This is a genomic window from Azospirillum sp. FG154, assembly GCF_057809575.1.
On sequence record NZ_JBMDKF010000001.1, the window covers coordinates 111,791 to 168,150 of the forward strand.

A 56,360-nucleotide genomic window follows, 5' to 3' on the forward strand; every position below is an offset into this window, starting at 1 on the left:
GAGCAGCCGTTGCAAGGGTTGACCGAGGCCGAGGCGGTGGAGTGCGATTTTCACATCCCCGCCGGATCCCTGCCGCGCCGTCTGCGCGACCATCTCGGCCAATTCCCCGCCCGCTCCTCCTGGCTCTACGCCGACGCCATGCGAATGGCGGATTGGCGCGAACGGTTGGACGCGTTGGGCGACGGCCTGCGCGTCGGCGTCAGTTGGCGCAGCCAGGTGATGACGCAGGACCGCAAGAGCGCCTATGTGCCGCTGACCGATTGGGGGCCAGTGTTTCAGGTTCCCGGCGTGACCTTCGTCAACCTGCAATATGACGAGTGCCGCCGCGAAATCGCCGAGGCCTGCCTGCGCTTCGGCCAGCCGATCCATGGTTGGAACGGGCTGGATCTGCGCGATGATTTTGAAGAAACGGCGGCGCTGATCGCCAGCCTGGATCTGGTGATCGCGCCCGCCAATTCGGTGGCGGAACTGTCCGGCGCGCTGGGCGTGCCGGTCTGGCGCTTTGGTCAGCGCGATTGGACCCAGCTTGGAACCGCCGGGCGCCCCTGGTATCCGTCGATGCGCGTGTTCCAACCCGTGGCGGGCGAAAGCCTGACCGACGTCATGACCCGCATCGCCGCTGAATTGCGCCGCTTGCCGCGCCTGGACCAGACGCAAAGAAACGCCACGGGACGTTCCCGCGCGACGCAACGTCAACGTTCGGCCTGATCGGATCGCTCACATCAAGCGCCGGGGCCGCGCTCCGTCGTCGTTCAGCCCAGAATCCGCGTCAAAGCCATGGACGGAGGAATCGGAGCGGAAAGCCGCCTCGAAAATGCGGTCGGCCAGCCCGGCGGGCGGACGCCCTTCGGGCTGACGCAACGCCAAGTCAATGGCCGCCGCCTCGTCCAACATCGCCTGCGCGCGCACCGACCGCAGCAAATGGCGGCGCCCGTCCCGGGCCAGCGGCGGCGGCCAGAGAGCGAGGTCGCCGCCATGGCGATCCAGATGATCGCGAAACTCCTCATCCGTCATCGAACGAATCCTTCGCCGCCTGCACGCTGGCGCGCAGCAACAGCCGAAGCTGTTGACGCGCGCGTTTCAACAAAGACTCTACCGCACCAACGCTGATCTGCATAACAATCGCGATGTCGGCGTTCGTTAAATTTTCGTAATAGAACAAGGTGATGGCGGCGCGCTGCTGCGGCGTCAACTTGCTCTGCGCGTCGCTGAGGCGGGCGGCGATTTGCTGGCGATGAATCGTGCTGACCGCGTCCGGCGAAGCGTCCGGCGGTTCGGCCACCGCGTCCAGCTCTTGCGAAACCGGGCGGCGCTTGTGGTCGATGCAGCGGTTGACGACGACGCGGTACAGCCAGGTGGTGAAGCGCGCGCCTTCGTCGGCCCATTGCGACCGGCGTTGCCAAACCTGCAAAAAGGCGTCTTGAACGATGTCCTCGGCCTCCGCCTCATTCCCGCACAGGCGACGGGCGAGACCGAAGGTCCGTTTCAAATGGCGATGCACCAGACGGCGGTACGCCGTCTGGCTGCCGGAACGGATCTGCGCCATCAGCGCTTCGTCCGTTTCCTCATCCGCCGCAATGTTGACGCCCGCCGTGACCGGCCCGCGATTCACGAGACGCCGTGGCTCATCAAGCCGTGAGTCCGCCATGCGCATGATCCATCGTTCTCCCGACGACAGATGCAGGCGACCCTTTGGCCGACGCACCGGCGACGTTGTCGGCCTCCCCGCGTTCTGCGGCGATGGCTTGCCATGTCCTCAACATCAAGGACAATTGGCTGATGAGAGAGTCACAGGCGGCGACCGGATCGCGGCGGCTCGCCGCCCCTCCCGCCTGGGCGATCAAGCGGCGGTAGAACCCCCGCAACGTGATCGCCACATCCCCATTCTTGTCGAAAACCAAAATGGAATCAAGGCCTGCGAGGATCATGATGGTGCGTTTGACCGCGTTGTGATGCGCCTCGAACCGGCCAGCGGCGGCGGCGTCGCGGGCCGCGTGCAGATGCGTCACGGCGCGCTCATACAACCGCACCACGGCGACCAACGGCGGCACGACCGCGTTGGCGGTGGCGTAAGCGGAAATGGCGCGATTCAGGGAGGGATTGCGCATGAGGGCGGATCCTTCTGTCGATCAATTGGTGTGGGAAAGCGCCCGCGCTCAACTGTCGCTGCTGCTGTCTTTGTAGGTCAGTTGTTGCAGCAGCAGCGCCGCCGTTTCGGCGGCGGCTTCCAGCCGGGCGTAATAGGCCGTCAGGGTGGTGCGGTAGGTTTCCGCCTTGGTCTTGATGTCGTCGGATCGGCTTTCCAACTCGACGTCGTCAGCCTCCAGATCATCGATGATGGTGGCGAGATCGCCGTCATACTCATCGGCGTAATTGTCGATGGAACTGTAAAGCCGGTCCGCCAAACCTTGTGAGAAATCAACGTCCACGCTGCCGCTTCCGCCGTTGTAGACCATCACGACGCCCTCGTAGATGGACCCTGCGGCGCCGACGATGCGGTTGCCGCTGACCGTGAACAGCGAACTGTCACCATTGACCGTCGCCGAATTCAGCGAGCCGTCCGACGCCACGTCGATGTCCAGCGTGAAAGACGCGCTGGTCATGCTGGTGTTGTAACGCAAAAGCGACAGCGAACTGGACGACGAGGTCATGTTCAGCCCGAGAAGCTGTTTGACCTTGTCAATGTCGTCCGTAAGAAAAGTGTTCAACGTGTCTTCGTCCAGCTCCAGATTGTTGGAGCTGTCAAAGGTGATTCCAAGCGAGGACAGCGACAGAACCTCGCCGTCGTCGGTGGTGATGGAGGTGTTCAGCCCCTCATACACCGATTTCGTGATCTGCCGCAGCAGACTGTCGGCGAACAGCGTGGCGTCTTCGCTTTTGGTTCCATCGCTGGACACGGCTTGCTGGGTCGCCACGAAATCGCGCACCGCGTTGTAGGCGTCGACGAAATCGGTGATCGCCGTTTTGATCGACGACAGGTCGGTCGACACCTCCATCGACACGGCGGCGTCGGGATCGGCGGTGTAGAGGCTGAGCGTCACCCCGTCGATGGCGTCGGCGATGGTGTTGCTGCTGCGGGTGATCGTCACCCCGTCCACTTCGATGATGGCGTCCTGAGCCGCGACCAGTTCGTTCTTGATCGCGCCGGAACTGTCGGTCAGCCCCAGCGAACTCAACACGCCGTCGCCGCCGTCGGTCAGACTGATGTCCTGGCCCGTGCTTTTTGCGGTCAAGATAAGCTGATAGCTGGAATCGCTGACCTGCACGATGCTGGCGCTCACGCCGCTGGTCGAAGTCTGGTTGTTGATGGCGTCGCGCAGATCGGTCAGCGAGTCGTCCTCCTCCATCGTGATGGTCACGGCGGAGCCGTCGGCGGCTTGCAGCGTGAAGCTTCCCGCTTGGCCAAGCGCGTCGGTTTTGCCGCTGACCGCGTCGGCGGCGATCTTGTGCTTGGTCGCCAATTGCTGGACGACGACGGAATAGGTCCCGAGTTCGGTGTCGTCATCCACCGTCGCGGTGAAGGCGTCTTCGTCCGAAATATAGGCGCTGCGCTGGCCGAACAGGTTGCTGGACGCGCCGGTGGCGGTGGAGCGGTTGCGCAAACCGTCCAACGAGCTGTTCACCGTTTGCAGCAAATCCTGAAGATCGCCGTAGGCGGTGATCTTGGCCTCGTTGGCGGTGATCTTGGCGTCAACCCGGTCGGCCCGCACCAGGCGCGCCTGCACCTTGGCTTCGATCAGCGCCGAATAATCGATGCCGGTGCCCGAACTGGTGGAGGACAGGGCGGAATAGCCGGTGGACGCCGCCGTGGTCGAGGTGGTCGAAGAGACGGTCGTCATGACGGCGCATCCATCCAGTGGCCGCGCGCGGTTGCGGGCGGTCTGCGGCGCGCGAACGCGCGGGCGGGTGGGAAGGAAAAGGAAAGTGACCGCCGCCCCGCCCTGTATCCCCGTGGTTTGTGAGGCAGCACGGCAAGCCGGGGGCGGCGGTCAACGAACTCTCAGCGGAGCAAGGAGAGAAGATTCTCCGGCATCGAGTTCGCTTGCGACAAGACGGCGATGGCCGCCTGGGTCAGCACCTTGGTCGAGGACAGCTTCGATTGCTCGGCGGCGACGTCCACGTCCATGATGGCGGATTGGGCGGCTTCGGTGTTCTCAATGGTGGTGTCGATCATGTCGCTGCGGAATTCAAAGCGCGAGATCAACGCGCCGACGTCGGCGCGGGCGTCCGACAGCGAGGTGACGGCGGCGTCCAGCGCGGTCAAGGCCGTGGCGGCGGTGGCCGACGTGGTGATGTCGCTGGTGTTGATGCCAAGGCCGGTGGTGGTCACGTTGGCGATGGCGACGTTGATCTTGTCCGACGACGTGGTGCCGACGCGGAAATCGACGCCGGTGGCCCAATTGCCGGTGCCGTCCAGCAGCGATTCGTCGTTGAAGCGCGTGCCGGACGCGATGCCGTCAACCTCATCCTGCAATTGCTGGAATTCAGCGTCCAGATAGGTGCGCTCATTGTCCGTCACGGACCCCGACAGGGCTTGCGTGGCGAGCGAGCGCATGCGCTGCACGATGTCGGAAATGCTCGACATGCCGCCATCGGCGGTTTGCAGGATCGAGGATCCGTGCGAGGCGTTGGTCGCCGCCTGATTCAGGACGGTGATGTCCGATTGCAGCGAAGTGCCGACCGCAAGGCCCGCCGCGTCATCCGACGCCTTGGTGATCCGCGATCCGCTGGCGATCTTGGACACCGACGTCGATTGATTGTCGGAGTTGATGTTCAGATAGCGAAGGGCCGAGTTGGAGGCGGTGTTGGTCGTGATGACGGGCATGGTGTGGTCTCCTGGATCGAACCGGGCCGGTTGTCGCGACCCTCACAAGGACTCACGGGCGGGACGGGGAAAGCTGGCGGGGTTTTTTACGGTCGGCGCCGTTTTGTTTTTCCCCCACTCCTGAAGCGGGAGAGCCTTGCTTTCCCTCTCCCGTTTCGGGAGAGGGTGGCGCGAAGCGCCGGGTGAGGGGTTGGCAAGAATCAACCTCATCCGTCGGCGAACCCCTCACCCTTCCCGCCGCTGCGCGGCAGGCCCCTTCCCTCTCCCGAAGCGGGAGAGGGAGGAAAAAACTCACAAATATTTCGTCAGGCTGTTCTCTTCGAGGCTGTTCATCAGGCTCATGGTCGCCTCCAGCGACGCCGTCAGTTGCGACAGGCGGGTGGTGGATTCGGCCAGATCGACGCTGCGGATGTCCTCGACGTGGGTTTGCAGGACCAATTGCTCATCGACATGGCGGTCGATGGTCCGCTCCAGCGAGGCGCTGGTCGCCCCCAACTTCGCCTGCGCCACCGCCAAACCGTCGGTGGCGTCGGAGGCCAGTTGCGACGCCTCGTCGAGCACGTCGTCGTCCACCGGGTTGGTGGTCAGATTGGCGATCAGATTGAAGGCGCGCAGGGCCTTTTCAAAGGCGGGCTGGTCCGCCGTGACGCCATAGGACAGGATCAGATCGTCCGCCGCCTGATAATGGGCGATGGTCGAATCCCCCTGGTAGTAACTGGTGTCGGCGGTGGACGGCACGGTCGTCAGCGCCGGATAGGCCGCGCTGTCAACATCGACGGCGGGTTGGTCGGTGCGTCCCCCGGAAAACAGATAACGCCCCTCCTGCTGGGTGTTCAGCAGGGCGGCGAACTCCTTCATCAACTCCCCGGCTTCGGCGGTCACGCCCTCCACCCCGGCGGCGTTGTCGCCTTGCAGGCCGGTAATCAACGCGCTGAGGCGGGAGGTCAGATCCGACATGCCGTCAACGGCGTCGTACATGCTTTGGATGCGGCCGTTGACGACCTCGCCCTCGTCCACATACTGCTCAAGCCGTTTGTAGTGGCTTTCCAGATTGACCAGCCGACCACTGTCGGAGGCGATGCCCTTGTAGTCGGTGGAATTCAACCCCGTCGATGACCGCACCTGTTCGGTGGCGACCTTCGCCTCCGCCCGCATCATGTATTGAACGAGCGTGTTTTGATGGTTGAAGGTGGCGACGCGTTCCATCGCGATCTCCTTTACTGAACCATGTTCAGCGCCGCGTCGAACATCTCCTGCAACGCCTTCATCACCGACGCGGCGGCTTCGTAGGCGGATTGCAGGTTGGAGATCGTCGCCGTCTCCTCATCGACGTTGACGCCGCTTTGGGACGAGAAGCTCGTCTCCAGGCTGCTGGCGTAGGTGTTTTGGCTGTCGTAGGCGGTCTGCGCCTTGTCGGCGAGCGTGGCCGCCCCCTGGATGACCGCCCCGGCGTAACCGGCGAAGGTCGTGCTGCGCCCGCTCAAGCCACCGGCGGCGTCAAAGCTGCGCGCGGCGGAAAAGGCGGCGCTCAGGGCGCTGGCGACGGAGCCTTCGCCGCTGGTCAGCACCGTGTCGCCCGCCGTCAAACCGCTGGTCGTCGCCAGCGCGCCGGTCGCCAACAGGGCGCTGTCGGCCCCGATGGCGCTGGAAATTTTGATGTCGGACGCGCCCGTGCCGGTCAGCAGATCATTCATGCCGTAGGCCGTCGAAAAGGCCCCGCCGTCGCCGCCCAGCGCGATCCCCTGGCTCGACCCGTTGGCGGAAATCACCAACTTGCCGTCGGCGGAAATGGAGGCTGTGGCGTTGCTCATCGTGTTGATGGCGTCCACCACGTCCTGAACGGTGGACAGGGTGGACAGGTCAATGTCCAACACCTCCGCCGCCGTGCCCGACTGGTCGGTGACGGCGACGCGCAGCGTGCCGCTGGTGACGGCCAGCGCGTCGCTCGCCGTCACGCTGGTGGTTCCGGTCAGGCTTTGCGGCTGCGGGTTGGCGGTTCCGCTGTTCTGAATGGCGTTCAGCGAGTCCATCAGCGTCGTCGCCAGTTCGTCCAACCGGGCTTGCTGGGCGGGCAAATCGGTGTCGCGCAGGGTGACGAGCGCGCCAAGGCTGCCGCCCTTCAGCGCGTTGGTCATGTCGACGCCGTCGATCATGATTCCCTGAAAGCCGCTGGTTCCCGTCGCGCTGTAGGTCGTGCTGGCGCTGACCGCCGCCGCCGGGGTGTAGGACAGCTCATGCACCGACGAATCGAGCAGCGTCTTTCCCGAAGAGGTCGAGATCCGCATCATCCCGCTGGAATCGACCTGATAGGTGACGTCCAGATTTTCGGCCAACCCCTTCAGCGCTTCGTTGCGCTGGTCTTCCAGATCGCTGGTGTTCTGGCCCAGGGCCTTGCCCTTGACGATGCGGTCGTTCAGATCGTCCAGCGTGTTCAGCGATTCGTTGACGCTGTCCACCGTGCTGGCGATCTCCTCGTCCGCCTGCCCACGCAGGGATTGGACGGAGGAGGAGGCGCTGCGCAGGCTTTCCGCCAGATCGGAGACGTTCTGCACCACCGCCGCCTTGGCGCTTTCGCTTTCCGGCGAGGTCGCCAGCGTGGCGGCGACGTCGGCCAACGAGTCGATCATCGATCCCAGATCGCTGCCGCCGTCGTCGTCGGACGACACGCTGCCCAGCGAGGATTGCAATTGGTCGAGATAGTCGTTCCGGGTGGTCGCCGCCCCCAAATCGGATTGGGCGCCGACCAGCGTCTTCAACAGAAACTGGTCGATGGTGCTGCTGATTGACGAGGTGTCGACGCTGGAAAAGCCGATGGCGGTGTCGCGCGTGCCGACGGACGCGGTTTTTTTCGTGTAACCGGCGGTGTCGGCGTTGGCGACGTTGGAAGACGCCACCGCCATGCCGACCTCGGACGTGCGCAACGCCGCGCTGGCGATGGAACCCGCGACCCGTAGGTACATGGCTTGGCCTCCTCTGCGAAAACGGTCGCCGTCAAACGGTCGCTGCTAAACGGTCAGGGCCAGAGCGCGCGGGGCCGCCCGGTTTCCCGACCGCGCGCCATAGCCGACCCCGGCGCCATAGGTCATCGGGGCGGGGGTGGACACGGCGCGCAGGGCGGCGCTGATGGCGGCCTGCCGGGCGCGGCGCGCCTTGATCCGCGCCTCCAACCCGCGCATCTGCGCGCGCATCATCGGCAGCACTTGGGCGGCGGCGGCGCGGGCGGCGAGGCGCACGGCGGGCGGCACCCGCTTGCTGCGCGTCTGCGTCAGCGCGTCGGTCAGACGGCTTTTCCAGGCGGCCAGCAGCGATTGCATGGCCCCCGCCGCCAGCACGGCGTCGCGCGCCCGGCCCTCGCGCATCGCCGCGTCCACGACCTCGCTCAACCGCGTCATCTCGGCGGTGAAGCTTTCCAGAACCTCCACCGGGTTGACCCGCAGGGTGATGGTCCCATCTGGCGCGTTGGTCATGGCGGAACTCCCGAAAATGGTTGAGTTGAGCGGCTTGGAACGGGGCGGCTTGAACACTGCGTTGCACGCGCGGCGGCGGATTTCCTGGCGCGCTTTTCGTCGCGCGCGCCTTGCTTACCGGCGAATGCCGTTGACCCGGCCATAGGCGGAGACGGCGGCGCGCGCCGCGCCGCCGCGCAGAATGGTTCGACCCAACGCGGCCTTGGCCGCCTGCAAACGGTCGATCAGCGTCAACAAATCATCAGCCAGCGCCAAACGCTGGGCCTGGGACGACGGCCCGGCGAGCAGGCTCTGCGCCCGAAGCGAAACGCTGCGGTGATCGCGCAACAGCGCCTCCTGTTCGGCGAACAAACGGGCCGCCGCCGCCGCGCCCGCGTCGCCCGCCCCGGAAGACGGCGGCGCGGCGGGACGGCGGCGGCGGGAACGGCGAAGGGGCTGGCTCATTCCCGCCCCCTCAGCGCTTCATGGCGATCAGGGTGTCGAGCATGTCCTGCGCCGTCGTCACCACCTTGGACGCCGCCGAATAGGCCTGTTGGGCGGTAATCATCCGGGTGAACTCGTCGGTCAGTTCGACGGTGGAGCTTTCCAGCGACCCAGCTTCGATCGACCCGGCCTTGCCGTCGCCGGCGGTGCGGAGCTGGTAGTTGCCCGACTCATAGGTCTGGGTGAAGGTGCTGCCGGTCTCGCTGTCCAGACCGTCGGCGTTGGCGAAGGTGGCGATGGGAATTTGGTAGATCGCCCGCGTCTCGCCATTGTCGAAGGTGGCGCGGACGACGCCGCTTTCATCGATGGTGGTGCCGGTCAGGCTGCCGGGCGCGTAGCCGTTCTGGGTCGAGGTCCAATCGCCGATGTCGGGGTCGTCGTCGCCCGAGGCGTATTGCGTCAACCCATCGGTTCCGTCGGCGGTTCCCAGATCCATCGTCACCGTGCTGTCCGACGCCCCGGTGGTCCAGCCCGTCACCGAGAAGGAGATCGCCGACGGATCGACCGTCGTCACCGTCCCGCTGCTGTCGGTCTGGGTGGCCGAGGCGAGCGAGCCGTCGGTGTTGAAGCTGACCGTGATCGGAAAGCCGGAGATCGTGCCGGTCGTCACCGTGCTGTCGGAGGATTTCGTCGGGTTGGCGGCGCTGACCGACCAGGTGTTGTCGGCGGTCTTCGTCCAGGTCATCGTCACCGAATTGCTGTTGCCCAGCGCGTCGAACAGCTCGACGTCGGAGGTGAAGCTGTCGCTGGTCTCCGCGTCCGACGGCAAATTCGCCTCCAGGCCAAGCGTCGAGGTCGCCTTCGGCGTGCCCTTGATGCTGGTCAGATTGACGGCTTCCAAGCTGTCGGTGGAGGTCTTGTTGCTGGCGCTGATCGTGCCGTCGTCGGCCAGCTTCCAGCCTTCCAGGTAATAGCCTTCGGAATTGGTCAGATAGCCCGCCGCGTTGGTGGAAAAGGAGCCGTTGCGGGTGAAGGCGGTCTCGCCGTTCGACGCCTTGTCCGACACCACGAAAAACCCGTCGCCGTTCACCGCCATGTTGGTGGTGGTGGCGGAGCTTTGGATTTCGCCCTGGCGGCTGACGCTGCGGCTGTTGGTGGCGATGACGCCGCCCACCTGCTCGTCCACCGTCGAGGTTTTGTTGATGTAGGACGTGAAGTTGGTGACGGTGCCCTTGAAGCCGGTGGTGCTGGAGTTGGCGATGTTGCTGGAGATGGAGGCGAGCGCCTTGCTCTGGGCGGTCAAGCCGGACGTGGCGCTGTACATCGCGCTGGTGATGCTCATGGCGACACCTGTTGCAAACGGGGAAATGGGGGGAAGCGCGCGCGGCCTTGGCGGCGTCGCGTCAGGAAATCGCCAGCACGTCGTCCGCCGACACGCTGACCCCGCCGACGCTGAGCGTCGCGGTCCCGGACGAGCTGTCCACGCCGGTCACGGTGCCCTTGAAACGGGTGGTGGTGGTGACGGTGGAACCGCTGGAATTCACCGCCGAAATCGACAGGGTGTAATTGCCGCTGCTGTGGGTCGTTCCATCCGCGTCGGTCCCGTCCCAGGTGAATTCATGGGTCCCGGAGGCGGTCTCGCCATTTTCGCTGTACACGGTGTTCCCGGAGGAATCCTTGACCGTCAGCGTCACCTTGGACGCGGTGGAGTCCAGGTCGTATTCCCACGACGCTTCGCCATCCTGAAGGGCGGTGGTGGAGCCTTCGGCCTCCACCGTTTTCCCCAAATAACCGATGGCGTTCGTGCCGGTGCCCAGCGCCGTGATCGACGTGTTCAGCGTGTCCAGCTTCTCGCCGTTGGACACCTCCTGCTCCAACGAGGCCAATTGCACCAGTTGCGAGGTGTATTCGCTGGCGTCCACCGGATCGGTCGGGTCCTGGACCTCCAACTGCTTCAACAGCAACGTCAGAAAGGACTGGTAATTGTTGACCAGCGAGGCCGACGAACTGCTCGACGACGAGGTCGTCGTCGAAACCGTGGTTGAACTGGTGGACGAGAGCGCAGACACCGACATCGCCAACTCCACTCAAAGCGCGGCCCGTTCGCGGACTCCGGGTGGGAGACCACGGCGGCAAGGCCGGTGTTGATCGGGGGAGGGCCGCGCATCCGCGCCGCCCGGTTCGTTCTGAAGCTATCCACGGGGCGGAATGGAAAAGCTGGCGGGGTTTTTTCAGACCGCTCGCGTTTTTTCATCCGGGCGGCGGAAGGTTCGATTGTTTCCCGCGTGACACGGCCCTGGATTGCGGGTCAGATGCTTTGCTCGTGTGGCAAATTGTGGAATCCGCCCCGCTCAGCGGCGGCGACAGGAGGATGAGGATGGGGGTTGTGGCGACGGTTCTGGCGGCGCTGGTGGCGCTTATGCACGTCTGGTTCATGATTTTGGAAATGGTCCTGTGGACCAAGCCCATCGGCCTGAAGACCTTCCGCCAATCGGCGGACAAGGCGCGGATCACCGCCGTGCTGGCGGCCAACCAGGGGCTTTACAACGGCTTTCTCGCCGCCGGTCTGATCTGGGGGCTGATCCACCCCGATCCCGCCGTCGCCTTTCAGATCAAAAGCTTTTTCCTGGCCTGCGTCGTCGTCGCGGGGGCCTATGGCGCGTGGTCGGTCAACCGCAAGATCCTGGTCATCCAGGGGCTGCCCGCCGCCCTGGCCCTGGCGGCGCTCTGGCTGTCGTGATTCGTCATTAAAGGAACGCGGCGGGGGAGCGCGGCGTCAGACCGCGACCTCATCCCGCCACGGCCCGACATCCTCGACGATGAAAAACGGGCCGCGCCGGTCCTGCTCCTGGCGCAGGATGAAGCGGTTGCTTCCCCCCGCCTTGACGCTCCACAGCCCGGCGACCGCGACGCCGCCAAGCCCCAGCGGGCGGAAATCCAGCTCCACCGGGATCGGGCTTTCGCCCAGACGCTTCAGGGCGCGGTCGGCGCGCACGCGGTCGCCCGGCGGCAAACTCTCCACCGCGCGGGCGTCGAAACGGTCGCTTTTGACGTAGCGGGTGCCGTGGCCGTGGATGGGGCTGGACGGGCCGCCGGGATCGGCCAACGCGCGAGCCGCCATCAAACGCCAGCGCGTCCGCGCGCAGACCACCGCCGCCTCGCCATGGGCGACGCGCAAACGCTCCAGCAAGGGCGGAAACAGCGGCAGCAGCGCTCGCCGTTTGAAAGCGACGCGTTGCATCACCGCGTGGACGGCGTCATCCGCCGTCGCCGCCGCGTCGGGCAGGATCGCGGTTTCCGCGCGCAGCAACGGCGCGATCTGCGTCGGATCGCCGCCACGCTCCCTCTCCAGAACCCGAACCCGGAATTGGTCGAGCGCCTCGCCCACCCGCGACGCCGCCGCGTCGATCACCGACGCGGCCGCGTCCGGCGGGGTTTCGACCGACAGCGCGTCAAGCCACGCGTCGGAAAACAGGCGGTGGGTCGTCACCATGATGAAACAAACAGCCCTGGATGATTTCAGCCATCCGCCTGCATGCGGCCAACAATCGCTTCCAGCGCGTCCGCCGCCTGATCGTTGGGAACCTGGCAGGTGCCCGCCGCCTGATGGCCGCCGCCGCCATATTCCAGCATCAAGGGGCCAATGTCGGTCTTGGAACTGCGGTTGATGATCGACTTGCCGCAGGCCAGAACGGTGTTTTGCTGCTTCAGGCCCCACAGCACATGGATCGACACGTTGGCGTCGGGATACAGCGCGTAGATCATGAAGCGGTTGCCGGCGTAGATCGTCTCTTCATTGCGCAGATCGAGCACCACGACGTTGCCGCGCAGGGTCGAACAGCGCTTGAGCTGATCCACGAACTTTTCAGCGTGCTGGGTGTAGAGGTCCACCCGCTCGCGCACATCCGGCAGATCGAGGATCTGGGCGATGGAGTGGGAGCGGCAATAGTCGATGAGGTCCATCATCAACTGATAATTCGACACCCGGAACTCACGGAAACGCCCCAGCCCGGTGCGCGCGTCCATGATGAAGTTCAGCAGCGTCCAGCCGGTGGGGTTGAGGATGTCGTCCTTGTCGTAACGGGCCGAATCGGCCTGATCGACGGCGACCATCATCTCGTCGGAAATGGTCGGGAAGCGGTCCTTGCCGCCATAATAATTGTAGACGACGCGGGCCGCCGACGGGGCCGACGGGTCGATCACGTAATTCGGCTTTTCACCGACGCGGATGGTTTCCGACAAATGATGGTCAAAGACCAGATGGGCGCCGTCCACGTAAGGCAGGTTGGTCGTGATGTCGCGGTCGGTGATCTCGATCTTGCCGTCCTGCATGTCCTTGGGGTGGACGAACTTGATCTCGTCCAGAACGCCAAGCTCTTTCAGGAGCACGGCGCAGACCAGCCCGTCGAAGTCGGAACGGGTGACAAGGCGGTATTTCGCGACGTCGGACATGCGGACTTCCCTTGGCGACCATGATGATGAGGCACTCGCGGCAGGGTAGTCGCGGCCCCGCCGTCGCGCAATCCTTTAACCATCCCCCATAGATCGGAAGGCCGATCCAAATCCACGCGGTGGTGGGTCGCTTCTTCATCCGGGACTTTCCAGCGCCTTTGTCCGATGATAGAGCCACCGCAACGCCCGCCATGATGATGGTTGCCATGACCGACACGCCGCCCCCCGACCACGCGCCTCTTCCCGCCGCCGAAGCGGCGCCCATCGCACCGACGCCGGACGACGCCACAGCCAACACAAGCGGAGGCAAAGGACCGGAACAGAAGCCCGGCGAAATCGGCGGCCCCAAGGGACCGGAACCAACCCGCTACGGCGACTGGGAGTTCAAAGGCCGTTGTTCCGATTTCTAATCGGAAAAAGGATTTTTAGCCCTTATTGGGCGCTCAGTGAATTCATACATTCGTATTCAGGAGTAAATGCCTATTTCCCTTGCCCCTCTGGACCAAACGGGGTAGCTTTGCCGCTGGAAACGGACCCGCCGTCCGTTCGGCTCAAGGCGCTTTTCGATGGTTTTCCGTCACCGCTGGATTCCCGCCGCGTCCGTCGCCGCTCTTGTGAGCGTCGGCGCGGCGCTGCTGGGCGCGTCCCCCGTGACGGGCGCGCCCGCCTCCCTGCCCGGCCCGATCCCGGCGGAGGTGGTGGAGGTGATTGACGGCGACACGCTGAGCGTCCGCGCCATCATCTGGCTCGGCCAGTCGGTGGAAACCAACATCCGTTTGGCCGGGGTGGACGCGCCGGAGTTGCGCGCGCATTGCCCGCAGGAAAAGGCGATGGCCGAATCGGCGCGCGACGCGGCGCGGCGTTTGATCGGCGTCGGCATGGTCCAGTTGATGGACGTTCAACCCGACAAATATGGCGGACGGGTCCGCGCCCGCGTGCGGATCACCAGCGGCGACGATCTGAGCGAGGTTCTGCTGAAAGCCGGGCTGGTCCGCCCCTATCACGGCGAACGGCGGCAATCCTGGTGCGAAGACGCCAACCCAAGCTGACCGCTCCCGGCCTGACTTTCACCAAACGCCGCCGAACCGGCCCCGACTGGTTCCGATCTGGCGGCGAGGTGAACGTGTCCGGTCAGTGGCTCATCAGCACGGGCACGGTCATGTGGTGGAGCATGAAGCGGGTCATCCCGCCCAGCACCAATTCCCGCAGGCGCGAACGGCCATAGGCGCCCATCACCAGAAGATCGCAGCCCTCGTCGGCGGCGGTGTTCAGCAGGGTGTCGCCCGGCTCCACCACGTCGGTGGCGACGTGGGTCGCCTCCACCTTGCAGCCATGGTGCGACAGGTGGCGGGCGATGTCGGCGCACGGTTCGTCGCCCAGGCCGCGCGGGCCGGGTTTCGGGTTGGCGGCCATCACCACCACGCGTTTGGCGCGGGTCAACAGCGGCATGGCGTCGCCAATGGCGCGCGCCGCCTCGCGGCTGCCGTTCCAGCCGACCAACACCCGCTCGCCAATGCTGGAGAAACGCCCCGTGTAGGGAACCACCAGCAAAGGCCGACCGCTCTCGAACAGCAGATCCGCCGGTTGGGCGATGGCTTGGTCACGGTCACGGTCGGGATCGGGCTGCCCCACGATGATGAGATCGGCGTAGCGCCCGCGCACGGCGGCGGCGATGGTCGGATCCCCCTCCGCCGACAGCCATTCCGAACGGTCGGTCAGACCATGCTGACGCATGACGTCGGCGAAGCGATCCGCCGCGCGGGCGGTCTGCTCCTGAACGTTCCGGCGCCGGTTGGCGCGCAACTCCTCTGGAATTTCCGCTTCGATATAGCCGGGCAGCATGATGTCGCTCACGGCGTACAGGCCGGTCAGATGGGCCTCGCTCTGGGCCGCCAAACGGGCGGCGAGATCAAGACGCGCCGCCGAGGCGGTGGTGTCATCGACCAGCACAAGCAGATCCTTGAAAGCCATGGCGCGATTCTCCCCCAGTGTTGTTGATTGGAGGCCGCCATACGGGCCAACGCCCCCACTTGGGATGGCAGTATAAGCCCACCGAAGGGTTGTGGCGACCGCCCGAATATGGAGCGCAGACATACGAACTTCGCGGACCAGGAACCTCGTCCAGCTCCCGCAATTGGCATGCGGCGCATCCTGCCTCAACAACCAAAAGGGCGGTCTGAGCGATTTCTCGCCGCTGCGGTGAGACAGAACAGAAGAAGTTCATACGCTTTACCCTGACGCGCCGCAGCAAAACGCAACCCCGCCTTGCAAGAATACGCGGGTGTGACGGTTCGGCCTTTCCGTCGCCCAGGCGGAAAACCCCAAATGGCGGCGGCGCGCTGCGGCTTTGGTTTTGACGGGCAGCCGACACATCGCGTAAGTGTTGGTGGTCGATTTTCTCGCGGGTCTCTTGATATTCTGGCGCCATGAATCTGGATCCTCACATCACCGCGCTGATCGACGCTTTGTCCGGCACGTCGTCCGGCGCTCCGGGGCTGGACACGCTGCGCCAGATTTTGGACGCCATGCCGGTGATGATCGGGCTGTTCGACCGGGAACGGCGGCACATTTACGCCAACCGCGCCTATCTGGAGGCGATGGGAACGACGCTGGACCACATCGTCGGCGTCACCATCGGCGATCTTCTGGGGCCGGAAACGCTGCGCAACACGCTGAGCGCGGCCAAACGCGCGTTGGACGGCGAAGCCGTTTCGTCGGAGGGGTGGATCATCCAGCCGGACGAGCAGCAGCGCTATTTCCTGCGCCTGCACGCCCCGCACCGCAACCCAAACGGCGCCATCGCCGGGTATTTTGTTGTCTTGCAGGACATGACCGAACGGCGGCAGGTTGAGGACGACCTGTTCCGGCTGGCTTATTACGACCCGGTCACGGGGCTGGCCAACCGTTTGATGCTGCTGAAGCATCTGGCCGATTACCGGGCGATGGGGGAACCCTTCACCCTGGTCATCATGGACATCGACCGCTTCGCCGACATCCGGACCAGCCTGGGCCAGGGCTTCGCCAACGAGCTGTTGGACGATCTCGCCCACCGGCTGGGCGCGCAGGGCGCCGCCTTTGACCTGATCGCGCGCGTCAGCGACCATGCCTTCGCCCTGTTGATCGCCGGCCCTTGCGACCGCCCCACCGTCGAAGAGGCTGTGGAGGAGCTGTCCGGCGTCGTCCGCTCCGCCCGCTCCAACTCCGGCGGCACGGTGTTCCTGTCGGCCAGCATCGGCGTCGCCGTCGCCCTGCCCAGCCACGAGCGGCCCGAAGACGTGCTGCGCGACGCCGAAATCGCCACGGGCCGCGCCCGCGAACTGGGCGGCGGTCGGCAATCCTGGTTCGATCCGGCCATGCACGCCCATGTGGTCGAGCAGGTGCGGATGGAGCATGATTTGCGCGGCGCCCTGTCCGGCAATACCGATCTGTGGGTGGCCTATCAGCCCATCGTCGAGATGGTGACGAGCGGGCTGGCCGGGTTCGAGGCGCTGGTCCGCTGGAACCACCCCGAACGCGGCAACATCCCGCCGGGCGTCTTCATTCCCATCGCCGAGAGCACCGGCCTGGTCGTGACGCTGGGCGCCTGGGTGCTGCGCGAGGCCTGCCGCCAGATCGCCATCTGGCAGGACCAGCGCGAGCCGGGATCGGCCCCGCTGTTCATGAGCGTCAACCTGTCCACCCGCCAACTCGCCGACCCGAACTTCGTCGAGGTGGTGCGCGAGGTGCTGCGCGAAACCGGCGTCGAACCGTCCTGGCTCAAGCTGGAGCTGACGGAAAGCGCGGTCATGGACAAGGCCGAACAATCCATCCGCCTGCTTCAGGAGTTGCGGGCGCTGGGCGTCAAGCTGTCCATCGACGATTTCGGCACCGGCTATTCTTCGCTGTCCTATTTGCACAAGCTGCCCATCGACAGTTTGAAGGTGGACCGCTCCTTCGTCTCGGCCATGCACCAGTCGGAGGAAAACCGCGCCATCGTCCGCATCATCATGGATCTGGCGCGCCTGCTGGGCTTCGACGTCATCGCCGAGGGGATCGAAACCAGCGCCGACGCCAATCTGCTGCGCGCGCTGGCCTGCGATTACGGGCAAGGCTACCACTTCGCCCGCCCGCTGCCGCCGGAGGACGCGGGCAAGCTGGTCGGCGGCCTTCTGTCCTGGCAAGCGCCTTAACCACCACCGGCCATCACAACGAAACGTCGGCATCCGCGCGGTTTTGGCGGCGGCGGCGCATGGACACGCCCAACCACCCAGAGCGGCGACAGACCGTCACATACCTCCAAATTTATGCAAAAGGTTATAAAAGCGATTACCTTTAGGTGATTTGATTGAAAATTTTTACAGCCTTAATATGAAATTCCGTTGCGCCACGCCCGTCTGTTTCAGGCAAGACGTGTCGGTCGTGCTATTCAAGAATGAAGATTGAAAGGTCGAACTATGGCTTGGACGACAAATCTGACGGAAGGCGCTAATCTTTTTCAGGCTCCCACCACGGGTCCATATGTTGGCGACTGGTCCATCGATGGTCTGGGAGGAAACGACACGATCATCGGTTGGAACGGCAACGACACGTTCCTAGGCGGGGCTGGCGACGACTACATCCTTGGCGGCATTGGGCTTGACCGCTTGTACGGCAATGACGGCAACGACACCCTGCTTGGGGAAAATGACAACGATTACCTGGATGGTGGCAGCGGCAGCGACCTTCTGGACGGTGGCTCAGGCAACGACACGCTGTTTGGCGGCGGCACGGCGGCTGGTACAGCGGATCGCGCCAACGGCGGTTCCGGCAACGACACCTAATTACCATGATTTCTCGGCAAGCGGCATCACCATCATCAATGATCGAAGCGGCAATGAGATCGGCAACAACGACGCCCTTCGATTGATTGGCGTCACATCCTCGCTCTCGTTGCAGTGGGACCACGAAGATCGCTCGACCCTGTATATTTACCAAGCCGGTGAAATGGACGACGGACACTTCGACAACGGCATCGTCATCACAGGAATGCTGAGCAATTTGGGCGCGCAAGCCGCCGGCACCATCGAAAATTTCTTCATCAACGGCAACCAGCAAAACTCTTGGCTTTCCATTGTGGACGACGGCTGGCACGGCGTTTTCGGCTGATCGTCCTCAAACACAGCGGAAAACGACGCGTTCTATGCGGCGTTTTGCTGAACAGCAGCGCCAACGTCGGCAGTGTTTTGATCCCGATGGCGCGCGGAGTCTCAGTTCTATTTTTATTCTCTCTGACGCCCCGCATGTGAGAGCAAAGGAGACATCATGACCAGCGTATCGAATCTCTCGTCCACGTCATCGTCGATGATTGATCGTTTCAGCGCGGTTGATCGCGCCGCCGCCGTCGCCGCGACGACGGTGGGCAAGACCGGCGGCGGGTATGGATCGGTCGCCGACAGCGTTTCGCTCAGCCCGCTCGGGAAATCGCTGCACGACGAATCCCTGGTCGTCTTCAACGCCCTGTCCGACAAGCAGCGCAGCCAGTTGGTCAGCCTTGTGGACAGCGGCAAGATGACCGGGGAGGAGGTTCACGACGCGCTGAAGGAGCGGCTAAAGGAAGCGCGGTCCAGCGCCTTAAACGCCACGCACCGCATGTTTAGCAAGGACCACGACGATCTTTATCGGAACCCCGACGCCACCGGCGATGATCTAAGCAACGCTCTGGCCGAGACGCTGAAGCGCCGCTCGTCCCTCATCGAAAACATGACCGCCGCCACCAACGATGGCGAACGACAGTCACTGTCCGATGAATTGGCGTCGCGCAGTCTTGGCCCGGACAGAACCGGCCTTCTGGGCAAACAGCGCTATCTTATGCCCAAATTCTTCACGCCCGATCTGGCCGACTCCCGCATCGCCAGCACCCGAAAGGAAGGGGACGCCGCATACAAGCTGCAATCTCTGGGTTTTGACCTAGACGGCGTCGATCAAGCCCTGCGCTCCATCGGCGAACAGGACTCCGCCGCCATCCTGTCGGAACGCGCCGGTTTGCCGTCGTCACGGGTGGTTGCGAGGGATTCCTCGTTTTCAATGGAAGACGCCGTGATACAGCCGCTGGCGTTTCCCCAATCCAACGGCGGATCTATTGACGAAAACGGCTTTCTGGCACGGATGCGCGCCAAGGATCAGTGGGTGCAGAACACGTCCGGTCCGGTAGGGGTTATCCGCCGGGTCGACGTCCCGATTGCCTCGCGGGTCATCACCGATTCTCCGACCGATGCGAAAGCAACGAACAGTTCTCAATCGGTGCTGAGCGGCGAGTACGTCCAAGGCCTCAAGCCGCGCTACTGAGCGCCCCAGACACCGAACGCTTCACCGCCCCCCTATCCCGCCAACCCGGCGTCGATGGCGATGCGGATCAGGGCGCGCGGACTGTCGGCGCCGAGCTTGTCCTTGATCTGGGTGCCGACATTGGCCACCGTCTTTTGGCTGACGCCCAGCGTTTCGGCGATGGCCGCCGCCGTCATGCCGCGCCCCAGCAGGCCGAGAATTTCCCGTTCCCGCTGGGTCAGCCGGTCCAACGGATCGGGCCGGGGGGCGTGGGTCATCAGCGCCAATTCGCGCGCCATGCCATGGTCGAGATGGATTCCCCCGGCCAGCACGCAGGACACCGCCGTCACCAGCGATTCTGGCGCGTGATTCTTGGTGATGTAGCCCCTGGCCCCGATCTTCAGGGCGCGGGCGGCGATGGCCGGATCCTCGTGCATGCTGAAAATCAGGACGCGCGCCGCCGGATCCTCGGCCAACAGGGTCCGCGCCAACTCCATCCCGCCGCCGCCAGCGCCGGGCAGATTGAGATCCAGCACGACGATGTCGGGCCGCTCCGCCCGCCACAGGGCCAGCGCGCTGACCGCGTCCTCCGCCTCCACCACCCGGCCAAGACCGGCGTCGCCCAACAGACGCTGGCACCCGGCGCGCACGATGGGGTGATCGTCCACCAGCAAAATGGTCTGGGTCATGGCCGCGCCCTTTCCAACCGTTCCGCCAACCGTTCCGTGATGTGAAGCAGCGCGGAGTCGAGCGGCAACACCGCCCGCACCCGCGTCCCCACGGCGCCGGAGGCCGAGGGGCCGGACGTTGGGAGGCCGGACGCCGGGAAGCCAGACGCCGGGCCGACCGTCAGCCGCCCGCCCAGCGCCCGCACCCGCTCCGCCATGCCCGACAGGCCAAGGCCGCCGCCGGATTCGCCAAGGCGCTCCTCCGACACGCCCGCGCCGTCGTCGGCGACGCAGACCACCAGCGCGTCGCCAACGCGCTCCACCGCCACCGACAGCGCGGTGGGTTGGGCGTGGCGCAGGGCGTTGACCAGCGCCTCCTGAATCAGCCGATACAGGGTCAAACGCAGCGCCTCGTCCAGCCCGTTGAGATCGGCGGCGTCCGGCGGCAGCGTCAGGCTCCAGCGGATGGCGGGTTGGCGGCGCGTCCAATCGCCGACCAGTTCGGCCAGCGCCTCGGTCAAGGGCAGATGATCGAGCGACACCGGGCGCAGCCGGGTCAGAATGCGGCGGCTCATCCGCTGCACCCCGTCGGCGGTGGCCAGGATGGAGCGCGCCCGCTCCCCGGCGTCGGCCAGCCCCGTGTCCGGCTCCGCGTTTTCCGCCAGCCGAACGATGCCGCCCGCGTCCACCTTGACGCCGAACAGGGCGGCGCCGAGTTCGTCATGGATCTCCCGCGCGATTTCCCGCCGTTCGTCGTCCTGCGCCGTCACCAGTTGACGGCCCAGCCGCCGGTTCTCTTGCTCCGCCCGCTCCAGGCTGACCGCCAGCGCCGCGATTCCGTCGCCCAGCCGCCGCAACTCCGGCACGCCGCCGCCGTCAAAGCGCAGGTCGAACGCGCCCGACCGCAGCCGCTCCACCCCGCGCTCCAACGCCGCCAGCGGGCGCAGCGCGCGGTCCACCGCCAGCGCCGCCGCCGCCAACAGCAGCGCCGCCAGCCCGAGAATGGCGATGGCCAGATCGCTCAGATCCTCCCACACCTCGGCGATTTCGTCCCACGGTTCGGCGATGACGCGCAGGGCGCCGACGCGCCGCTCCTGCGGTTCCACCCCGATCACGGCGACGAACCAATCGGGGGCGTCGCGCTGGGCGCTGCTGTGGTGGGACAGGGCCGCCGCGTCGTTCAAAAAGCGCAGATGGCGCAGCCCCAGCCCGCCCAAGACCGCCGCGTCGCCCGCCACCGCCCCGCCTTCCTGCGCCAGCGCCACCCCCAAGGCGAGGGCGGAGCGCATTTCCGCCCGCACCGCGTCGCGCGCGTTGCCGATCATCACCGCGCCGCCGCCGCCCAGAATCAGCGCGGCGAACAGCCCGAACAGCGCCAGCAAGCGGGTTTTGAGGCTCATGCTCCGCCCTTCATCGCGCGTTCCCACGGTCAACCACCCGCAGCCCTGCGGAATGTTAGCCCACGCCGCGATCATCCGGCCATGAGTCCTTGGTCCAATCCCAACCCGCGCGTCCGCCCCGGCGGCGAAACCGGGATTTTTTCCCGATGTGACGCGGGATAATATCCCGACAAATTCAGGAAATCATCATCCGCCGAACGTACCATTGTGCCGCCCCATCATTTCCCCAAGAATGATGAGGTCAAGATGACGAACCGTCAAACCGTGCGGGATTTGGCAGGTTCATCGCACACTCATCTTGATCCGTGAAACGGTTTCCACGCCGTTTGAGCGCATCCGCGCATCCGATGCTGTCCTTGTCCCCGGCTGATCGCCTCCCGCCGGGGATGAGGTTCGCAAACGGATGCGCGGACGCCCGCCGCCCTTGCCGGACGCCAACACGTCAAACACCCGGACTCAAAGCCACGTCCGCCCGATCGCGGCGCGGGTTTGAGTCTCGGCCAACTTTTCGGGGGAAACGCATGACCGCCTGCTCCACCACCGCCGCCCGTCGGCTGCGCCGCTCGTTTGGCGTCAGCCTGTTCGCCATCGCCGCCGGTCTGATCGCCGCGACGACCGTCGCCGCTCCGGCCCTGGCCGCCGACGTCACTTGGACCGACATCGCCAACGACGCGAAAACCAACAACGACGTGCTGATGTACGGCATGGGGATCGAGGGCAAGCGCTTCAGCGCCCTGAAGCAGATCGACGAGACCAGCGTGTCGCGTCTGGTCCCGGCCTGGTCCTTCTCCTTCGGCGACGAGAAGCAGCGCGGGCAGGAAACCCAGGCGCTGGTGCATGACGGAATCGTCTACGTCACCGCGTCCTATTCACGGATGTTCGCGCTGGACGCCAAAAGCGGCAAGCGGCTGTGGTCCTACGCCCACCGCCTGCCCGACGACATCCGCCCCTGCTGCGACGTGGTCAACCGGGGCGCCGCCATCTACGGCGACAAGGTGTTCATGGGCACGCTGGACGCGTCCATCGTCGCGCTGAACAAAAACACCGGCAAGGTGGTGTGGAAGCAGAAATTCGCCGATCACAAGGTCGGCTACACGATGACCGGCGCGCCCACCATCGTGAAGGACCAGAAGACCGGCAAGGTTCTGCTGATCCACGGCTCGTCCGGCGACGAGTTCGGCGTGGTCGGGCGGCTCTACGCCCGCGATCCCGACACCGGCGAAGAAATTTGGATGCGCCCGATGGTCGAAGGCCATATGGGCCGCCTGAACGGCAAGGACAGCACCATCACCGGCAACCCCAACGCCCCGTCCTGGCCGCGCGACAAGGACGGCAAGCTGGTCGAGGCCTGGAATCATGGCGGCGGCGCGCCCTGGCAGAGCGCCACCTTTGACCTGGAGACCAACACCATCGTCATCGGCACCGGCAACCCGGCCCCGTGGAACGGCTGGGCGCGCTGGCCGGGCGACAGCCTTTACACCTCGGGCCAAGCCTATGTCGATCCGACGACGGGCGAGCTGAAGGGCTTCTACCAGCACACCCCCAACGACGCCTGGGACTTCTCCGGCAACAACGAGCTGGTGCTGTTCGATTACACCGACGCGGCGGGCAAGACGATCAAGGCGACCGGCCACGCCGACCGCAACGGCTTCTTCTACGTCACCGACCGCAACAAGCTGGCCAACGCGGGCGGCGAGGCCAACAAGCCGAACAGCGTGCTGGCCGCCTATCCCTTCGTGGACGGCATCACCTGGGCCAAGGGCATCGATCTGAAGACCGGGCGCCCGATCGAAAATGACGGCCAACGCCCGCCCCTGCCGGTCGGCGACGAAAAGCGCGGCAAGGCGGTGGAGGTCTCGCCCCCCTTCCTGGGCGGCAAGAACTGGAACCCGATGTCCTACAGCGAGGACACCAAGCTGTTCTACATCGCCGCCAACCATTGGAAGGAGGATTACTGGACCGAGCATGTCGGCTACAACCCCGGTTCCGCCTATCTCGGCATGGGATTCCGCATTCACAAGCTGTTCAACGACCATGTCGGCACGCTGCGCGCGCTCGATCCCAAGACCGGCAAGATCGTCTGGGAGCATAAGGAAGAGCTGCCGCTGTGGTCCGGCACGCTGGCGACGGCGGGCAATCTGGTCTTCACCGGCACCGGCGACGGCTTCGTCAAGGCGTTCAACGCCAAGACGGGCGAGGAGCTTTGGAAGTTCCAGACCGGCTCCGGCATCATCTCCTCCCCCGTCACCTGGGAACAGGACGGCGTGCAGTATGTCGGCATCACCACCGGCTATGGCGGGGCGGTGCCGCTGTGGGGCGGCGATCTGGCCGATCTGACCACCCGCGTCACCCAGGGCGGTTCCTTCTGGGTGTTCAAGCTGGCCGACGTGAAGGTCTCCAGCGCCAAGTGACGCGCGAAGGGCGGGTGGAGCGGCGTCCCGTTCCACCCGCCCGATCCGTGTCGCCCGCCTTTTCCAACCCATGGGGAGAACCGCCGATGACCGCGACCCTGCGCGCCCTGCTGCTGCTGACCACGCTCGCCCTGCCCGCAACCGGCGCGCTGGCGCTGGCGACCGAACCCGACTCCACCGAAGCCCTGGTCGGCGGCGGGGAGGAGGCGCGCCCGACCGAGGTCGCCGGATGCAAGCTGGTCGCCAAAACCGTCTGCCCGAACCTCGATCTGCGCCACCGCAATTTGCGCAGCGTCGATCTGGGCGGGGCGGATCTGCGCGGGGCCAATCTGATGCGGGCCGACCTGCGCCACGCCGATTTGCGCGGAACCGACCTGCGCGGCGCCATCCTGGACGGGGCCGATCTGCGCACCGCCTTTCTGCAAGGGGCCAAGCTGGACGGGGCGCGGCTGCGCGGGGCCAATCTGGAGCAGGCGCGCGCCACCGGCGCCACCATGACCGGCGCCGACCTGACGGCGGCCAATCTGGAAGCCATCAAGGCCGACAAGATCAACCTGTCCGGGGCCAATCTGGAAGGCGCCGACCTGCAAGAGGCCAAACTCGCCAGTTCCAACCTGTCGAACGCGGTGATGGAGGGAACCAAAATCCGCTTCGCCATCTTCCAAGACGCCCTGATGACCGGCTGCCGGGGCTGCCCGACCGACTGGTGAAACCCGATTGAAAAAAATGACGAGGGTCGTGTTTTTCCCCTTGCCGACCACGGTGTTTTTCCGTAGAAAGCCGCTCCCGGACGACGGGAACGCGGGCGTAGCTCAGGGGTAGAGCACAACCTTGCCAAGGTTGGGGTCGAGGGTTCGAATCCCTTCGCCCGCTCCAAACATCTTTATGGGTGTTTGAGCGGTCAAAGCGGTCCTTGCGGGGCCGCTTTTTTGTTTGCGGCGGCGTCCTGCGCGCCGAACAGCCGTTCGCTGAAAAAATCCACACACCCCCGATTTTTGGCGACCGCCGCCGGTTACGAGCGGATCGCGTAAAATCAGCGTGGATTTGAAGCGTGAATCCGCTCGATCCATAAGATCGCCCCAGACACGCGGCCCCGGTCGGAAAAAATCAGCGGCCTCGCATCTTTTCTTTTGCCGAGGCCCGCTTTTTTCCGTACAAAGCCGCTCCCGGACAACGGGAACGCGGGCGTAGCTCAGGGGTAGAGCACAACCTTGCCAAGGTTGGGGTCGAGGGTTCGAATCCCTTCGCCCGCTCCAGTTCTCCGGTGAAAAAGCGAAAACCAAGGGCCGAGCGCGCAGCGCCTCGGCCCTTCGCTTTTCCGGCCTTGCCCCTGGCCACCCGCCTGAGCGCGCGCCTCCCGTCACTCCGGCAAGCTGCCGGACAGTTCGGTCAGCAGGCGCAGAACCTCCAGCGACGCCGCGTTCAGCTTGCGCAGTTCCTCCAACGCTTCGGCCTCCTGACCCGCCGCGTGACGGCGCAGGGCGGCTTTGCCATGGTCGTGGACCAGACGGTGCGGGGCCTCCATCGCCGTGTAGGCCGGGTTGGCGCGGATGGCCTTGTCCGCCACCGACTCGTACCATTTGCCCAAACGACAGCCGTGATGGTCGCTCAAGCCGTCGGCGGTCAGCGCGCTGCGGCCCATCAGCGTGTCGACGATCCGCTTCTTGAACACGATGTGATCCATCTTGGCGATCTCGCACAGCGCGCGCGGGGATTTCAGCGCCGCCATCCGCTCGACCCGCTGAGCCACGGCGCCGTTGGACGTGTTGACCGATTGGATGACCGCGCCGATCAGATCGTCGTTGTGCGCGGCCATCGCGGCGACCCGGTCGATGCCCTGGGAGATGCGCGACGAGCTTTCCGATTGCGAGCCGAGGATCTGGGCGATTTCGTGCATGCGGCTGCCGACGTTGCCGACCTGCTCGGCCACCACGGTCATTTCCGTGCCGGTGGCGGCGATCACCTCCTGGCCCTGGGCGACGGCGGCGCCGTTCTGGCGCATCGCCTCGACGATGCTGGCCATTTCGCCGCGCAGGGCGTCGATGCGGCCCCGGATGTCTTCGGTGGCCCGCGCGGTCTGGTTGGCCAACGCCTTCACCTCGTTGGCGACGACGGCGAAGCCCTTGCCCGATTCCCCGGCGCGCGCCGCCTCGATGGTGGCGTTCAGGGCCAACAGGTTGGTTTGTTTGGAAATGGCGTCGATGGAGACCAGAATCTCGCCAATCCGGTCGGACGCGGCGGCCAGATCGTCGATTTTGTGAACGGTGGACTCCACCGCGCTGGCGATGCCGCGCATCGTGCCGACCGCGCCGGTGGCGGCGGTCATGGCGCGGCGCACCGCTTCGCCCGCGAGGCGGGCGTCGTCCGACGCGCGTTCGCTGTTGCGGGCGATGGCGTCCACCGAGGCGACCAGACCGCTGGCGGCCCCGGCGATGTCCTGGCCCTGCTGGCGCACCACGCGGGAATCGCGGCCCAACTCGGCCAACGTCACCATCGCTTCGTTGGAATCGATGGCGAAGCGGACGAGGCTGGACAGATTCTCGCCCATGTCGCGGTTGAGCTGTTCGGTGCGGCTGCGCAGGTCGTGCGCGTCCTCATAGGCCGACAGGGTGCGCTCCAAATCGCGGGCGACCAACCGCGTCAACGCCGCCGCCACGCCCGACGCCGGACGCCCGAACAGACCGCGCCCGGCCTGCTCGGCGGTTTCGATCAAGCGCGCCAGCATGAACATGTAGGCCGACACATAGGCGTGCGGCGGCAGACCGATGCGGGCGTGGGCCATGCCGACGGCGCGGTTGCGGGCGCTGGCCGCCGCGTCGTCGCTCTGCTCGCGGTCGGCGCCGCTCAACAAAGTGGCCCAATGGGCCTTTTGCTGGGCTTTCAAGCGGGTGAGTTGCGAGTCATCGCCGATGAAGCGCCACAGCGTCGGGTTGGCCCGGATGAAACCGTAAAAATCCTCCACCAAACCGTCCAACCGGCTGGTCAACAGCGGCGCGACAGCCCGCAACGCCGCCCGATCACGGTCGCCAAGCGTGGTGGTGGTCGGAACGGCGGTGTCGGCGACAGCGGCCATCGGGAAACTCCTGATCGTGGGGCGGGTCGTTTTTGGAACGTGCGTTCGTTCAATTGTACAGAAATTTTTGCTAAAACAATCACACGCGCACAACCACGCAAACACTCAACCATCCAGGCCGGGACGATGCGTCGCACCCCGGCCTTCCCCAACGCGGCGGCCTGCGCTACGCTCCGGCCCACCGAACGGGAGGAGTGATTCCAATGCTGTACATGTTCCATTGCACCGACAAGGCCGGGGCCGCCGAGATCCGCACGGCCAACCGCGCCGAGCATCTGGCCTATCTGGAGTCCCACGCGGCCCGTCTGTTCGCCGCCGGTCCGCTGCTGTCGGACGATGGTCAGGGCATGGTCGGCAGCCTGCTGATCGTCGAATGCGCCGACGCCGCCGAGGCGCAAAGCTTCGCCGCGAACGACCCTTACGCCAAGGCGGGCCTGTTCGACAGCGTGGCGATCCGGCCCTGGCGCCGCGTTTTCCCCAAGGCCTGAGCGGGAGCGGCGGGACCATGGCCTATTGGCTGCTGAAATCGGAACCCTTCAAATATTCCTGGGACCGCATGGTGGCTGACGGGCGCACCCATTGGGACGGCGTGCGCAACCATCAGGCGTCGAACAACCTGAAGGCCATGCAGGTCGGCGACCGCGCCTTTTTCTACCATTCCAACGAAGGCCTGGCGGTGGTCGGCGTGGTGGAGATCGCCCGGACCTATTACCCCGACCCCAGCGATCCGGCGGGCCGTTTCGGCATGGTGGACGTTCAGCCGGTCAAGCCGGTGGTCACGCCGGTGACGCTGAAGCAGATGAAGGCCGATCCGGACTTGCAAGGCATGGCGTTGATCCGCCAGTCGCGCCTGTCGGTTTGCCCGGTGTCGGACGCGGAATGGACGCATGTCTGCGCCCTGGCGGGGATCGAGGCGTAAGGACAGCCGTCAGAACGGAAAGCGGGTCGAAAGCGGGTCAGGAACGCGGCGGCGTCATTCCGCCGCTTCGCCCGCCGGTTCGCGGGCGGCGGCCTGGAAATCGCGGGTCGCCTGAAGCATCCGCCGGGCGAGTTCCCGCACCTCTTGCGCGGCGGCGGCGTTTGACAGGCCGGTCGGCCCGGTCGCGTTGTCGCCGGGCAGCAGGCGCAGGGTGGAATCAATGACCATCAGGCTGGTGCGATCACCAATCTGCGTCAGCCGGGTGGCGATGTCGACGGCGTCGGCCTTGTCATCCGCGCTGGTGGTGCTGGTCATCCTGAATCCTTGCCCCCCAATGGTCCCGCTACAGCCGCCAAGTGTGAAGGCCCCGGGTTAAAGCCCCGTTAAGCAAAGCCGAATCATGGCGCGTCGAGAGCGAAAAGCGCGGCAAAGCGCCACAGTGACCAATAGGTCAAGTCGTGTTGACCGAATGGCTGGACAAGGGCGATGAGTTGCGAAATTCTGCGGAATAATAAGTCTCGCGCCGCAAACAACGCGACACAATCCTCCTTTGGTCGGGGGTGCCGACGGGCCGTTCCGCTTGTTCGCACTGCAACTTGTGTGGATAATGCGCCTCAATACGGGCGGCGGCCCGCCGCCCTCCAAACATCTTCCGAACCAACGCGGAAGCAAACGGGGGAATCGCGCAGCTATGACCAGCGACAACAGCTTCTTTCCGGTCAAACCCGAGATCGCGGCGGCCGCGCATGTGAACGCGGAAGCCTACGCTCGCCTGTACGAGCAGTCGGTCCAGGATCCCGAAGCCTTTTGGGGCGAGCAGGGCAAGCGCCTGGACTGGATCAAGCCCTACAGCAAGGTGAAGGACGTTGATTTCACCGGCGATGTTCACATTCGCTGGTTCTACGACGGCACGCTGAACGTGTCGGCCAACTGCATCGACCGCCACCTCGCCACCCGTGGCGACCAGACGGCGATCCTGTTTGAAGGCGACGACCCCGGCGTTTCCAAGGCGATCACCTACAAGGAACTGCACGAGCAGGTGTGCCGTCTGGCGAACGTCCTGAAGAAGAACGGCGTCAAGAAGGGCGACCGCGTCACCATCTATCTGCCGATGATCCCGGAAGCGGCCTACGCGATGCTGGCCTGCACGCGCATCGGCGCCATCCATTCCATCGTCTTCGGCGGTTTCTCGCCGGACAGCCTGCGCGACCGCATCGTCGATTGCGACAGCCATTTCGTCATCACCTCGGACGAGGGTCTGCGCGGCGGCCGCAAGGTTCCGCTGAAGGCCAACGCCGACAAGGCGGTGGCGAACGCCGAATGCGTCCGCCATGTGCTGGTCGTCAAGCACACCGGCGGCAACGTCGCTTGGACCGAGGGCCGTGATCTTTGGTATCACGAGGAAGTCGCCTCGGTCTCCGCCGATTGCCCGCCGGAAGAAATGAGCGCGGAAGACCCGCTGTTCATCCTCTACACCTCCGGCTCGACCGGCAAGCCGAAGGGCGTGCTGCACACCACCGGCGGCTATCTCGTCTACGCGTCGATGACGCACCAGTATGTCTTCGATTACAAGGACGGCGAGGTTTACTGGTGCACCGCCGACGTGGGCTGGGTCACGGGCCACAGCTACATCGTCTATGGCCCGCTGGCCAACGGCGCGACCACGCTGATGTTCGAAGGCATCCCGACCTACCCGGACATTTCGCGCTTCTGGCAGGTCATCGACAAGCACAAGGTCAACATCTTCTACACCGCGCCGACCGCCATCCGGTCGCTGATGCGCGAAGGCGAAGGCCCGGTCAAGAAGACCTCGCGCGCGTCCTTGCGCGTTCTGGGATCGGTCGGCGAGCCGATCAACCCGGAAGCGTGGCTGTGGTACTACAATGTGGTTGGCGACGCCCGTTGCCCCATCGTCGACACCTGGTGGCAGACGGAAACCGGCGGCATCCTCATCACCCCGCTGATCGGCGCCATCGGCCAGAAGCCGGGTTCGGCGACCAAGCCCTTCTTCGGCGTCCAACCCGTCGTGGTGGACAATGAGGGCGTGGTTCTGGACGGCGAGACGGAAGGCAACCTCTGCATCGCCGACGCGTGGCCCGGCATGATGCGCACGGTGTTCGGCGATCACGAGCGCTTCGTCCAGACCTACTTCTCGACCTTCGCTGGCAAATATTTCACCGGCGACGGCTGCCGCCGCGACGAGGACGGCTATTACTGGATCACCGGGCGCGTGGACGACGTCATCAACGTGTCCGGCCACCGCATGGGCACCGCCGAGGTCGAAAGCGCGCTGGTCGCCCACCCGAAGGTCGCCGAGGCCGCCGTCGTCGGCTACCCGCACGACCTGAAGGGCCAGGGCATCTACGCCTATGTGACGCTCAACGCTGGCGAAGAGCCGTCGGAAGAGCTGCGCAAGGAGCTGGTGAACTGGGTCCGCAAGGAAATCGGCCCGATCGCCTCGCCGGATCTGATCCAGTGGGCGCCCGGCCTGCCGAAGACCCGTTCGGGCAAGATCATGCGCCGCATCCTGCGCAAGATCGCCGCGAACGAGCATGACGCGCTGGGCGACACCTCGACGCTGGCCGATCCGGGCGTGGTGACGGACCTGATCGACAACCGCATGAACAACGCCTGATCGTTCGTCAACGGTCGCCGTTGAGGCAAAGAAAAACCGGGAGTCGCGAGGCTCCCGGTTTTTTTATGACTGCGGGTTTCCACCCTCTATCCTTACTCGCCCTCGCCCCGGAAGGGGCGGGACAGCAGCCCCTCGATGGTCGCGTCCAGACCGGCGCCCTTGTTGAGGATGGCGTCCACCGCCGCGCAGATCGGCATGTCCACCCCCAACCGTCCGGCCAGCCCGACCACGGCGGCGGCGGTGTAGACCCCCTCCGCCACCGACCGGCGCGCCGCCAGAATGTCGGCCAGCGCCCGCCCCTCGCCCAACGCCGCGCCCAGCGACATGTTGCGCGATTGCAGGCTGGAGCAGGTCAAGGTCAGATCGCCAAGCCCTGACAGCCCCATCAGCGTGTCCGCCCGCCCGCCCAGCGCCAGCGCCAGTCGGGTGATTTCCGCCAACCCGCGCGTGATGAGAGCGGCGCGCGCGTTGTCGCCCAGTTTGCGTCCCTCGACCACGCCGCAGGCGATGGCCAACACATTCTTGACCGCCCCGCCGATCTGCGAGCCGATCACGTCGTCGGATCGGTAGGGCCGGAAACTGCGGCTGCCCAGCGCCTCGACCAACCCCGCACCCAACCCCGGATCGGCGCAGGCCAGCGTCACCGCCGTCGGCAGACCGCGCGCCACTTCAGCCGCGAAGGTCGGGCCGGAGAGGATCGCCAGCGGGGTTCCGGCGGGCAGCGCCGCCGCCGCCGCTTCGCTCATCAGGGCGAAGCTGTCCAACTCGATGCCCTTGGCGCAGATGACCACCGGCGCGCCAGGGCGCAAAACCGGAGCCAACCGGGAACAGACGGCGCGGGCGTGCTGGGCGGGCGAGACCAACAACACCGCGTCGCAGGCCCCGACCTGCGACAGATCATCGGTCACGCGCAAATCGGGCGGCAGCGGGACGCCGGGCAGATAGTCGCGATTCTCGCGCTCCGTCGTCATCGCCGCGACCACCGCCGGTTCGCGCGCCCACAGCCACGTCTCGCGCCCGGCGCGCAACGCCGCCAACGCCAAAGCGGTTCCCCAGGCCCCGCCGCCGATGACGCCGACGCGGGAGAAGGTGGGAGAGACGGGGGTGGTCATGGGGGATCCTTGGTCAATCGTTGGCTCATTGGCCCCCTCCCCATCCCTCCCCCGCTGTTCAGCGGGAGAGGGGGCCGGATCTTTGTCAGCGTTCAGGAACGATCCCCTCTCCCGCAAAGCGGGGGAGGGTTAGGGAGGGGGCAAGAGGGTTGCGCTCAGAAACAAGTGAAACACACCCTCCGTTACGCTTTCACGCCCGACCCGACGCCCGCCCGCCCGATCACCGGCGCGGCGGTCGGGTCCAGCGGCCAGCGCGGGCGCGGGGCGAAGTTCAGCGGATCGCTTTCGCCCAGCCGGAACCGCTCGATCCCAGCCCAGGCGATCATCGCCGCGTTGTCGGTGCACAGCCGCAAGGGCGGGGCGACGAAGGGCAGCCCCTCGCGGTCGGCCAAAATCTGCAAGCGGGCGCGCAGAGTCTTGTTCGCCGCCACGCCGCCCGCCACCACCAGCGCGCCGCCCTGCGGGTGATCCGCCTTGAAACGGGCGATGGCGCGGGCGCAGCGGTCGGCCATCACCTCCGCCACCGTGCTCTGAAAGGCGGCGGCCAGATCGTCGCGGTCGGCGTCGGACAGCGGCGCGCCCACCTCCTCGACATGACGGCGCACGGCGGTTTTCAGACCGGAAAAGGAAAAATCGCAGCCCGGGCGCCCGACCAAGGGGCGCGGCAAGGCGAAACGCCCCGGATTGGTCGCCCGCGCCGCCGCCTGTTCGACCAGCGGCCCGCCGGGATAGCCCAACCCCAGCAGCTTGGCGGTCTTGTCGAACGCCTCGCCCACCGCGTCGTCGATGGTGGTGCCGAGTCGGCGGTAACGCCCGACGCCCTCGACCACCAGCAATTGGCAATGGCCGCCCGACGCCAGCAGCAGCAGGTAAGGAAAGGCGACGTCGTTGGTCAGCCGCGCCGTCAGCGCGTGGCCTTCCAGATGATTGACGGCGATGAAGGGCAAATCCCGCGCCGCCGCGATGGCCTTGGCGGTCATCACCCCGACGATGACGCCGCCGATCAGCCCCGGCCCGCCGGTGGCGGCGATGGCGTCGAGATCGCCGAAGCCCACTTCGGCCTCGGCCATGGCGCGGCGGATCAACCCGTCCAGATGCTCCAGATGGGCGCGCGCGGCGATTTCCGGGACGACCCCGCCATAGGGCGTGTGGTCGTCCAATTGCGACAAAACCACGTCGGCGCGGATCTCGCGCGCGTCGGTGACGACGGCAGCGGCCGTCTCGTCGCAGCTTGTTTCGATTCCCAGAACGATCATGGCCGCCAAACTAGCGGTGTTGGCCGCGCCGGTATAGGGTTTTGCCGATGAGACTCCCGCCCCGATGAATCCCGACACCCCCGCCGACGACGCCAGCATCCTCTATTACGACGCCGATTACCCGTCGTTGGAGATCGGTTCGGCCTGCCGCGACGACGTGGCGGCGCTGGTTCGCATGGGCTTGCTCGGCGACGTCGGCTTTTACGGCGAGCAGGCGGCGGCCCATGGCGGGCCAATCCTGGAACTCGGCTGCGGCACCGGGCGGATCGCCATTCCGCTCGCCCGCATGGGCTTCACCGTCTGGGCGGTGGACGTCGCCGAGGCGATGCTCGACCAGTTGCGCGCCAAGCTGGCCGCCGAAGCGCCGGACGTGCGGGCGCGCGTCAGGATCATCCACCAAAACGCCGCCGATTTGGATGCGCCCGGCCTCGCCGCGTCTCTGGTCCTGCTGCCCTTCAACCTGCTGATGATGCAGCCGGACGACGAACAGGCGCGGCGCACGCTGGCCGCCGCCGCGCGTCATCTCGCCCCGGATGGCCGCTTCGCCCTCGACATCATGAATCCGGCGACCTTGCCGCAGGAGGCCGACAGCACCCCCGCCCCGTCGCAGCCGCGCCGCAACCCGCGCACCGGCAATCCTTACATCCGCCACGCCCAAATTTCGGCGGTGAACCGGCGGCGGGTTCAACACGTCACCGGCTGGTACGACGAACTGCTCCCCGACGGCGGCATCCACACCACCCGCTTCGCCTTCGACTGGCGGATGATCGACCGCGCCGATCTGGCGGCGATGCTGGCCGAGGTTGGCCTGGTCATCGACCGGCTCGCCGGGGATTTCGACGGCTCCCCCTGGACCGAGGACAGCCGCCGCATCGTCGCCGCCGGACGCCGCGCGCCATAACATCGGCACGCCGCCCCCCTCGCCCAGCGAACCCTTGCAAAGCGGCGCGGATGGCCTAGAAGTTTGCGGTATGACGACCCAATCGCTCCGCATCGGCACGCGCGGCAGCCCGCTGGCGCTGGCGCAGGCCCATGAAACCCGTGATCGCCTGATCGCGGCCCATCCCCATCTCGCCGCCCCCGGCGCCATCGAGATCGTGATCCTGAAGACCACGGGCGACCGCATCCAGGACCGCACCCTGGCCGAGGCGGGCGGCAAGGGGCTGTTCACCAAGGAGTTGGAGGAGGCGCTGTTCGATGGCCGCGCCGATCTGGCCGTCCATTCGATGAAGGACGTGCCGACCCAACTGCCGGACGGGCTGGAGATCTCCACCCTGCTGCCGCGCGAGGATCCGCGCGACGCTTTCTTCGCGCGCGCGGGCTGCTCGCTGGCCGATCTGCCCGCCGGTTCGGTGGTCGGCACGGCGGGCTTGCGCCGTCAGGCCCAGGTGCTGGAGCTGCGCCCCGATCTGAAGATTTTCCCGCTGCGCGGCAACGTGCAAACCCGCCTGTCCAAGCTGGACGCCGGGGAGGTGGACGCCACCCTGCTGGCGCTGGCCGGTCTGCGCCGCCTTGGCCTGACCGAGCGGATCACCGCCGTGCTGGAACCCGAAACCATGCTGCCCGCCGTCGCCCAAGGGGCCATCGGCTTCGAGATCCGCAGCGACGACGACGCCACCCGCGCCCTGGTCGCCCCGCTGAACTGCGCCGCCACCACCACGCGGGTGACGGCGGAGCGGGCCTTGCTGGCCGCGCTGGACGGCTCCTGCCGCACGCCGATCGCCGCGCTGGCGGAGTTGGACGGCGAGCGTTTGACCTTGCGGGTCAAGGTGTTGTCGAACGATGGCCGCCGCGTCTTCCGGGCCGAGCGCGTCGGCGCCGCGACCGACGCCGCCGCGATGGGGGCCGACGCCGGGGCGGAGATCAAGGCGCAACTGCCCGCCGACTTCTTCACCACGCCGTAACCCCGCCCGCGATGAGCGATCCTTCCGCCTCGGTTGACCCCGCCCCCACCGGACGTACGCGCCTGCTCGTCACCCGTCCGCAGGAGGACGCCGAACCCTTGGTCCGGCGGCTGACCGCGCTGGGTTACGCCTGCGCGGTCGAACCGATGCTGGACATGGTGTGGCTGGACGGGCCGGAACCGGACCTCACCGGCGTGCAGGCGTTGCTGTTCACCAGCGCCAACGGCGTACGGGGATACGTCCGCCGTACGCAGCGCCGTGACCGTCCGGTCTACGCCGTCGGCGACGCCACCGCGCGCGCCGCCCTTGAGGCTGGTTTCACCCAGGTCGAAAGCGCGGCGGGCGACGTGCGGGCGTTGGCCGAACTGACGCGCGCCCGCTGCCGTCCCGACCAGGGCGATCTGCTGCATGTGGCGGGAAGCCGCGTGGCGGGCGACCTCGCCGGGCTGTTGGGCGAGGCCGGTTTCACCCTGCGCCGCGCCGTGCTGTACGACGCCGTGCCCGCCGCCGCCCTGTCCGCGTCAACTGCGGCGTTTTTGCGTACGTCCGCCATCGACATTGTCTTGTTTTTCTCTCCCCGGACGGCGCGTTCCTTTGTTAAGTTGCTGGGTGAGGCGGGACTGATCGACCAGTGTCGTACGGTCGACGCGTTCTGCCTCAGCCCCGCCGTCGCGGAGGCTGCCCGCGCGTACGGCGACCAGGGAGGGACGCCGTGGCGCAGCGTACGGGTGGCGCCGCGACCGGATCAGGACGCCTTGCTTGGCCTTCTGCCGCCGATGGACGGCGCGGCGGGGTGAGGACGCCGGTTCGGGGGCTGTGGCGTTTCGACGAACAACAGCGAACCGAAGGTGCATTCCATGACCTCTCGTCCAGGCTCCGAGCGTGTCGGCGCCGACCGTCCCGTCAACGAACAGGATGGTGACGCGACCAGCGGCAGCCTCGCCCCCAGCAGCGCCGCCCCCACCAGCAACGCGGACGTTGGCGCGGTTGACCGCATCGTCGAACGGTTTGGCGGCATCCGCCCGATGGCCAACAAGCTGGACATCCCCGTGACCACGGTGCAGGGCTGGCGCAAACGCGGCGCGATTCCGCTGGCCCGCCACGCCGACCTGCGAGTCGCGGCGACCAAGCACGCCATCGCCTTGGACGACGCCGATCTGGACGCCGCGACGCCATCGGAAGAGCGCGCCGCCGCCGACAGCGCGCCCGTGATCGAAAAGGCGACCGTGGCCGAAACGCCCGCAACCACGCCCGAGTCGCCGCAGACCGAGGCGCCCCTGAACGCCGTCGAACCAGAAGGCGCCGCGAAGCCCGACACGACCACCCCCGCCCCCACCGAGGCCGCTCCGTCGACCGCCCCGTCAACCGATGCGGCGGCGTCCAGCGTCGAGCCGCCGCAGAGCGCTCCGCTTCCGTCGCCCTCCTATCTGGACGAACCGCGCGCGGTCAGCGGCTTCGCCAGCGCGCTGTCCATCGTCGCGCTGCTGGTCGGCGCCGCCGCGCTGGCCGAACCTTGGTGGGGTCCGAAACTGCCGGGCTGGCCGAGTGGGGCCAGCGTTCCGGCGGCCAACGTCTCGGGAGTCAACGCTTCCGCCGCCGATCCCGCTCTGCGCGCGCAGGTGCAGCAGTTGGCCGACCGCATTGGTCGCCTGGAACAGCGCCCGGCGTCCGCCAACGCTCCCGCCGGGGACAGCGCCGCTCTGGACGCCGCCATCAGCCAGTTGACGCAACGCCTCGACAGCCTGGAAAAACGCCCCGCCGCGACCGGCGGGGATTCCGCTGGAGCCGCCGCGCTGGCCGACCGTCTGGGCGGGCTGGAACAGCGCCTGACCGCGCTGGGCGGCGGAGCCAAGGCCGCGCAGGATCTCGGCAAAGAAATCGAGGCGCTGAAGCAGCAAATCGCCAGCGTCGGCCAGACGGTCGAAACCCGCCGCGATTCGGGCGTGGCGGCGCAAGCGCTGGTGCTGGCCGCCGGGCAGTTGCGCGCCACGCTGGCCGCCGGGCAGCCCTTCCAGGCGGATTTGCAGAGCGTCCGCGCGCTGGGCATCGGCGACGCCGGAGTGACGCAGCCGCTTGACGCCGTCGCCCCCTTCGCCGCCAAGGGCGTTCCGACCCAGGCGCAGATCACCGACCGTTTCCGCCCGCTGGCCTCCGACATCGTCCGCGCCGCCGAGCGCGGCGACGGGGCCACCTGGATCGACAGCGTGACCGGCAAGCTTTCCACCCTGGTGACGGTGCGCCGCCAGGGCGGCGGCGTGGTCGGCTCCAGCGCCGACGCCATCGTCGCCCGCGCCGAAGCGGCGCTGGGCGAAAACAACCTCGGCAAGGCGGTGGAGGAACTCGCCGCCCTGCAAGGCGCCGGGGCCGGGGCCGCCGCCGCGTGGCTGGACGACGCCAAGGCGCGTCTGGCCGCCGACCAAGCCGCCCGCGCCCTGACCCAACGCGCCATCGCCCTGTTGACCGCCGCGTCGGGCGGGAAGGGAGCGGTCCAATGATCCGCGCCCTGTGGTTCCTCCTGAAGCTGGCCGCCGTCATCGCGGCGGCGGTCTGGCTGGTCGAACGGCCCGGCACGGTCAGCGTCAACTGGCTGGGCTACGTCATCGAAACCTCCTTCACGGTCGCCCTGCTGATCGGGCTGGCGGCGTTGGCGCTCGCCGCGCTGGGCTACCGGCTGCTCCGCTCGGTCCTGCGGGCGCCGACGACCATCCGCCGCTACCGCCGCTCGCGCGTGCGCGAGGCGGGGTATCGCGCGCTGACGCAAGGCATGGTCGCGGTGGCGGCGGGCGACGCCGTGACCGCGCGCAAAATGGCGCGCAAGGCCGACGGGTTGCTGAACGAACCGCCCTTGACCATGCTGCTGTCGGCGCAGGCCGCCCAGTTGCAGGGCGACGACCGCGCCGCCAAGCAGTATTTCACCGCGATGCTGGACCGCCCGGAAACCGCCTTTCTCGGCCTGCGCGGCCTGCTGACCCAAGCGGTCAAGGTCGGCGACCGGGTGGAGGCGCTGGAACTGGCCCGCAAGGCCCGCGCCCTGCAACCCAACACGCCCTGGCTGCTCGGCACGCTTTATGATCTTGAAGCCCGCGCCGGGGATTGGGCGTCGGCGGAAGGCACGTTGCAACAGGCGATCCAGGCGGGCGCGATCCCGACCGAGGATGGCCGCCGCCACCGCGCCGTCCTGCTGCTGGAGCGCAGCTTCGAGGCGGAACGGCGCGGGCGCGGCGACGCCGCTCTGGCGCACGCCCAATCGGCGCACGACCTGATGCCCGGCTTCGTTCCGGCTGCGGCGCGTCTGGCCCGCCTGCTGGTCGCCGCCGGTCGGCTGAAGCCCGCCGCCAAGGTGGTGGAACGGACCTGGAAGCTGGCCCCGCACCCCGATCTGGCCGACGCCTACCGCGAGATTCTCGGCGGTTACGACGCGCTGACCCGCGTCAAGCTGTTCGAGAAGCTCCTGGCGCAGGCTCCCGACCATGTCGAATCGCACATCGCGCTGGCCCGCGTCGCGCTCGACGCCCATCTGTGGGGCGAGGCGCGCGACCATCTGAAGCGCGCGTTGGGCATCGAACCGTCGCGCCGCCTCTTCCGCCTGCTCGCCGAGTTGGAGCGCAACGAGCGCCACGACGAGGCCGCCGCCCGCGATTGGCTGGCCAAGGCCGCCGCCGCCCCCGCCGATCCGGCTTGGACCTGCGATTCCTGCAACGCCGTCAGCCACGCTTGGGGCGGGCTGTGCGGCCATTGCGGGGCCTTCGACAGCCTGGATTGGAAAGCGCCGACGTTGGCCGTCTCGCTGATGGAGCCGGGGCTGCACCCGGCGCACACGGCGCTGGTCAAGTCGTCGGCGGCGTAAAAACCAAAACGCCCAAACGCGAAAAGGCCGGTCCCCAACGCTGGGGACCGGCCTTTTTCATGCTCCGTCCGTCAAGCGGCGGCGAACGCGGTCAATGGCGGAAGTGGCGCATCCCGGTCAGGACCATCGCCAAGCCCTTCTCATCCGCCGCCGCGATCACGTCGGCGTCGCGGATCGAGCCGCCGGGCTGGATCACCGCCGTCACGCCCGCTTCCGCCGCCGCCAGCAGACCGTCGGCGAACGGGAAGAAGGCGTCGGACGCCACCACCGACCCCTTGGTCAGCGGCTCCGCCAGACCGGCGGCCTTGGCGGCTTCCGCCGACTTGATGGCGGCGATGCGGGCCGAATCGACGCGGCTCATCTGCCCGGCTCCGACGCCGACCGTCGCGCCGTTCTTGGCGTAGACGATGGCGTTGGACTTCACATGCTTGGCGACGCGGAAGGCGAACAGCAGATCGGCAAGCTCTTGCTCAGTCGGCGCGCGCTTGGTCACGACCTTCAGCTCCGCCGGGTTGACGCGGCCCGAATCGCGGTTCTGCAACAGGAAGCCGCCCGACAGTTGCTTGACCATCATGCCGACGTCGGCGGGGTTCGGCACGTCCTTGGTCAACAGGACGCGCAGGTTCTTCTTGGTCGCCAGCAGGGCGCGGGCCGCGTCGTCGGCGTCCGGCGCGATCACCACCTCGGCGAACAGCTTGGCGATCTCCTCGGCGGTTTCGGCGTCGAGCGAGCGGTTGACGGCGATGATGCCGCCAAAGGCGCTGACCGGGTCGCACAGCAGGGCCGAACGGTAGGCGTCGAGCAGGTTCGCCCCTTGCGCCACGCCGCAGGGGTTGGCGTGCTTGATGATGGCGACGGCGGGCCGCTCGAACTCGGCGACCAGCTCAAAGGCGGCGTCGGTGTCGTTCAGGTTGTTGTAAGACAGCTCCTTGCCCTGAAGCTGAATCGCGGTCGCCACGCCGGGGCGCTGGTCGCCGGTGACGTAGAAGGCCGCCTGCTGGTGCGGGTTCTCGCCATAGCGCAGGGTCTGCGCCAGCGCGCCCGACAGGGTGACGCGCGGCGGGAAGGTCTCGCCCAACTGCCCGGCCAACCAGGTCGAAATCGCGGCGTCGTAGGCGGCGGTGCGGGCGTAGGCGCGCTGGGCCAGCTTGCGGCGCAGCCCCAGCGTGACGCAGCCGTCGTTGGTCGCCAGCTCGTCGATCACCGCCTCGTAATCCGACGGCTCGGTGACGATGGCGACGAAATCATGGTTCTTGGCGGCGGCGCGGATCATCGCCGGGCCGCCGATGTCGATGTTCTCGACGCAGTTGGCGTAATCGGCCCCTTGAGCGACCGTCGCCTCGAACGGGTAGAGGTTGACGACGACCAGATCGATCGGCGGGATGTCGTGCTGCGCCATCGCGTCGGCGTGGATGTCGCGGCGGGCCAGAATGCCGCCATGGACGCGCGGGTGCAGCGTTTTGACGCGGCCATCCATGATTTCCGGGAAGCCGGTGTGGTCGGAGACCTCCTTCACCGGCACGCCAGCCTCGGCCAGACGCTGCGCCGAACCGCCGGTGGACAGAATCTCCACGCCACGCGCGGCCAACGCCTGCCCCAGCGCCACCAGCCCGGTCTTGTCGGACACGGAAATCAGCGCGCGGGTGATGCGGACCTTGTCGGGAGCGGGGGCGTGGTTGGCTTTCGGCGGACTCATGGCGTGTTCCTGATCGGCTGGCGTTGTTGCAGGCCGCGCGTGGTCAGGAAGACGCGAATGAACACGAATGACGAAAAGCACGGACGAACACGGACATTGAACTCATCTGTGTTTATCTGTGTTCATCTGTGTCAGATCCTGTGTGCGCAACGAGGATTTGACACCGATGAACACAGATAAACACAGATAGAGAAAATCCGTGTTCGTCCGTGCTCAATCCATGTTCATCCGTGTTTCCATGCCCCTTCGGGTGAGGAAAGGGGCCGGCCACTGCGGATGGCGGGATTTACGCCGCCTTGCGTTCGCGGCGCAAGGCCCATTTGACGGTGACGCCGTCGGGGCCGCTATGCCCGTGCATGACGATCTGGGCGCTGCGGCGGGGTTCGTCGCCGGTTCCAAGATAGATGCTCTCGGCCAGTTCCAGCATCACGCCGGTCGCCCGCAACCGCCAGACGTTGCCGCTGGGCAGCCGCAGATTCACCTGCGCCCCGCCCTGGACCACCGTCGGCTGAACCGATGGATGGAGATGAAAGCGGATGGCGAAAGGCTGTTCGGACGGGTGGGCGCCGATCACCGGCTCCAACGTGTCCTCGCCGCGCAGATCCTCGCCGTTGTCGGCCAGATAGACCCGGCGGCGGTGCAGCAGGCTGAAGCCCTTGCTGTAGCCGTTGTGGGTGGCGACGACCAGAACCGCGCCTTCGGACTCCTGCCGCTCGCACCCGACATGGGACGGTCGGCGACCCAAACCGCCCTGGTCCAGAACCTCCGCCGAATTGGTGTCGGCGACGACCACGGTGGAATGCGCCGCCGATCCGGCCAGCGCCGCGCGCCATGGGCCACGCTGGGCCGGGTGGCTGCCGCAATTGACGATCAACCGCTCCTTGTTGACCGACACCTCCATCGACAAGGTGCCCGCGTGGGCCAACCCGTCCAGCCCCGCCGGGGGCGGCGCGCCGGTGTCGATCAGCACCAAGGTGCGCGAGGCCATCAGCCGTTCAAACCCGACATGCGGCGCGCTTTTCAGCGGACGCCCCCGCGCGTCGGCCTGGGCCAGCACGGTGTCGATGAGCGCCGGTTCTTCCTCGCGCCCGCCGTTGAACAGGGCCAGCCCGCCGTCGCCATGGCGGAAAAAGCGCAGGGCCGGGGTCATCCGGTCGATGGCGTGTTGCAGGGATTCCGGAATGTCCACGCGGGCCACCCGCAACACCGCGCGCATGTCGATCAGGTCGCGCAGCACCCGCAGTTGCGCCGACGGGTTGCGCTCGACGTGGCCGCCGTCGGGCAAAATCTGGCGCGGCAAGGCGCGGTCGAGCAGGCGCAGCGCGTCGTACCCGGCCTTGTCGTGACCGGGCAGGCAGAAACCGCCATAGACCAGCCCCTTGATCGCCGCGATCAGCGGCGCGCCGTCCAGCCGGGCGGGCAGCACGCGGGCCAGATGGCGGACCTGCCGGGCCAAACTCTCGAACACCCGCGCCCGGAACTCGTCGTCCGCCGAGGCGCAGTAGAAATCATGCAGACCGATCCAGTTGGCGACTCGGGTTCCCAGCACGTCGGGCGTCCAGGCTTGCGCGTTCCAGCCGCCATTATGGTCCAGCCAGGACCAGACCAGCACGCGGGCGCGCCGCCGCGCCATGTCGCCGCCGACCGCGCGCAAATCGCGCATCCAATCAAAGCCGTGCAAGGACCGCAGCCAGACCGGGCTTGCCCCCGGCGGGCGCCAGTGCGGCTCGCCGCTGGGGTCGATGGCGACCGACTGACCGGCGAAACGCAAAACCCCGGCCAGCAGGGCCGAACCGTCGCCGGAATCGCCGGGCCAGGGATCGGGCGGCGCCACCGCCAGCGCCCCCGGCGCGCGACCGCCCAGCATCAGGGAATAGAGCGGGTTCCCATAGGCAAGCCGCGCCATGCCGCTGCGAAATCGTCCCGCGCCCTTGCCCATAGCGGCCATCCCCTCAGATCCGCACAGGGCGGGAGGGACCGACGGGCAAACATGTTGCGGTGCGGTGCAGCAAAGACAAGGGCATCCCTGTGTCCTATCAACTCACCGCCGCCGCCGCAAGACGCCCGCCGCCGGAGCTTGGTAATTTATTCGTAAACACGGCGCAGCCGGGACACGAAGAAGCCGTCGATTCCGCCATGCTCGGCCAACATGCCGGGCAACGAGCGCACCTCGCCCCGCTCCGTGATGATCTCCGACAGGCCGCCCAACTCGTCCGCCGTGATCGGCCAGCGCTTCACCCGGTTGTCGCGGGCCAGCAGACGGGTGATCTGCGCCTCGCCTTCCTCCGGTTGGATGGAGCAGGTGCAGTAGATCAGCGCGCCGCCCGGCTTGACCAAGCCGACGGCGTGGGCCAGCAGGCGACCTTGCGCCTTGGCCAGCTTGGCGATGTCCTCGGGCGTCTTGACCCGCAGGATGTCGGGGTGGCGGCGCACCGCGCCGGTCGCCGAACAGGGGGCGTCGAGCAGCACCGCGTCGGCCAATTCGCCCGGCTCCCACGCCGCCGCGTCGGTGGCGATGATCTCCGCCTCCAGATTCAGGCGGGCGAGGTTTTCCGTCACCCGCTCCAGCCGCTTGGCCGAACGGTCGAGCGCGACGACGCGCGCGCCCTGCGCCGCCAACTGCGCGGTCTTGCCGCCGGGCGCGGCGCACAGATCGAACACCCGCTTGCCCCGCAGATCGCCGAACAGTTTGGCGGGCAGCGAGGCCGCGAGATCCTGCACCCACCAACCGCCCGCGTCGAAGCCCGGCATCTCGGTGACGGAGCCGCCGGACATCCGCCGCAGCGTGCCGGTCGGCAGCACGGTCGCGTCCAACCGGCCCGCCCACACCGACGGATCGCTTTTCACCGTCAGATCCAGCGGTGCCTCGTGCAGATGGGCTTCGACGATGCCGCGCGCCTTCGCCGTGCCGTAGGCGGTGCGCCAGGACAGCCACATCCAATCGGGCGTGTTCAGCCGCCCGGCGTCCTGCTGGGCCGCCAGCGCCGCGCCCTCGCGCCCGACGCGGCGCAGGACGGCGTTGATAAGCCCCTTGTAAGGCGCGGCGTTGCGCAGCGCCGCCAACTCCACCGCCGTGTCGACGGCGGCGTGCGGGGGGGTGTTGAGGAAGACCAACTGCGCCGTTCCCAGCCGCAGCATGTCGTGGATCGCCGCCTTGGGCAGCCCCGGCTTTGCCAGACAGGTCTGGATCAGTTCGTCGATCTGGCCCAACCGGCGCAGCACCGTGGCGACCAGCATGCGGACAAAGCCACGGTCGCGCGGCTCCAGCCCGGCAAGGTCGGGGTGCGCGTCGAACGCGTCGTCAAAGGGAACGGACTTGCGCAGCACGTCGCGCAGCAAATCAAGCGCGACGCCGCGAGCGGCGAGGGTGGTGTCGGTCATCAGCTTGATCTAGCGCGCTCAAGCGCTGGTGTCGATGGCGCTGTTTGGGATTTGAAACGCGAAAGCGCCCTCTCCCGAACCGGGAGAGGGCCTCACGCGACCGTCAATGCACCGTCTTGACGGTGGGAACATCGACCTTGCGGGGCGGTTCGGACACCGACGCGCCGTTGATGGTCAGAACGCCGCCCTCCGCGCCGACGCTGACCGTCTGGCCGTCGGTGACGCGGCCTTCCAGGATCATGGTGGCCAGCGGGTTTTGCAGCTCGCGCTGGATCACCCGCTTCAAGGGCCGCGCGCCATAGACCGGGTCATAGCCGGCCTCGGCCAGCCATTCGGTCGCCGCGCCGTCCACCGCCAGCGTGATGTCGCGGTCGGCCAGCATGCGGACCAGACGGCCAAGCTGGATGGTGACGATGCCGCCCATGTGCCGACGGTCAAGCCGGTGGAACAGCAGGATCTCGTCCAGCCGGTTGAGGAATTCGGGACGGAAATGCGCCCGCACCGCCTCCATCACCTCGCCGCGCACCGCGTTGCTGTCCTCCCCTTCCGGCTGTTCGGCCAAAGCCTGCGAGCCGAGGTTGGAGGTCATGATGATGACGACGTTGCGGAAATCCACCGTCCGCCCCTGCCCGTCGGTCAAGCGCCCGTCGTCGAGCACCTGAAGCAGCACGTTGAAGACGTCGGGATGGGCCTTTTCCACCTCGTCGAACAGCACGACCTGATAGGGCCGACGGCGCACCGCCTCGGTCAGCGCCCCGCCCTCCTCATAGCCGACATAGCCCGGAGGCGCGCCGATCATGCGGGCGACGGAGTGTTTTTCCATATATTCGGACATGTCGAGCCGGACCATGGCGGTTTCGTCGTCGAACAGGAATTCGGCCAACGCCTTGGTCAGCTCCGTCTTGCCGACGCCGGTCGGGCCGAGGAACAGGAAGGAGCCGATGGGCCGGTTGGGATCCTGCAAGCCCGCCCGCGACCGCCGGACGGCGTTGGACACGGCGACGATGGCCTCCTCCTGGCCGATGACCCGACCGCGCAGGCGGCTTTCCATCGCCAGCAGCTTTTCCCGCTCGCCCGCCAGCATCTTGTCCACCGGCACGCCGGTCCAGCGGCTGACCACCCCGGCGATGTCGCTGTCGCGCACCTCCTCGTTCAGCATGCGGTTGGACGCGTGCTCTTCGGCGGTCTTCAGGGCGGCTTCCAGGCCGGGAATGACGCTGTAGGTCAACTCGCCCGCCCGGCCCCAATTGCCCGCGCGCTGCGCCGTGTCCAGCTCGGTCCGCGCCTTTTCCAGATCCTCCTTGATCTTCTGCGCGCCCTGAAGCTGGTCCTTCTCCGCCTGCCATTTGGCGGTCAGTTCGGCGGATTCCTGCTCCAGATCGGCCAGTTCGCGTTCCAGATTGGCGAAACGGTCCTTGGATCCCTGGTCGGATTCACGCTTCAGCGCCTCGCGCTCGATCTTCAACTGGATGATGCGGCGGTCGAGTTCGTCGATGTTTTCCGGCTTGGTGTCCACCGCCATGCGCAGACGGCTGGCCGCCTCGTCGATCAGGTCGATGGCCTTGTCGGGCAGGAAACGGTCGGTGATGTAGCGGTTGGACAGGGTGGCCGCCGCGACGATGGCGCTGTCGGTGACGCGCACGCCGTGGTGGACCTCGTAACGCTCCTTCAGGCCGCGCAGGATCGAGATGGTGTCCTCCACCGTCGGTTCCGGCACGAAGACCGATTGGAAACGCCGGGCCAGCGCCGCGTCCTTTTCGATGTGCTTGCGGTATTCGTCCAGCGTGGTCGCGCCGACGCAATGCAGCTCGCCGCGCGCCAGCGCCGGTTTCAGCATGTTGGAGGCGTCCATCGCCCCGTCCGCCTTGCCCGCGCCGACCAGCGTGTGCAGTTCGTCGATGAAGACGATGATTTCGCCCGCCGCCGCCTGGATTTCCGACAGCACGGCCTTCAGCCGCTCCTCGAACTCGCCACGGTATTTCGCGCCAGCCACCATCCCGGCGAGATCCAGCGCCAGCAGACGCTTGTTCTTCAGCCCTTCCGGCACGTCGCCCTTGACGATGCGTTGGGCCAGCCCCTCGACGATGGCGGTTTTGCCGACGCCGGGTTCGCCGATCAGGACGGGGTTGTTCTTGGTCCGGCGGGCCAGAACCTGGATGGTGCGGCGGATTTCCTCGTCGCGCCCGATCACCGGGTCCAGCTTGCCCTCCCGCGCCGATTCGGTCAGATCGCGGGCGTATTTCTTCAGCGCGTCATAGCCCTGTTCGGCGCTGGCGCTGTCGGCGGTGCGGCCCTTGCGAACCTCGTTGATGGCGGTGTTCAGCCCCTGCGGCGTGACGCCCGCCGCCTTCAGCAGCTTGGCGGACGGCGTGCCGTCGGCCATGGTCAAAGCCAGCAGGATCCGTTCGGCGGTGACGAAGCTGTCGCCCGCCTTTTCCGAAACCTTCTCCGCCTGCTCGAACACGCGCGACAGCTCCGGGGACAGGAAAAGCTGCCCGGCGCCGCTGCCCTCGATCTTCGGCTGTTTGTCCAGCTCGGCGTCCACGGCGGCCAGCGCCATCGCCGGATCGCCGCCAGCGGCGCGGATCAGGTTGGCGGCCAAGCCTTCCTTGTCGTCGAGCAGGGTTTTCAGCAGATGCTCGGGCGTCAAACGCTGATGCCCCCGGCGGGTCGCCAGAGTCTGCGCCGCCTGGACAAAGCCACGGCTGCGTTCGGTGTATTTCTCAAAGTCCATGAGGCGGCCCCCCTTTCCATCGACCGTCCGCGCGGCAGCCCGGTCGTTTTGATCCACGCGATGTGCGATCCACAAGGATGCTGGACCAGATGTAGGAACGCCGCAACGGGGCGCCAAGACCATCCTGGCGGCAGGGGCATGACCGCTCCGCGCATCACCAATTCCGATTTTTCCGGCGCGTCGCCCAAAATTTTGGAAAAATCACGCCATATCGGTGGCTGAACGCCCGGAATGCTCCCGCAAAGCGCAGGGTTTCGACCATCGCCGTGGTTGACAGATCCGGTTCCGCCCTTTCATTGTGCAGTGCAATGAACACGACCATCGCCGCCATTCGCCGCTACCCCGTCAAGGGGCTGAGCGGTCAGGACCTGCCCGCCGTCGATCTGACCGCCGGACAGGCGATCCCGCTCGACCGCCGTTACGGGCTGCTGCACGGCCCGGCGGCGTTGGACGCCGATTTCGACGGTTGGCGACCGCCAGCCGATTTCTTCACGCTGGACCGCACGGAAAAGCTGGCGGCGCTCGACACTCTGTTCGACGAGGAAACGCAATCGTTGATCGTCCGGCGCGGCGGGCGGCAGGTGTCGCGCGGGCGGTTGGACCAGCCGATGGGCCGGACGCTGTTGGAGCAGTTTTTCGCCGCCTATCTGGCGGGCATCGTCCCCGGCATGCCGCGTCTGGTGGACGCCAAGGCCGGATCCTTCGGCGACACGGAAGAGCCGTCGCTGGTGCTGGTCAACCTCGCCAGCCTGCGCGACGTGGAGGAGCGGATCGCCAAAAAGCCGGTCGATCCCCGCCGTCTGCGCGCCAATCTGCTGCTGGACGGCTTGGCCCCTTGGGCGGAGCGGGCCTGGATCGGCAAGACCTTGGCCATTGGCGGGGCGGTTCTGCGCGTCACCGAGGCGGTGGATTGCCGCCCAGCCAACGACGTCAACCCGGACAACGGCGCGACCGACCTCAACCTGCTGCCGATCATGGAGCGTGGCTTCGGTCACACCCACATCGCCATCCGCGCCCAAGTGGTCGCCGGTGGCCGGATCGCCTTGGGCGACCCGGTTTCACCAAACGCCGACTGAGAACGCCGACTGACTGAAAACACCGACTGAGCGGGGCAAAACCCGCCAAAATCAGCGCGGCGGTCAGGCGTTGACCGTCGCCCGCTCTTCCGTGTTGCCGGTTTCCTCGTCGCCTTGGTCGTCGTCGTCGTCCATTGAGGTCAACGGGCCGATTTGCGGCTGGGCATGGCCCGGCGCCGGAGCGCCGCCGCGCTGGCGATTTTCCGATTCTTGGATCTGGTTGATGATGCGGAGGTAATGCTCCGCATGCTGAAGGTAGTTTTCAGCCTGCACCCGGTCGCCGGACGACATCGCGTCGCGGGCCAGCGTTTGATACTTCTCGTTGACTTGCCACGCGTTGCCGCGAATGCGCACGTCCGGCCCGTTGCTGTCGAAGTTCTGATGACGCAACGGCACGTTCTGGCGACGCCCGGCGTTGCCGCCGCCGCCGCCGCCACCGTTGCCGCCGCCTCCGCCGCCATTGTTGCCACGGCCACGCGAACGCCTGGAGTTCGGTCCCTGTCTCATTCGGCTCTTAAGGCCCCATACAAGAGAAGCGCATTCCCCGGAACGCTCCAGCGGCTCATTCGGCCTGTTCGGCCCGGCCGCCAAGCCCGCCATGGACAGTCCACGGATGGGTCACGGGGATCAAACGACACGTCAACGGTGGATGCGGTCGTCTTTTGCGGGCGACGCTCGGCATATCAACCAATCCGAGACACGAAACTCCGCGCACACCACGATCACGGTCGTACACCGCACAGTATCCGCCACAGCCCGGCAATCCAACCCTTTTTTTGGCTAGTGGCCGGATGGTCGAGCGTTTCGCGCCCGCACGCAGCGCTCGACCCCGCCCAGATCCCGCAACAGAGCGATGTCAACGAAGCCCTGCCCGTCGAGCAGCGCCGCCACATCGGTCGCCTGCCCCTGCCCGACCTCGAAAACGACCAGCCCGCCGGGAGTCAGCAACCCGGGAAGCTGGGCGGCGATGACGCGGTAGGGGGCCAACCCGTCCGGCCCGCCATCCAGCGCGCGCAGCGGGTCATGCTCCCGCACCTCCGGGGCCAGCGTGGCGATGTCGGCGCTGGGAATGTAGGGCGGGTTTGATACAACGATATCGAAACGATCCTTGATTCCATGCGCCCAATCGCCGGTTTGAAAGCGCGCGCGCGCCTCCAGCCCGTTGCGCCGGGCGTTGCCGGTCGCCGCCTCCACCGCCAAGGGGCTGAGATCGACGCCCAGACCACGCGCGTTGGGCAGCTCAGCCAGCAGCGCCAGCAGGATGCAGCCCGTTCCGGTTCCGAGATCAATCAGGTCAAGAGCCGCTTTTTTGTCCGAAATCGCGGCGAGCGCCGCGTCCACCACCGTTTCGGTGTCGGGGCGGGGTTCCAGCGTGTCGGGGTTCAGCGCCAGATCCAAGGTCCAGAACTCCCGATGGCCGAGGATCCGCCCCACCGGCTCCCGCGCCGCCCGCCGCTCGATCAACGCCAGCGCGCGGGCGGCGTCCGTTTCGGAAACGATTTGTTCTGATTTCGTAATGAAATCCATGCGGGTGAGGCCAAGGGCGTCTTCCAGCAGATAGCGGACGTCCAACTCCGGCGTGTCCACGCCCGCCTCGCGCAAACGGGATTCGGCGTCGCGCCGCAGGGTGTTGAGGGTTGTCATTTCCGAAATCTTTCCTCACATTTTCCCGAGCGAAACATCGAGCGCAACTCTGGGACCATCCCCTCTCCCGCGAAGCGGGGGAGGGTTAAGGAGGGGGCAACCGCACATCAACCATGCCGCGCATTCCCAAATCAACAAAGACGCAAGCCCGTGGCATGCGTCACATTCCAACCGACGCGGAGCGCAAGCTTTGGAGCCTCCTGCGGCGTCGGCAGTTGGGCGGCTGGTACTTCCGACGGCAGCACGCCATTCCTCCCTACATCGCCGATTTCGCTTGCGTCGAAGCCCGCCTGATCGTCGAAGCGGATGGCGGCCAGCATGCGGACTCCACGCATGACGCGCGGCGCGACGAACGGCTGAAGGCGCAAGGTTGGCGCATTTTACGCTTCTGGAACAACGACGCGCTGCGTCATTCAGAGGGTGTGGCGCGCATGATTTGGGAAGCCCTCGGCCCCCTCCCCGACCCTCCCCCGCCTTCGGCGGGAGAGGGAGAAGAATAGCGGAAGCGCCCCGCCACCCTCACCCCATTTCGGCCAGCCGGGCGGCTTCGTCCTCCGACACCAGGGCGTCGACGAACTCGTCGAGGGCTTCGCCCGACATCATCTTGTCGATCTTGTAAAGCGTCAAATTGATGCGGTGGTCGGTGACGCGGCCTTGCGGGAAATTGTAGGTGCGGATGCGTTCGGAACGGTCGCCGCTGCCCACCTGATTCTTGCGGTCAGCGGCGCGAACCGCGTCCTTTTCGGCGCGTTCACGGTCATACAGCCGGGCGCGCAGCACCTTCAGCGCCTTGGCCTTGTTCTTGTGCTGGGATTTTTCATCCTGCTGGATCACCACCAACCCGGTCGGCAGATGGGTGATGCGCACGGCGCTGTCGGTGGTGTTGACCGACTGGCCGCCAGGGCCGGAGGAGCGGAAGACGTCGATCCGCAAATCCTTGTCGTCGATGTGGATGTCCACCTCTTCGGCTTCCGGCAGAACGGCGACAGTGGCGGCGGAGGTGTGGATGCGGCCCTGCGCCTCGGTCGCCGGAACCCGCTGCACGCGGTGGACGCCGGATTCAAACTTCAGCCGGGCGAACACGTTGCGCCCGGTGATGTTGGCCGTGGCCTCCTTGTAGCCGCCGACGCCGGTTTCGCTGACGTCCATAACCTCGAACCGCCAGCCGCGCAGACCGGCGTAGCGGCGGTACATCTCGAACAGTTCGGCGGCGAACAGCCCGGCCTCGTCGCCGCCGGTTCCGGCGCGCACCTCCAGGATGGCGTTCTTCTCGTCCGCCTCGTCCTTGGGCAGCAGGGAGACTTGGACCCGCCGCTCGAAATCCGGGATGCGCTTGGACAGATCGCGGAATTCCTCCTCCGCCATCGCCTTCATTTCGGGATCGCCGTCAGGGTCGGCGATCATTTGCGCCAGATCGACGGCCTCGGCCTTGGCCTTTTTCAACTCGCCGATGGCTTCGGCGATGGGGGTCAGGTCGGCGTATTCCTTGGACAGCCGGGCGAACTCGCCCGCCTCCGCCAGACCGGCGGCGAGCGCGTCGCGCAACTCGTCATGGCGCGCCACGACCTTATTGAAGGTGTCGTCCAGATTCACGTCGCTCGTCCTCATCCCGTTCATCGCCGGACCGTTCGTCAGCGGCCCGCTGTTCCGCCGCCGTTCCGTCCAGACGGAACAAGCGGAACAGCAGCCGTTCCGCCGCCGCCCGCTCGGCCAACCCCACCCCGTCCTGATCCGCCGCCAGCTCCCGCAACGCCTCCGACGGGTGGTGCAGCAGCCGATTGACCAGCAGCCGGGTGGCCGACCCGGCGTCCAACCCGCTGTGATCGGCCAGCAGACGCCGCCGCTCCCGCTCGAAATGCGCCCGCAGCGCCGCCACGGCGGGCACGGCGGCGCGTTCGGCGCGGTCGCGGGCGAAGGCGGCCACCGCCTCGTCCACGATGCTCCAGGCGGCTTGCGTCGCCGCCTCCCGCCCCACCCGGCCTTGCAGCGCCACCCGCTCCAGATCGGCCAGATCATAGACGAAGGCGCCGTCCATCCCGGCCACCGCCGGATCGACGTCCGACGGAATCGCCGCGTCCACCACGAAGATCGGACGGCGGCGGCGGCGCTTCAACGCCGCCTCCATCATCGCCGTGGACAGGATATAGCGCCCCAAGCCGGTCGCGGTCACGACGATATCGGCCCCGGCCAACGCGGAATCGAGATCGGCCCAAGGCGCGAAATGGCCCGACAGGCGCCGCGCCGCCGTTTCCGCCCGCCGATCTACCGGCGCGGCGACGGTCAGGCGCGGCAAGCCCGCCTCGCGCAGCCCATCCAACACCAGCGTTCCCATGTCGCCCAGCCCGATCAGCAGGGCCGAACAGCGCTTCAGATCGCCGTGCAGGTCGCGCGCCACCTGGATGGCGGCGGCGGCGAGCGAGGTCGCCCCCTCGGCGATCGGGGTTTCGCTGCGCACCCGCTTGGCGGCGGCGTAGGCGGCCTGCAACACCGCCTCCAGTTCCGGCCCGGTCAGGCCCAGCGTCGCCGCGCCGCGATGGGCGGCCTTGAGCTGGCCCAATATGTGCGGCTCGCCAATGATCTGGCTGTCGAGCGAGCAGGCGACCGCGAACAGGTGGCGGATCGCCTCCGGCCCGGCGCGGGTGTAAAGCTGGTCGGAGAAATCCGCCGTCGCCATGCCGACCCGCTCGGCCATCACCGCCGCGATGGCCAGCGCCGCCTCGTTCGGGCGGGGGTGGACGGCCTGAACCTCCACCCGGTCACAGGTGCTCAACCACAGCGCTTGCGTCACCCCGACGGCGCGCAACCGCTCCAGCACGCCCGGCACCTCCGCGTCATCGGTGGCGAGGCGATCACGGATCACCCCGGAACAGGTCCGATGGCTGGCGCCGATGACAAGATAGGATGCGGTGGTCACGCCGGGGGTCGTTTCGTTCCTGCCGGTTGCGGGGATGTGCAAGGTGAAGATTTATTTGAGACACCGATGAACACAGATAAACACAGATTTTTCTATCATGCTGCGTACAGTTGAGCCGGAGGCGCGACGCTCACACGATCATCCAAATTTTTTATCTGTGTCTTTCATCTGTGTTTATCTGTGTTCATCGGTGTCAAAAATTTACTCGACCATCGCAGCCGCCTTCGCCGCCTCGATCTCCGCCGCTTTCTTTTCGACCAGCCCGACGAGATGCTCGACGATGTCCTGGTCTTTCAGACGGTGGTCGGTGACGCCGGACAGGTAGATTTGGTGGGTGTTGTTGCCGCCGCCGGTCAGGCCGATGTCGGTTTCCCGCGCTTCGCCGGGGCCATTGACCACGCAGCCGATCACCGACAGGGTCAAGGGCGTCGTGATGTGGGCCAAACGGGCTTCCAGCAACTCCACCGTCTTGATGACGTTGAAGTTCTGGCGGGCGCAGCTTGGGCAGGAAATCACCGTCACGCCGCGCCGCCGCAGGCCCAGCGACTTCAGCATTTCATAGCCGACCTGGACCTCTTCCGCCGGATCGGCGGACAGGGAGACGCGCAGCGTGTCGCCGATGCCCGACCACAGCAGCATCCCCAAACCGATGGACGACTTCACGGTCCCAGCCCGCAAGCCCCCCGCCTCGGTGATGCCGATGTGCAGGGGATAATCGCAGGCCTCGGCCAAGCCCTGATAGGCGGCGACGGCCAAAAAGGCGTCCGACGCCTTCACCGAAATCTTGAACTCGCGGAAATCATTGTCTTCCAGGATCTTCGCGTGGTTCAGCGCGCTTTCGACCATCGCCTCCGGGCAGGGTTCGCCGTATTTCTCCAGCAAATCCTGCTCCAGCGATCCGGCGTTGACGCCGATGCGCATCGAACAACCGTGATCCTTGGCGGCCTTCACCACCTCGCGCACCCGCTCCGCCGAGCCGATGTTGCCGGGGTTGATGCGCAGGCAGGCCGCCCCGCTCTCCGCCGCCTCGATGGCGCGCTTGTAATGGAAATGGATGTCGGCGACGACCGGGACCGACACCTGTTTGACGATGTCTTTGAGCGCCAACGCCGATTCGCGGTCGGGGCAGGACACGCGGACGATGTCCACCCCCACCCGTTCCGCCGCCTGGATTTGCTCGACCGTCGCCTTGACGTCGGTGGTCGGCGTGTTGGTCATGGTCTGGACCGAAATCGGCGCGTCGCCGCCGACCAACACATTGCCCACCCGGATCTGACGGGACTTGCGGCGGATGATCTGACGATAGGCGCGAACGGTCATGGCGGGAACCTCAGGACAAACGGCGTCACGCTGGACATACGGTCCGGCGCGACGGTTTCAAGCGGGCGGGCGCGCGAGCCTCAGCGGCTCTTCACCACCCCATGAGCGTCAATCGAAACATCGCGCAGCACCATGCCGACCGATCCCAGCGGCGCGCTTTCCACCCCATCGGCGACGACGACCAGACCACCGGCGTTGCCGGTGCGAACGCGCACGCCCGCCTTGTCGGGAACGCGGTACGTGTCGCCCGGCTTCAGAACGCGGGTGAACACGATGTCGCTGCCGTCGCGGATTTGCAGCCAGCTTTCCTGCGTCGCCTTCAACACCAGTTTGGGATTTTGATTCTGCATCCCATAGACCTTGGCGTTGGGGTTGGCGGGCGCCGCATCCACCGGGCGAGCGGCGGCGGCCTGAGCCGCAGCCGTCTGCGCCGCCAGCGGGGTCGGCTCCTGCGGCGAGCTTTCGGTGTCCTCATCGTCCGTCGGCGAGGCGGCGGCGGCCACCGGAACCGACGTCGGTTTGCTGGTTGGCGTCGGCGGCGCAATGACTGGCGCCGTGGTCGGCGAAGGCGTGACGGGAGGCGCGGCGGGGGACGCGACGACGGGAGGAGGCGCCGCGACGGACGACGACGACGCCGGGTTGGTTGCCGAGGGGGGCGCCGTGGTCGCGCTGGCGCTGGGGCTGACCACAAGCGGGGCCGACATGGCGGATGGCGTCGGGGCGGCGGTGGTCGGCAGCGCGGCGATGATCGGCGCGGCGGGCGCGGCGGCGTCGGTCCCCGATGGAGCCGCGCCGCTCTTCATCGGCAGCGCGTCAAGCAGCGAGACCAGACGGTCGGGCAGGCGCGGCACCAGATCGGCCACCGAACGGTCGGTGGCCGACAGATAATACCAGCCGCCATAGACGAGGCCCGCCAACACCAGCGTGACCAGCAGCAGCGTGCCGCCGGGCACCCGCCCCTCGGTCGCCGGGGTCGGCAGATACAGCTCCTGCTCACGCAGCGCGCCCACCGCCTCCGCCTTGTAGCGGGCGACGATGTCCACCGGGTCCAGCCCGAGATATTCGGCGTAGGAACGCAGGAAACCGGCGGCGTAGGCCGCGCCCGGCAGGTCCTGATACTGCCCGCCCTCGATGGCTTGCAGGTAAGGATAGCGGATGCGCAGCATCGTCGCGACGTCGCGCAGTTCATGGCCCATGGCCTCCCGCGCCTCGCGCAGCGTCTGCGCCACGGTGGGGCCGGTCGGGGTCGAATCGAAGCTGTCGAAAACCTTGCGCTTGGCCATGGAATCGCCGTCTGCTCGCCTCAGGCCCCGCCATGGGACGCCTTTGCGAAATGGGTACGACAAGGCGCCCCTGCGGCGCAACCGGAATGACCACGCGCCGCCCGCCTTCCTGCCCGAAGCCGGGTCAGAAGATGACGCCGTGGTCCTTGCCGAAGGTCTTCAGCTTGTCGCGCAGGCTATGGTCCCCGCCCAGATACAGGCCCGCCATGTAGTCGCGCAGCGCGGCGACGTCGAGCGAGCGCAGCATCGTCTTGACCGGCCCGACCGACGGCGGCGACATCGACAGGGTGCGGAAACCGACGCCGATCAACGCCATGGCGTCGAGCGGCCGCCCGGCCATCTCGCCGCACAGGCTCAGCGACACCCGATGCTTGGCGCATTCGTCCACCAACCGCCGCAGCACGCACAGCATCGGCGGCGACAGCGAATCATAGCGGGTCGAGGTGCGCGGGTTGCCGCGATCCGCCGCGAACAGATATTGCGTCAAGTCGTTGGAGCCGACCGACAGGAAATCCAGCTTCGGCAGCAGGGCGGGCAATTGCCAGAGCAGGGACGGCACCTCGATCATCGTGCCGACGCGCAGACGGCTCGGCGCCTCCACCCCTTGCCCGGCCAGACGCTTGAGTTCCAGATCCAGCAGGCGGCGGGCGCCGTCGAATTCAGCCACCTCGGCGATCATCGGGAACATGACGGACAGCGGACGCCCGGCGGCGGCCAGAAGCAGCGCGCGCAACTGCTGGCGCAGCAAGGACGGGTGGTCCAGCCCGATGCGCACGGCGCGCCAGCCCAGCGCCGGATTTTCCTCCGCGCCGCCGCTCATGTAGGGCAGCATCTTGTCGCCGCCGACGTCCAGCGTGCGGAAGATCACCGGCTTGTCGCCCGCCTCGTCGATGATGCGGGCGTAAAGCTCCGTCTGCGCCTGCACGTCGGGGTAGGAGGAGCGCACCATGAAGGGGATTTCGGTGCGGTACAGGCCGATGCCCTCCGCCCCGCTGGCCTTCAGATGCGGCAGATCGATCAGCAGGCCGCAATTCAGTTGGATGGAGATCGGCACCCCGTCGCGCGTCACCGACGGCTGGTTGCGGATTTCCGCGTACATCTGCTCCTTGCGGTGCTGCAACGCCACCGCTTCGGAGAAGGCCATCTGGATGTCTTCGGCGGGCCGGATGAAGACCTGGCCATGGTCGCCGTCGATGATGAGCTGGTCGAGCGGCTCGATGCGGTTCAGCGCGTCGGCGGCCTGGACGACCGGGATGTTCAGCGCGCGGGCGACGATGCAGACATGGCTGGACGGCGTGCCTTCCTCCAGCAACAGCCCGCGCAGGCGCGAGCGGTCATAGTCCAGCAGCTCCGCCGGTCCCATGGAGCGGGCGACGAGGATCATGTCGTCGGGCTGGGTGGCCCCGTCGGCGCCGGACGTCTTGCCCGCCAGATGCTGCATCAGGCGGTTGGTCAGATCCTCCAGATCCAGCAGCCGTTCGCGGATGTAAGGATCGGTCAGATGGCTCATGCGGGCGCGGGTGTCGTTCTGCACCTGCTGCACCGCCGCCTCCGCCGTCAGGCCGACGCGGATCGCCTCGCGGATGCGCGACAGCCAGCCGCGATCCTCGGCGAACATCCGGTAGGTTTCCAGAATGT

Annotated in this window: 51 protein-coding genes and 2 tRNA genes (2 of these 53 running past the window's edge); 22 read left to right on the forward strand and 31 right to left on the reverse strand. The window is 66.8% G+C overall.

Annotation, left to right across the window (positions count from 1 at the left end; translation table 11 throughout):
* A protein-coding gene (locus ACODS4_RS00550; RefSeq protein WP_488859720.1) for a tetratricopeptide repeat protein crosses the window boundary here: on the forward strand, nt 1-708 show its final stretch. Its footprint begins 1,662 nt before the window's first position; 708 of the gene's 2,370 nt are visible here — the last part of the coding sequence; its start codon lies off the left edge, out of view; it ends in the stop codon at nt 706-708.
* Nucleotides 709-717: 9 nt separating this feature from the next.
* Here the strand turns inward: ACODS4_RS00550 and ACODS4_RS00555 are convergent, their stop codons facing one another.
* The 11 genes from ACODS4_RS00555 to ACODS4_RS00605 form a co-directional block, all read right to left on the reverse strand.
* Nucleotides 718-1,014, reverse strand: a complete 297-nt coding sequence (locus ACODS4_RS00555) for a hypothetical protein (RefSeq protein ID WP_488859722.1) — start codon at nt 1,012-1,014, stop codon at nt 718-720.
* Nucleotides 1,004-1,648, reverse strand: coding sequence for an RNA polymerase sigma factor (locus ACODS4_RS00560; RefSeq protein ID WP_488859724.1), 645 nt, complete (start codon nt 1,646-1,648; stop codon nt 1,004-1,006). Before ACODS4_RS00560 ends, ACODS4_RS00555 begins: the two co-directional genes overlap by 11 nt.
* The gene (locus ACODS4_RS00565) at nt 1,629-2,108 is read right to left on the reverse strand and encodes a flagellar protein FliS (RefSeq protein WP_488859726.1); all 480 of its coding nucleotides are present in this window, start codon (nt 2,106-2,108) and stop codon (nt 1,629-1,631) included. The genes ACODS4_RS00560 and ACODS4_RS00565 overlap by 20 nt, the downstream gene beginning before the upstream one ends.
* Nucleotides 2,109-2,156: 48 nt before the next feature.
* Complete coding sequence (gene fliD, locus ACODS4_RS00570; protein ID WP_488859728.1) at nt 2,157-3,839, reverse strand: flagellar filament capping protein FliD; 1,683 nt, start codon at nt 3,837-3,839, stop codon at nt 2,157-2,159.
* A 161-nt stretch (nt 3,840-4,000) separates the two neighbouring features.
* Entirely contained in the window at nt 4,001-4,825 is an 825-nt protein-coding gene (locus tag ACODS4_RS00575) for a flagellin (RefSeq protein WP_488859730.1), read from the reverse strand.
* A 291-nt stretch (nt 4,826-5,116) separates the two neighbouring features.
* Nucleotides 5,117-6,031 carry a flagellin gene (locus ACODS4_RS00580; RefSeq protein ID WP_488859732.1) on the reverse strand — a complete coding sequence of 305 codons (915 nt, stop codon included), beginning with the start codon at nt 6,029-6,031 and terminating at the stop codon, nt 5,117-5,119.
* Between the two features lie 11 nt (nt 6,032-6,042).
* Nucleotides 6,043-7,785: a flagellar hook-associated protein FlgK gene (gene flgK / locus ACODS4_RS00585; RefSeq protein ID WP_488859734.1), complete on the reverse strand. Its 1,743-nt coding sequence runs from the start codon at nt 7,783-7,785 to the stop codon at nt 6,043-6,045.
* 45 nt (nt 7,786-7,830) lie between these two features.
* Nucleotides 7,831-8,292 (reverse strand): hypothetical protein, encoded by a 462-nt coding sequence (locus ACODS4_RS00590; protein ID WP_488859736.1) that lies wholly within the window; start codon nt 8,290-8,292, stop codon nt 7,831-7,833.
* 114 nt (nt 8,293-8,406) lie between these two features.
* A complete protein-coding gene (locus ACODS4_RS00595; protein WP_488859738.1) occupies nt 8,407-8,736 on the reverse strand; it encodes a hypothetical protein in 330 nt (109 codons plus the stop codon).
* Between the two features lie 10 nt (nt 8,737-8,746).
* A complete protein-coding gene (flgE, locus tag ACODS4_RS00600) occupies nt 8,747-10,057 on the reverse strand; it encodes a flagellar hook protein FlgE (protein WP_488859740.1) in 1,311 nt (436 codons plus the stop codon).
* A gap of 61 nt (nt 10,058-10,118) precedes the next feature.
* The gene (locus ACODS4_RS00605; protein ID WP_488859742.1) at nt 10,119-10,790 is read right to left on the reverse strand and encodes a flagellar hook assembly protein FlgD; all 672 of its coding nucleotides are present in this window, start codon (nt 10,788-10,790) and stop codon (nt 10,119-10,121) included.
* Nucleotides 10,791-11,092: 302 nt separating this feature from the next.
* Here ACODS4_RS00605 and ACODS4_RS00610 point away from each other — a divergent pair, with 302 nt between their 5' ends.
* On the forward strand, nt 11,093-11,455 hold the full coding sequence (locus ACODS4_RS00610; RefSeq protein WP_488859744.1) for a DUF1304 domain-containing protein: 363 nt from the start codon (nt 11,093-11,095) through the stop codon (nt 11,453-11,455).
* Nucleotides 11,456-11,491: 36 nt separating this feature from the next.
* Here ACODS4_RS00610 and ACODS4_RS00615 read toward each other — a convergent pair whose 3' ends face one another.
* Both ACODS4_RS00615 and ACODS4_RS00620 read right to left on the reverse strand, forming a co-directional pair.
* Nucleotides 11,492-12,208: a hypothetical protein gene (locus ACODS4_RS00615; RefSeq protein WP_488859746.1), complete on the reverse strand. Its 717-nt coding sequence runs from the start codon at nt 12,206-12,208 to the stop codon at nt 11,492-11,494.
* Nucleotides 12,209-12,234: 26 nt separating this feature from the next.
* Nucleotides 12,235-13,167 (reverse strand): DHH family phosphoesterase, encoded by a 933-nt coding sequence (locus ACODS4_RS00620; RefSeq protein ID WP_488859748.1) that lies wholly within the window; start codon nt 13,165-13,167, stop codon nt 12,235-12,237.
* A 197-nt stretch (nt 13,168-13,364) separates the two neighbouring features.
* Between ACODS4_RS00620 and ACODS4_RS00625 the strand changes: the two genes are divergently transcribed.
* Entirely contained in the window at nt 13,365-13,577 is a 213-nt protein-coding gene (locus ACODS4_RS00625) for a DUF1674 domain-containing protein (protein ID WP_488860302.1), read from the forward strand.
* Between the two features lie 156 nt (nt 13,578-13,733).
* The gene (locus ACODS4_RS00630) at nt 13,734-14,216 is read left to right on the forward strand and encodes a thermonuclease family protein (protein WP_488859750.1); all 483 of its coding nucleotides are present in this window, start codon (nt 13,734-13,736) and stop codon (nt 14,214-14,216) included.
* Between the two features lie 82 nt (nt 14,217-14,298).
* On the opposite strand, the gene ACODS4_RS00635 is transcribed toward ACODS4_RS00630, so the two are convergent.
* Nucleotides 14,299-15,138, reverse strand: coding sequence for a universal stress protein (locus ACODS4_RS00635; protein WP_488859752.1), 840 nt, complete (start codon nt 15,136-15,138; stop codon nt 14,299-14,301).
* A gap of 455 nt (nt 15,139-15,593) precedes the next feature.
* Here ACODS4_RS00635 and ACODS4_RS00640 point away from each other — a divergent pair, with 455 nt between their 5' ends.
* The 4 genes from ACODS4_RS00640 to ACODS4_RS00655 all read left to right on the forward strand — a co-directional run bounded on the left by ACODS4_RS00640 (nt 15,594) and on the right by ACODS4_RS00655 (nt 19,470).
* Nucleotides 15,594-17,336 carry a putative bifunctional diguanylate cyclase/phosphodiesterase gene (locus ACODS4_RS00640; protein ID WP_488859753.1) on the forward strand — a complete coding sequence of 581 codons (1,743 nt, stop codon included), beginning with the start codon at nt 15,594-15,596 and terminating at the stop codon, nt 17,334-17,336.
* Between the two features lie 264 nt (nt 17,337-17,600).
* Nucleotides 17,601-17,966 (forward strand): calcium-binding protein, encoded by a 366-nt coding sequence (locus tag ACODS4_RS00645; RefSeq protein ID WP_488859755.1) that lies wholly within the window; start codon nt 17,601-17,603, stop codon nt 17,964-17,966.
* Nucleotides 17,902-18,291, forward strand: a complete 390-nt coding sequence (locus ACODS4_RS00650; protein WP_488859757.1) for a hypothetical protein — start codon at nt 17,902-17,904, stop codon at nt 18,289-18,291. Before ACODS4_RS00645 ends, ACODS4_RS00650 begins: the two co-directional genes overlap by 65 nt.
* Before the next feature lie 156 nt (nt 18,292-18,447).
* The gene (locus ACODS4_RS00655; protein ID WP_488859759.1) at nt 18,448-19,470 is read left to right on the forward strand and encodes a hypothetical protein; all 1,023 of its coding nucleotides are present in this window, start codon (nt 18,448-18,450) and stop codon (nt 19,468-19,470) included.
* Between the two features lie 32 nt (nt 19,471-19,502).
* Here the strand turns inward: ACODS4_RS00655 and ACODS4_RS00660 are convergent, their stop codons facing one another.
* Together ACODS4_RS00660 and ACODS4_RS00665 are read right to left on the reverse strand one after the other, a co-directional pair.
* Nucleotides 19,503-20,138 (reverse strand): response regulator transcription factor, encoded by a 636-nt coding sequence (locus ACODS4_RS00660; protein WP_488859761.1) that lies wholly within the window; start codon nt 20,136-20,138, stop codon nt 19,503-19,505.
* Nucleotides 20,135-21,517, reverse strand: a complete 1,383-nt coding sequence (locus ACODS4_RS00665; RefSeq protein ID WP_488859762.1) for an ATP-binding protein — start codon at nt 21,515-21,517, stop codon at nt 20,135-20,137. Before ACODS4_RS00665 ends, ACODS4_RS00660 begins: the two co-directional genes overlap by 4 nt.
* Nucleotides 21,518-22,038: 521 nt before the next feature.
* Between ACODS4_RS00665 and ACODS4_RS00670 the strand changes: the two genes are divergently transcribed.
* From ACODS4_RS00670 to ACODS4_RS00685, 4 genes are all read left to right on the forward strand, one after another.
* A complete protein-coding gene (locus ACODS4_RS00670; protein WP_488859763.1) occupies nt 22,039-23,928 on the forward strand; it encodes a methanol/ethanol family PQQ-dependent dehydrogenase in 1,890 nt (629 codons plus the stop codon).
* A gap of 86 nt (nt 23,929-24,014) precedes the next feature.
* Nucleotides 24,015-24,638, forward strand: coding sequence for a pentapeptide repeat-containing protein (locus ACODS4_RS00675; RefSeq protein ID WP_488859764.1), 624 nt, complete (start codon nt 24,015-24,017; stop codon nt 24,636-24,638).
* A 91-nt stretch (nt 24,639-24,729) separates the two neighbouring features.
* Nucleotides 24,730-24,804: transfer RNA gene (locus tag ACODS4_RS00680), tRNA-Gly, on the forward strand.
* 305 nt (nt 24,805-25,109) lie between these two features.
* A tRNA-Gly gene (locus ACODS4_RS00685) sits at nt 25,110-25,184 on the forward strand.
* Between the two features lie 104 nt (nt 25,185-25,288).
* Here ACODS4_RS00685 and ACODS4_RS00690 read toward each other — a convergent pair.
* Entirely contained in the window at nt 25,289-27,001 is a 1,713-nt protein-coding gene (locus tag ACODS4_RS00690) for a methyl-accepting chemotaxis protein (RefSeq protein WP_488859765.1), read from the reverse strand.
* 203 nt (nt 27,002-27,204) lie between these two features.
* Between ACODS4_RS00690 and ACODS4_RS00695 the strand changes: the two genes are divergently transcribed.
* Together ACODS4_RS00695 and ACODS4_RS00700 are read left to right on the forward strand one after the other, a co-directional pair.
* The gene (locus ACODS4_RS00695; protein ID WP_488859766.1) at nt 27,205-27,489 is read left to right on the forward strand and encodes a YciI family protein; all 285 of its coding nucleotides are present in this window, start codon (nt 27,205-27,207) and stop codon (nt 27,487-27,489) included.
* A 17-nt stretch (nt 27,490-27,506) separates the two neighbouring features.
* Nucleotides 27,507-27,920 carry an EVE domain-containing protein gene (locus tag ACODS4_RS00700; RefSeq protein ID WP_488859767.1) on the forward strand — a complete coding sequence of 138 codons (414 nt, stop codon included), beginning with the start codon at nt 27,507-27,509 and terminating at the stop codon, nt 27,918-27,920.
* Between the two features lie 54 nt (nt 27,921-27,974).
* Here the strand turns inward: ACODS4_RS00700 and ACODS4_RS00705 are convergent, their stop codons facing one another.
* The gene (locus tag ACODS4_RS00705) at nt 27,975-28,235 is read right to left on the reverse strand and encodes a hypothetical protein (RefSeq protein WP_119828871.1); all 261 of its coding nucleotides are present in this window, start codon (nt 28,233-28,235) and stop codon (nt 27,975-27,977) included.
* A 376-nt stretch (nt 28,236-28,611) separates the two neighbouring features.
* On the opposite strand from ACODS4_RS00705, the gene acs reads away from it, so the two are divergent.
* Complete coding sequence (gene acs / locus ACODS4_RS00710; protein WP_488859768.1) at nt 28,612-30,555, forward strand: acetate--CoA ligase; 1,944 nt, start codon at nt 28,612-28,614, stop codon at nt 30,553-30,555.
* A 92-nt stretch (nt 30,556-30,647) separates the two neighbouring features.
* Here acs and ACODS4_RS00715 read toward each other — a convergent pair whose 3' ends face one another.
* Nucleotides 30,648-31,667 (reverse strand): NAD(P)H-dependent glycerol-3-phosphate dehydrogenase, encoded by a 1,020-nt coding sequence (locus tag ACODS4_RS00715; protein ID WP_488859769.1) that lies wholly within the window; start codon nt 31,665-31,667, stop codon nt 30,648-30,650.
* 182 nt (nt 31,668-31,849) lie between these two features.
* Complete coding sequence (tsaD, locus tag ACODS4_RS00720; protein ID WP_488859770.1) at nt 31,850-32,923, reverse strand: tRNA (adenosine(37)-N6)-threonylcarbamoyltransferase complex transferase subunit TsaD; 1,074 nt, start codon at nt 32,921-32,923, stop codon at nt 31,850-31,852.
* Nucleotides 32,924-32,987: 64 nt separating this feature from the next.
* Between tsaD and ACODS4_RS00725 the strand changes: the two genes are divergently transcribed.
* The 5 genes from ACODS4_RS00725 (at nt 32,988) to ACODS4_RS00745 (ending at nt 38,674) form a co-directional block, all read left to right on the forward strand.
* A complete protein-coding gene (locus ACODS4_RS00725) occupies nt 32,988-33,824 on the forward strand; it encodes a class I SAM-dependent methyltransferase (protein ID WP_488859771.1) in 837 nt (278 codons plus the stop codon).
* A 70-nt stretch (nt 33,825-33,894) separates the two neighbouring features.
* Nucleotides 33,895-34,827 (forward strand): hydroxymethylbilane synthase, encoded by a 933-nt coding sequence (gene hemC / locus ACODS4_RS00730; protein ID WP_488859772.1) that lies wholly within the window; start codon nt 33,895-33,897, stop codon nt 34,825-34,827.
* Nucleotides 34,828-34,838: 11 nt separating this feature from the next.
* Nucleotides 34,839-35,624 (forward strand): uroporphyrinogen-III synthase, encoded by a 786-nt coding sequence (locus tag ACODS4_RS00735; protein WP_488859773.1) that lies wholly within the window; start codon nt 34,839-34,841, stop codon nt 35,622-35,624.
* A gap of 60 nt (nt 35,625-35,684) precedes the next feature.
* The gene (locus ACODS4_RS00740) at nt 35,685-37,322 is read left to right on the forward strand and encodes a COG4223 family protein (RefSeq protein WP_488859774.1); all 1,638 of its coding nucleotides are present in this window, start codon (nt 35,685-35,687) and stop codon (nt 37,320-37,322) included.
* A complete protein-coding gene (locus tag ACODS4_RS00745; RefSeq protein ID WP_488859775.1) occupies nt 37,319-38,674 on the forward strand; it encodes a heme biosynthesis protein HemY in 1,356 nt (451 codons plus the stop codon). The genes ACODS4_RS00740 and ACODS4_RS00745 overlap by 4 nt, the downstream gene beginning before the upstream one ends.
* A 91-nt stretch (nt 38,675-38,765) precedes the next feature.
* On the opposite strand, the gene purH is transcribed toward ACODS4_RS00745, so the two are convergent.
* The 4 genes from purH to clpB all read right to left on the reverse strand — a co-directional run bounded on the left by purH (nt 38,766) and on the right by clpB (nt 46,485).
* Entirely contained in the window at nt 38,766-40,370 is a 1,605-nt protein-coding gene (gene purH / locus ACODS4_RS00750) for a bifunctional phosphoribosylaminoimidazolecarboxamide formyltransferase/IMP cyclohydrolase (protein ID WP_488859776.1), read from the reverse strand.
* 286 nt (nt 40,371-40,656) lie between these two features.
* On the reverse strand, nt 40,657-42,318 hold the full coding sequence (locus ACODS4_RS00755) for a heparinase II/III family protein (RefSeq protein WP_488859777.1): 1,662 nt from the start codon (nt 42,316-42,318) through the stop codon (nt 40,657-40,659).
* A 137-nt stretch (nt 42,319-42,455) separates the two neighbouring features.
* The gene (locus ACODS4_RS00760; protein WP_488859778.1) at nt 42,456-43,751 is read right to left on the reverse strand and encodes an RsmB/NOP family class I SAM-dependent RNA methyltransferase; all 1,296 of its coding nucleotides are present in this window, start codon (nt 43,749-43,751) and stop codon (nt 42,456-42,458) included.
* A 103-nt stretch (nt 43,752-43,854) separates the two neighbouring features.
* Nucleotides 43,855-46,485 (reverse strand): ATP-dependent chaperone ClpB, encoded by a 2,631-nt coding sequence (clpB, locus tag ACODS4_RS00765; protein WP_488859779.1) that lies wholly within the window; start codon nt 46,483-46,485, stop codon nt 43,855-43,857.
* A 308-nt stretch (nt 46,486-46,793) separates the two neighbouring features.
* Here clpB and ACODS4_RS00770 point away from each other — a divergent pair, with 308 nt between their 5' ends.
* Nucleotides 46,794-47,561: an MOSC domain-containing protein gene (locus tag ACODS4_RS00770; protein ID WP_488859780.1), complete on the forward strand. Its 768-nt coding sequence runs from the start codon at nt 46,794-46,796 to the stop codon at nt 47,559-47,561.
* A gap of 63 nt (nt 47,562-47,624) precedes the next feature.
* Here ACODS4_RS00770 and ACODS4_RS00775 read toward each other — a convergent pair whose 3' ends face one another.
* Both ACODS4_RS00775 and prmC read right to left on the reverse strand, forming a co-directional pair.
* The gene (locus tag ACODS4_RS00775; RefSeq protein ID WP_488859781.1) at nt 47,625-48,161 is read right to left on the reverse strand and encodes a DUF4167 domain-containing protein; all 537 of its coding nucleotides are present in this window, start codon (nt 48,159-48,161) and stop codon (nt 47,625-47,627) included.
* Nucleotides 48,162-48,341: 180 nt separating this feature from the next.
* A complete protein-coding gene (gene prmC / locus ACODS4_RS00780) occupies nt 48,342-49,205 on the reverse strand; it encodes a peptide chain release factor N(5)-glutamine methyltransferase (protein WP_488859782.1) in 864 nt (287 codons plus the stop codon).
* Nucleotides 49,206-49,318: 113 nt separating this feature from the next.
* On the opposite strand from prmC, the gene ACODS4_RS00785 reads away from it, so the two are divergent.
* A complete protein-coding gene (locus ACODS4_RS00785; protein ID WP_488859783.1) occupies nt 49,319-49,705 on the forward strand; it encodes an endonuclease domain-containing protein in 387 nt (128 codons plus the stop codon).
* Between the two features lie 19 nt (nt 49,706-49,724).
* On the opposite strand, the gene prfA is transcribed toward ACODS4_RS00785, so the two are convergent.
* The 5 genes from prfA to ptsP all read right to left on the reverse strand — a co-directional run.
* The gene (gene prfA, locus ACODS4_RS00790; protein ID WP_488860304.1) at nt 49,725-50,798 is read right to left on the reverse strand and encodes a peptide chain release factor 1; all 1,074 of its coding nucleotides are present in this window, start codon (nt 50,796-50,798) and stop codon (nt 49,725-49,727) included.
* The gene (gene hemA, locus ACODS4_RS00795) at nt 50,773-52,119 is read right to left on the reverse strand and encodes a glutamyl-tRNA reductase (RefSeq protein WP_488859784.1); all 1,347 of its coding nucleotides are present in this window, start codon (nt 52,117-52,119) and stop codon (nt 50,773-50,775) included. Before hemA ends, prfA begins: the two co-directional genes overlap by 26 nt.
* A 201-nt stretch (nt 52,120-52,320) precedes the next feature.
* Nucleotides 52,321-53,439: a flavodoxin-dependent (E)-4-hydroxy-3-methylbut-2-enyl-diphosphate synthase gene (gene ispG, locus ACODS4_RS00800; protein WP_488859785.1), complete on the reverse strand. Its 1,119-nt coding sequence runs from the start codon at nt 53,437-53,439 to the stop codon at nt 52,321-52,323.
* Nucleotides 53,440-53,519: 80 nt separating this feature from the next.
* Nucleotides 53,520-54,722: a helix-turn-helix domain-containing protein gene (locus tag ACODS4_RS00805; protein ID WP_488859786.1), complete on the reverse strand. Its 1,203-nt coding sequence runs from the start codon at nt 54,720-54,722 to the stop codon at nt 53,520-53,522.
* 124 nt (nt 54,723-54,846) lie between these two features.
* On the reverse strand, nt 54,847-56,360 hold the 3' portion of the coding sequence (gene ptsP / locus ACODS4_RS00810) for a phosphoenolpyruvate--protein phosphotransferase (protein ID WP_488859787.1). Its footprint extends 754 nt past the window's final position; only the last 1,514 of its 2,268 coding nucleotides appear in the window; its start codon lies off the right edge, out of view; the stop codon is at nt 54,847-54,849.

Coding starts and splice junctions, on each gene's coding strand:
- ACODS4_RS00555 (WP_488859722.1), bottom strand. CDS start 1,014: ATGACGGATGAGGAGTTTCGCGATCATCTGGATCGCCATGGCGGCGAC.
- ACODS4_RS00560 (WP_488859724.1), bottom strand. CDS start 1,648: ATGGCGGACTCACGGCTTGATGAGCCACGGCGTCTCGTGAATCGCGGG.
- ACODS4_RS00565 (WP_488859726.1), bottom strand. CDS start 2,108: ATGCGCAATCCCTCCCTGAATCGCGCCATTTCCGCTTACGCCACCGCC.
- fliD (WP_488859728.1), bottom strand. CDS start 3,839: ATGACGACCGTCTCTTCGACCACCTCGACCACGGCGGCGTCCACCGGC.
- ACODS4_RS00575 (WP_488859730.1), bottom strand. CDS start 4,825: ATGCCCGTCATCACGACCAACACCGCCTCCAACTCGGCCCTTCGCTAT.
- ACODS4_RS00580 (WP_488859732.1), bottom strand. CDS start 6,031: ATGGAACGCGTCGCCACCTTCAACCATCAAAACACGCTCGTTCAATAC.
- flgK (WP_488859734.1), bottom strand. CDS start 7,785: ATGTACCTACGGGTCGCGGGTTCCATCGCCAGCGCGGCGTTGCGCACG.
- ACODS4_RS00590 (WP_488859736.1), bottom strand. CDS start 8,292: ATGACCAACGCGCCAGATGGGACCATCACCCTGCGGGTCAACCCGGTG.
- ACODS4_RS00595 (WP_488859738.1), bottom strand. CDS start 8,736: ATGAGCCAGCCCCTTCGCCGTTCCCGCCGCCGCCGTCCCGCCGCGCCG.
- flgE (WP_488859740.1), bottom strand. CDS start 10,057: ATGAGCATCACCAGCGCGATGTACAGCGCCACGTCCGGCTTGACCGCC.
- ACODS4_RS00605 (WP_488859742.1), bottom strand. CDS start 10,790: ATGTCGGTGTCTGCGCTCTCGTCCACCAGTTCAACCACGGTTTCGACG.
- ACODS4_RS00610 (WP_488859744.1), top strand. CDS start 11,093: ATGGGGGTTGTGGCGACGGTTCTGGCGGCGCTGGTGGCGCTTATGCAC.
- ACODS4_RS00615 (WP_488859746.1), bottom strand. CDS start 12,208: ATGGTGACGACCCACCGCCTGTTTTCCGACGCGTGGCTTGACGCGCTG.
- ACODS4_RS00620 (WP_488859748.1), bottom strand. CDS start 13,167: ATGTCCGACGTCGCGAAATACCGCCTTGTCACCCGTTCCGACTTCGAC.
- ACODS4_RS00625 (WP_488860302.1), top strand. CDS start 13,365: ATGGTTGCCATGACCGACACGCCGCCCCCCGACCACGCGCCTCTTCCC.
- ACODS4_RS00630 (WP_488859750.1), top strand. CDS start 13,734: ATGGTTTTCCGTCACCGCTGGATTCCCGCCGCGTCCGTCGCCGCTCTT.
- ACODS4_RS00635 (WP_488859752.1), bottom strand. CDS start 15,138: ATGGCTTTCAAGGATCTGCTTGTGCTGGTCGATGACACCACCGCCTCG.
- ACODS4_RS00640 (WP_488859753.1), top strand. CDS start 15,594: ATGAATCTGGATCCTCACATCACCGCGCTGATCGACGCTTTGTCCGGC.
- ACODS4_RS00645 (WP_488859755.1), top strand. CDS start 17,601: ATGGCTTGGACGACAAATCTGACGGAAGGCGCTAATCTTTTTCAGGCT.
- ACODS4_RS00655 (WP_488859759.1), top strand. CDS start 18,448: ATGACCAGCGTATCGAATCTCTCGTCCACGTCATCGTCGATGATTGAT.
- ACODS4_RS00660 (WP_488859761.1), bottom strand. CDS start 20,138: ATGACCCAGACCATTTTGCTGGTGGACGATCACCCCATCGTGCGCGCC.
- ACODS4_RS00665 (WP_488859762.1), bottom strand. CDS start 21,517: ATGAGCCTCAAAACCCGCTTGCTGGCGCTGTTCGGGCTGTTCGCCGCG.
- ACODS4_RS00670 (WP_488859763.1), top strand. CDS start 22,039: ATGACCGCCTGCTCCACCACCGCCGCCCGTCGGCTGCGCCGCTCGTTT.
- ACODS4_RS00675 (WP_488859764.1), top strand. CDS start 24,015: ATGACCGCGACCCTGCGCGCCCTGCTGCTGCTGACCACGCTCGCCCTG.
- ACODS4_RS00690 (WP_488859765.1), bottom strand. CDS start 27,001: ATGGCCGCTGTCGCCGACACCGCCGTTCCGACCACCACCACGCTTGGC.
- ACODS4_RS00695 (WP_488859766.1), top strand. CDS start 27,205: ATGCTGTACATGTTCCATTGCACCGACAAGGCCGGGGCCGCCGAGATC.
- ACODS4_RS00700 (WP_488859767.1), top strand. CDS start 27,507: ATGGCCTATTGGCTGCTGAAATCGGAACCCTTCAAATATTCCTGGGAC.
- ACODS4_RS00705 (WP_119828871.1), bottom strand. CDS start 28,235: ATGACCAGCACCACCAGCGCGGATGACAAGGCCGACGCCGTCGACATC.
- acs (WP_488859768.1), top strand. CDS start 28,612: ATGACCAGCGACAACAGCTTCTTTCCGGTCAAACCCGAGATCGCGGCG.
- ACODS4_RS00715 (WP_488859769.1), bottom strand. CDS start 31,667: ATGACCACCCCCGTCTCTCCCACCTTCTCCCGCGTCGGCGTCATCGGC.
- tsaD (WP_488859770.1), bottom strand. CDS start 32,923: ATGATCGTTCTGGGAATCGAAACAAGCTGCGACGAGACGGCCGCTGCC.
- ACODS4_RS00725 (WP_488859771.1), top strand. CDS start 32,988: ATGAATCCCGACACCCCCGCCGACGACGCCAGCATCCTCTATTACGAC.
- hemC (WP_488859772.1), top strand. CDS start 33,895: ATGACGACCCAATCGCTCCGCATCGGCACGCGCGGCAGCCCGCTGGCG.
- ACODS4_RS00735 (WP_488859773.1), top strand. CDS start 34,839: ATGAGCGATCCTTCCGCCTCGGTTGACCCCGCCCCCACCGGACGTACG.
- ACODS4_RS00740 (WP_488859774.1), top strand. CDS start 35,685: ATGACCTCTCGTCCAGGCTCCGAGCGTGTCGGCGCCGACCGTCCCGTC.
- ACODS4_RS00745 (WP_488859775.1), top strand. CDS start 37,319: ATGATCCGCGCCCTGTGGTTCCTCCTGAAGCTGGCCGCCGTCATCGCG.
- purH (WP_488859776.1), bottom strand. CDS start 40,370: ATGAGTCCGCCGAAAGCCAACCACGCCCCCGCTCCCGACAAGGTCCGC.
- ACODS4_RS00755 (WP_488859777.1), bottom strand. CDS start 42,318: ATGGCCGCTATGGGCAAGGGCGCGGGACGATTTCGCAGCGGCATGGCG.
- ACODS4_RS00760 (WP_488859778.1), bottom strand. CDS start 43,751: ATGACCGACACCACCCTCGCCGCTCGCGGCGTCGCGCTTGATTTGCTG.
- clpB (WP_488859779.1), bottom strand. CDS start 46,485: ATGGACTTTGAGAAATACACCGAACGCAGCCGTGGCTTTGTCCAGGCG.
- ACODS4_RS00770 (WP_488859780.1), top strand. CDS start 46,794: ATGAACACGACCATCGCCGCCATTCGCCGCTACCCCGTCAAGGGGCTG.
- ACODS4_RS00775 (WP_488859781.1), bottom strand. CDS start 48,161: ATGGCGGGCTTGGCGGCCGGGCCGAACAGGCCGAATGAGCCGCTGGAG.
- prmC (WP_488859782.1), bottom strand. CDS start 49,205: ATGACAACCCTCAACACCCTGCGGCGCGACGCCGAATCCCGTTTGCGC.
- ACODS4_RS00785 (WP_488859783.1), top strand. CDS start 49,319: ATGCCGCGCATTCCCAAATCAACAAAGACGCAAGCCCGTGGCATGCGT.
- ispG (WP_488859785.1), bottom strand. CDS start 53,439: ATGACCGTTCGCGCCTATCGTCAGATCATCCGCCGCAAGTCCCGTCAG.
- ACODS4_RS00805 (WP_488859786.1), bottom strand. CDS start 54,722: ATGGCCAAGCGCAAGGTTTTCGACAGCTTCGATTCGACCCCGACCGGC.